The 51,310-nt window shown below is 45.5% G+C and carries 45 protein-coding genes (1 of these 45 cut by a window edge); 25 read left to right on the forward strand and 20 right to left on the reverse strand.

Annotated features, from left to right (window positions below; translation table 11 throughout):
* The 7 genes from K339_RS0112350 to rpsG all read left to right on the forward strand — a co-directional run.
* A protein-coding gene (locus K339_RS0112350; RefSeq protein ID WP_028523851.1) for an ATP-binding protein crosses the window boundary here: on the forward strand, positions 1-1,058 show its 3' portion. It extends 379 nt beyond the left edge of the window; 1,058 of the gene's 1,437 nt are visible here — the last part of the coding sequence; its start codon lies off the left edge, out of view; it ends in the stop codon at positions 1,056-1,058.
* A gap of 4 nt (positions 1,059-1,062) precedes the next feature.
* A complete protein-coding gene (locus tag K339_RS0112355; protein WP_028523852.1) occupies positions 1,063-1,716 on the forward strand; it encodes a response regulator in 654 nt (217 codons plus the stop codon).
* 54 nt (positions 1,717-1,770) lie between these two features.
* Positions 1,771-2,580, forward strand: a complete 810-nt coding sequence (locus K339_RS0112360; protein WP_028523853.1) for a sulfite exporter TauE/SafE family protein — start codon at positions 1,771-1,773, stop codon at positions 2,578-2,580.
* 13 nt (positions 2,581-2,593) lie between these two features.
* Positions 2,594-2,971 (forward strand): rhodanese-like domain-containing protein, encoded by a 378-nt coding sequence (locus K339_RS33545; protein ID WP_028523854.1) that lies wholly within the window; start codon positions 2,594-2,596, stop codon positions 2,969-2,971.
* Positions 2,972-3,032: 61 nt separating this feature from the next.
* A complete protein-coding gene (locus tag K339_RS0112370) occupies positions 3,033-4,229 on the forward strand; it encodes an ATP-binding protein (protein WP_028523855.1) in 1,197 nt (398 codons plus the stop codon).
* Between the two features lie 145 nt (positions 4,230-4,374).
* A complete protein-coding gene (gene rpsL, locus K339_RS0112375; protein ID WP_028523856.1) occupies positions 4,375-4,803 on the forward strand; it encodes a 30S ribosomal protein S12 in 429 nt (142 codons plus the stop codon).
* Positions 4,804-4,932: 129 nt separating this feature from the next.
* Positions 4,933-5,400, forward strand: a complete 468-nt coding sequence (gene rpsG, locus K339_RS0112380; RefSeq protein WP_028523857.1) for a 30S ribosomal protein S7 — start codon at positions 4,933-4,935, stop codon at positions 5,398-5,400.
* An 83-nt stretch (positions 5,401-5,483) separates the two neighbouring features.
* On the opposite strand, the gene ftsY is transcribed toward rpsG, so the two are convergent.
* The 3 genes from ftsY to rpmG form a co-directional block, all read right to left on the reverse strand.
* On the reverse strand, positions 5,484-6,440 hold the full coding sequence (gene ftsY / locus K339_RS0112385) for a signal recognition particle-docking protein FtsY (RefSeq protein ID WP_028523858.1): 957 nt from the start codon (positions 6,438-6,440) through the stop codon (positions 5,484-5,486).
* Positions 6,441-6,536: 96 nt separating this feature from the next.
* Positions 6,537-6,689: a DUF4295 domain-containing protein gene (locus K339_RS36650; RefSeq protein ID WP_084332196.1), complete on the reverse strand. Its 153-nt coding sequence runs from the start codon at positions 6,687-6,689 to the stop codon at positions 6,537-6,539.
* An 86-nt stretch (positions 6,690-6,775) separates the two neighbouring features.
* On the reverse strand, positions 6,776-6,958 hold the full coding sequence (gene rpmG, locus K339_RS0112395; protein ID WP_028523859.1) for a 50S ribosomal protein L33: 183 nt from the start codon (positions 6,956-6,958) through the stop codon (positions 6,776-6,778).
* A gap of 123 nt (positions 6,959-7,081) precedes the next feature.
* Between rpmG and K339_RS0112400 the strand changes: the two genes are divergently transcribed.
* The 10 genes from K339_RS0112400 to K339_RS0112445 all read left to right on the forward strand — a co-directional run bounded on the left by K339_RS0112400 (position 7,082) and on the right by K339_RS0112445 (position 17,547).
* Positions 7,082-8,116 (forward strand): sensor histidine kinase, encoded by a 1,035-nt coding sequence (locus K339_RS0112400; protein WP_028523860.1) that lies wholly within the window; start codon positions 7,082-7,084, stop codon positions 8,114-8,116.
* 113 nt (positions 8,117-8,229) lie between these two features.
* Positions 8,230-9,303 carry an NAD-dependent epimerase/dehydratase family protein gene (locus K339_RS0112405; RefSeq protein WP_028523861.1) on the forward strand — a complete coding sequence of 358 codons (1,074 nt, stop codon included), beginning with the start codon at positions 8,230-8,232 and terminating at the stop codon, positions 9,301-9,303.
* A gap of 32 nt (positions 9,304-9,335) precedes the next feature.
* Entirely contained in the window at positions 9,336-10,280 is a 945-nt protein-coding gene (locus tag K339_RS0112410) for a glycosyltransferase (protein ID WP_028523862.1), read from the forward strand.
* A 36-nt stretch (positions 10,281-10,316) separates the two neighbouring features.
* Positions 10,317-11,900, forward strand: coding sequence for a glycosyltransferase family 39 protein (locus K339_RS0112415; protein ID WP_028523863.1), 1,584 nt, complete (start codon positions 10,317-10,319; stop codon positions 11,898-11,900).
* 95 nt (positions 11,901-11,995) lie between these two features.
* Positions 11,996-12,871: a class I SAM-dependent methyltransferase gene (locus tag K339_RS0112420; RefSeq protein ID WP_028523864.1), complete on the forward strand. Its 876-nt coding sequence runs from the start codon at positions 11,996-11,998 to the stop codon at positions 12,869-12,871.
* 184 nt (positions 12,872-13,055) lie between these two features.
* Positions 13,056-13,994 carry a glycoside hydrolase family protein gene (locus tag K339_RS0112425; protein ID WP_028523865.1) on the forward strand — a complete coding sequence of 313 codons (939 nt, stop codon included), beginning with the start codon at positions 13,056-13,058 and terminating at the stop codon, positions 13,992-13,994.
* Between the two features lie 109 nt (positions 13,995-14,103).
* The gene (locus K339_RS0112430) at positions 14,104-14,940 is read left to right on the forward strand and encodes a phytanoyl-CoA dioxygenase family protein (protein ID WP_028523866.1); all 837 of its coding nucleotides are present in this window, start codon (positions 14,104-14,106) and stop codon (positions 14,938-14,940) included.
* Positions 14,937-15,911 (forward strand): glycosyltransferase family 2 protein, encoded by a 975-nt coding sequence (locus tag K339_RS0112435; RefSeq protein ID WP_028523867.1) that lies wholly within the window; start codon positions 14,937-14,939, stop codon positions 15,909-15,911. Before K339_RS0112430 ends, K339_RS0112435 begins: the two co-directional genes overlap by 4 nt.
* Positions 15,908-16,723, forward strand: coding sequence for a glycosyltransferase family 2 protein (locus K339_RS0112440; protein WP_028523868.1), 816 nt, complete (start codon positions 15,908-15,910; stop codon positions 16,721-16,723). The genes K339_RS0112435 and K339_RS0112440 overlap by 4 nt, the downstream gene beginning before the upstream one ends.
* An 86-nt stretch (positions 16,724-16,809) precedes the next feature.
* On the forward strand, positions 16,810-17,547 hold the full coding sequence (locus K339_RS0112445; protein WP_028523869.1) for a glycosyltransferase family 2 protein: 738 nt from the start codon (positions 16,810-16,812) through the stop codon (positions 17,545-17,547).
* A gap of 179 nt (positions 17,548-17,726) precedes the next feature.
* On the opposite strand, the gene K339_RS33550 is transcribed toward K339_RS0112445, so the two are convergent.
* A complete protein-coding gene (locus tag K339_RS33550; protein ID WP_051397983.1) occupies positions 17,727-19,529 on the reverse strand; it encodes a hypothetical protein in 1,803 nt (600 codons plus the stop codon).
* Between the two features lie 157 nt (positions 19,530-19,686).
* On the opposite strand from K339_RS33550, the gene K339_RS0112455 reads away from it, so the two are divergent.
* Positions 19,687-20,136: a hypothetical protein gene (locus tag K339_RS0112455; RefSeq protein WP_157607573.1), complete on the forward strand. Its 450-nt coding sequence runs from the start codon at positions 19,687-19,689 to the stop codon at positions 20,134-20,136.
* Between the two features lie 175 nt (positions 20,137-20,311).
* The gene (locus tag K339_RS0112460; RefSeq protein WP_310586632.1) at positions 20,312-20,641 is read left to right on the forward strand and encodes a HigA family addiction module antitoxin; all 330 of its coding nucleotides are present in this window, start codon (positions 20,312-20,314) and stop codon (positions 20,639-20,641) included.
* A gap of 183 nt (positions 20,642-20,824) precedes the next feature.
* Here K339_RS0112460 and K339_RS0112465 read toward each other — a convergent pair whose 3' ends face one another.
* From K339_RS0112465 to K339_RS0112480, 4 genes are all read right to left on the reverse strand, one after another.
* The gene (locus K339_RS0112465; RefSeq protein WP_028523872.1) at positions 20,825-22,291 is read right to left on the reverse strand and encodes a hypothetical protein; all 1,467 of its coding nucleotides are present in this window, start codon (positions 22,289-22,291) and stop codon (positions 20,825-20,827) included.
* Between the two features lie 138 nt (positions 22,292-22,429).
* Positions 22,430-22,648, reverse strand: coding sequence for a hypothetical protein (locus tag K339_RS0112470; RefSeq protein ID WP_028523873.1), 219 nt, complete (start codon positions 22,646-22,648; stop codon positions 22,430-22,432).
* 50 nt (positions 22,649-22,698) lie between these two features.
* On the reverse strand, positions 22,699-23,157 hold the full coding sequence (locus K339_RS0112475) for a hypothetical protein (protein WP_157607574.1): 459 nt from the start codon (positions 23,155-23,157) through the stop codon (positions 22,699-22,701).
* Between the two features lie 29 nt (positions 23,158-23,186).
* On the reverse strand, positions 23,187-23,750 hold the full coding sequence (locus K339_RS0112480) for an RNA polymerase sigma factor (RefSeq protein WP_169731851.1): 564 nt from the start codon (positions 23,748-23,750) through the stop codon (positions 23,187-23,189).
* 122 nt (positions 23,751-23,872) lie between these two features.
* On the opposite strand from K339_RS0112480, the gene gatC reads away from it, so the two are divergent.
* The gene (gene gatC, locus K339_RS0112485) at positions 23,873-24,160 is read left to right on the forward strand and encodes an Asp-tRNA(Asn)/Glu-tRNA(Gln) amidotransferase subunit GatC (protein WP_028523876.1); all 288 of its coding nucleotides are present in this window, start codon (positions 23,873-23,875) and stop codon (positions 24,158-24,160) included.
* 62 nt (positions 24,161-24,222) lie between these two features.
* On the opposite strand, the gene K339_RS0112490 is transcribed toward gatC, so the two are convergent.
* Positions 24,223-26,031 (reverse strand): hypothetical protein, encoded by a 1,809-nt coding sequence (locus K339_RS0112490; RefSeq protein ID WP_028523877.1) that lies wholly within the window; start codon positions 26,029-26,031, stop codon positions 24,223-24,225.
* Between the two features lie 217 nt (positions 26,032-26,248).
* Between K339_RS0112490 and K339_RS0112495 the strand changes: the two genes are divergently transcribed.
* A complete protein-coding gene (locus K339_RS0112495; RefSeq protein ID WP_028523878.1) occupies positions 26,249-27,076 on the forward strand; it encodes a DUF2911 domain-containing protein in 828 nt (275 codons plus the stop codon).
* Between the two features lie 59 nt (positions 27,077-27,135).
* On the opposite strand, the gene K339_RS0112500 is transcribed toward K339_RS0112495, so the two are convergent.
* A complete protein-coding gene (locus K339_RS0112500; protein WP_028523879.1) occupies positions 27,136-30,573 on the reverse strand; it encodes a DUF1080 domain-containing protein in 3,438 nt (1,145 codons plus the stop codon).
* 68 nt (positions 30,574-30,641) lie between these two features.
* Complete coding sequence (locus K339_RS0112505; RefSeq protein WP_028523880.1) at positions 30,642-31,913, reverse strand: Gfo/Idh/MocA family oxidoreductase; 1,272 nt, start codon at positions 31,911-31,913, stop codon at positions 30,642-30,644.
* A 302-nt stretch (positions 31,914-32,215) separates the two neighbouring features.
* Here K339_RS0112505 and K339_RS0112510 point away from each other — a divergent pair, with 302 nt between their 5' ends.
* Entirely contained in the window at positions 32,216-32,656 is a 441-nt protein-coding gene (locus K339_RS0112510) for a hypothetical protein (RefSeq protein ID WP_028523881.1), read from the forward strand.
* A gap of 111 nt (positions 32,657-32,767) precedes the next feature.
* On the opposite strand, the gene K339_RS0112515 is transcribed toward K339_RS0112510, so the two are convergent.
* From K339_RS0112515 to atpA, 5 genes are all read right to left on the reverse strand, one after another.
* Complete coding sequence (locus tag K339_RS0112515; RefSeq protein ID WP_028523882.1) at positions 32,768-33,595, reverse strand: FkbM family methyltransferase; 828 nt, start codon at positions 33,593-33,595, stop codon at positions 32,768-32,770.
* A 75-nt stretch (positions 33,596-33,670) separates the two neighbouring features.
* Positions 33,671-34,144, reverse strand: coding sequence for a nucleotidyl transferase AbiEii/AbiGii toxin family protein (locus K339_RS0112520; protein WP_028523883.1), 474 nt, complete (start codon positions 34,142-34,144; stop codon positions 33,671-33,673).
* Between the two features lie 310 nt (positions 34,145-34,454).
* Entirely contained in the window at positions 34,455-35,345 is an 891-nt protein-coding gene (gene atpG, locus K339_RS0112530; protein ID WP_028523885.1) for an ATP synthase F1 subunit gamma, read from the reverse strand.
* A 70-nt stretch (positions 35,346-35,415) separates the two neighbouring features.
* Positions 35,416-36,336 (reverse strand): class I SAM-dependent methyltransferase, encoded by a 921-nt coding sequence (locus K339_RS0112535; RefSeq protein WP_028523886.1) that lies wholly within the window; start codon positions 36,334-36,336, stop codon positions 35,416-35,418.
* A gap of 27 nt (positions 36,337-36,363) precedes the next feature.
* Positions 36,364-37,941: a F0F1 ATP synthase subunit alpha gene (gene atpA / locus K339_RS0112540; protein WP_028523887.1), complete on the reverse strand. Its 1,578-nt coding sequence runs from the start codon at positions 37,939-37,941 to the stop codon at positions 36,364-36,366.
* 305 nt (positions 37,942-38,246) lie between these two features.
* Between atpA and K339_RS0112545 the strand changes: the two genes are divergently transcribed.
* Both K339_RS0112545 and K339_RS0112550 read left to right on the forward strand, forming a co-directional pair.
* Entirely contained in the window at positions 38,247-39,059 is an 813-nt protein-coding gene (locus tag K339_RS0112545; RefSeq protein ID WP_028523888.1) for a DUF5672 family protein, read from the forward strand.
* A 21-nt stretch (positions 39,060-39,080) separates the two neighbouring features.
* Positions 39,081-40,271: a glycosyltransferase family 9 protein gene (locus tag K339_RS0112550; protein ID WP_028523889.1), complete on the forward strand. Its 1,191-nt coding sequence runs from the start codon at positions 39,081-39,083 to the stop codon at positions 40,269-40,271.
* Between the two features lie 130 nt (positions 40,272-40,401).
* Here the strand turns inward: K339_RS0112550 and K339_RS0112555 are convergent, their stop codons facing one another.
* The 4 genes from K339_RS0112555 to K339_RS0112570 all read right to left on the reverse strand — a co-directional run bounded on the left by K339_RS0112555 (position 40,402) and on the right by K339_RS0112570 (position 48,077).
* Positions 40,402-43,113: a family 78 glycoside hydrolase catalytic domain gene (locus K339_RS0112555; protein ID WP_028523890.1), complete on the reverse strand. Its 2,712-nt coding sequence runs from the start codon at positions 43,111-43,113 to the stop codon at positions 40,402-40,404.
* A 238-nt stretch (positions 43,114-43,351) separates the two neighbouring features.
* Positions 43,352-44,878 (reverse strand): bifunctional phosphoribosylaminoimidazolecarboxamide formyltransferase/IMP cyclohydrolase, encoded by a 1,527-nt coding sequence (purH, locus tag K339_RS0112560; protein WP_028523891.1) that lies wholly within the window; start codon positions 44,876-44,878, stop codon positions 43,352-43,354.
* Between the two features lie 219 nt (positions 44,879-45,097).
* A complete protein-coding gene (locus K339_RS0112565; protein ID WP_028523892.1) occupies positions 45,098-47,134 on the reverse strand; it encodes a M13 family metallopeptidase in 2,037 nt (678 codons plus the stop codon).
* Positions 47,135-47,243: 109 nt separating this feature from the next.
* On the reverse strand, positions 47,244-48,077 hold the full coding sequence (locus K339_RS0112570) for an alpha/beta hydrolase (RefSeq protein ID WP_028523893.1): 834 nt from the start codon (positions 48,075-48,077) through the stop codon (positions 47,244-47,246).
* Positions 48,078-48,453: 376 nt separating this feature from the next.
* Here K339_RS0112570 and K339_RS0112575 point away from each other — a divergent pair, with 376 nt between their 5' ends.
* Positions 48,454-51,213: a DUF1553 domain-containing protein gene (locus K339_RS0112575; protein WP_028523894.1), complete on the forward strand. Its 2,760-nt coding sequence runs from the start codon at positions 48,454-48,456 to the stop codon at positions 51,211-51,213.
* Positions 51,214-51,310: the final 97 nt, after the last annotated feature.

The raw sequence follows: 51,310 nt of genomic DNA on the forward strand, positions 1-51,310 counted from the left end.
TTGCGCGCAGTACCCATGCGGTCATCGGCTGGCTCAAACAGCCCGCCCGCGAAGGAAATGTGGATGTTCACCTAAAAAATATCTTTGCGCATGAACTTGTGTTTTTGCGTAAAATGGATCGGATTGTATTTCAATACGACCAAGAAGCCAAAGCCAAAGTTACAACGCTTCGACGCATTGAACTTTGGCTGATGGCTTTTACGCTTTGTATTTTGTTAGTTGAGGGATTATTTATTTTTCGCCCCGCCGTCGTAAAACTTTCCGAAACGCTTCATCAGCTCATAGAAGCGCGCGAAAAAACGCATCAGGCCAATCAAGAACTTCAAAAAGCCTATCAGGAATTGCGGGCTACGCAGGCCAAGTTGCTAGAAGTAACGCAGCATCGGCACCGCCAAGAGCTAAAAGAGCAGAAAATCCATACATCAGCGCTGCTGCAAGGGCAAGAAGAAGAGCGCCGTCGCCTTTCCAAAGAACTTCACGATGGGGTAGGGCAGATGCTAACTGGGCTGAAATTGATGGCCGAAAGCTTTTCAAATGGAACGGGATGGTCGGAAAAAGACCGTCAACAAGCCATAAACCTTCGACAATTGGTGGGGCAAACAATCCAAGAAGTGCGAGGGATTTCCAACAACCTGATGCCTACCGTTCTGAATGATTTTGGGGTGAAGTTAGCCCTAAAACAGCTCGTGGATTCTACCGTCAGAAATACAGGCGCGCCGTTGGTTTTTGAGTCAAATCTTAACGACGAACGTTTTGATCCACGGATTGAAATAGGGCTTTACCGAATTGCCCAAGAGGCCATTCATAATGCCGTCAAACACGCGCAAGCCACCAATATTGCCGTTCGTATTTTTCGTCAAGAAAAAGACATTGTACTCAAAATTACCGACAACGGCAAAGGGGTCCGAATCAATAAAAAAACGCAAGCAACGCTCGTTCCTACGCATGGCTTGACTAACCTCCAAGAACGTACGCGTTTGCTGGATGGAAAAATCAAAATTCACTCGACGGTAGGCCAAGGCACCGAAATAATTGTAAATATTCCTCAACATAACTAACAACATGAAGAAAATCCAAGTAGTACTCGTCGATGACCACACAATAGTCCGAAATGGGCTGCGGTCGATTTTAGAAAGTACCGACGAAATCGAAGTCATTGGTGAAGCCGCCAATGGCGAAGAAGCGCTCGAAAAAATCGCCTATTTAAAACCCCAAGTGATGCTTATTGATATTTCGATGCCAGGCATGTCGGGTATTGAGCTGGTAGGTAAAGTAGTGAAGCAAAGCACTGCCATCCGACCTGTTATTTTATCAATGCACAATGATGACGCGTACATCCTCAAATCTGTGGAAGCGGGTGCGTATGGTTATTTGCTCAAAGATGCCACGCGTGATGAAATTTTGGCGGCGCTACATTCGGTCAAAAATGGCGAAAAATACTTCAACCCTTCGGTAGCAGCGGTGATTGTGAATGGGTATTTGTCGCAGGTTCAAAAAGTGGAGAAAGCGTCGGAATCACGAAAAACATTACTTTCCAAAAAAGAAAAAGAAGTGCTAAAATTGCTGGTTGAAGGCATGAGTAGCCGTCAAATCGCTGACACTCTTGATCTTAGTGTGCGTACTGTTGACAACCACCGTGCCAACATGATGCGCCGCCTTCAAGTACATAATGCGGCTGAATTGGTAAAATTAGCCTTAGAAGAAAAGTTGCTGTAAATTTGTAAAGCACAGCTAGTCGCCAAACCATCCTCCTAGCTGTGCTTTACTTTTATGGAAATCATTGGGTACGCAGGAGCGCTTGTGATGGGGCTTTGCTTGGGACTTATTGGTAGCGGAGGAGCTATTCTTACCGTACCCATTTTAGTATATTTGTTTGGCGTTGAGCCACTTATAGCCACCACTTATTCTCTTTTTATTGTGGGGCTCACGAGCTTGGTCGGAGCCACGGTCCGAGCGGGTGCGGGGCATATTCATTGGCCGCTGACGTTAACTTTTGGAATTCCTTCGGTAGTGAGTGTGTTTTTGACGCGTACCTATTTGTTACCCCTTATTCCCAACCCAATACTTCAAGCGGGTACTTTTATTCTTTCTCGTTCGAGCTTTTTACTGGCATTGTTTGCGGTTTTGATGGTTTTTTCATCATTTTCGATGATAAAAAATCCGCCAAACCAATTCCCAAGGAATAGCAATCCATCAGCAGGTGGGTACTGGCACGTCATAAATATGTTGCTCAAGGGTTTTTTAGTGGGCGGAATCACGGGATTGTTGGGAGCGGGAGGAGGTTTTTTGATTATTCCAGCGCTGGTGCTGATTGCTCGCCTTCCGATGCAACAGGCCGTAGGGACATCGTTAGTCATCATTGCAACGAACTCCCTAACGGGTTTTTGGCGCGATTACGAATTCCATTCGCTCATCAATTGGCCATTTCTTGTGCATTTTTCTACCCTTGCAGTCATCGGTATTTTACTAGGGAGTTCGCTGGCCCGCAAAATCAGTGGTGATAAATTAAAGCCAATTTTTGGTTATTTTGTGCTCGTGATGGGCTTTTACGTTTTATTCAAAGAACTGTTTTTATCTTAACTTTTTTCATAACATGAAAACGCTGCTTGCAACCTTTACTTTTGTTATTGTGCTATTGGCTGGCACCTCCTTGCGTGCCCAAGAAAACTTAGCCCCTAAAGACTTTATTCAAAAACTCAAGACCACACCCAATGCTCAATTGTTGGACGTGCGTACCCCCAACGAATGGAATGCGGGAAAAATAGCATCATCGCAATGTATTAATTACAACGACCCAGCATTCAAAGAGCAAGTCCAAAAGCTGGATAAAACCAAACCCGTTTTTGTGTATTGTGCGGTGGGAGGGCGTAGTACGAAGGCATCTCAAATTTTAAAAGAGTCAGGCTTTAAATTAATCTACAATTTGCAGGGCGGTGGCTACGCCGACTTAGCCAAGGAAGGGATAAAATAGCGATTTGTAACATAAAAGCTTGACAGAATGTGTATATTTGTTTTGAAATCAAAACGTTTTTATGGATAAACTGTTCTCGTTTCAAAACAATATACTGCAAACTACTCCAGTGACATTTAAGCGGTATTTGTATCCACAAATTCCTTTTCACAGCCGTTTAGTAGGTGTAAAAGGGATTAGAGGAGTAGGGAAAACAACTTTGTTGCTGCAATATTTTAAAACGCAGTCGTTGTCAACGTCCTTGTATGTCACAGCTGACCATCCGTGGTTTTACCAACATTCATTGCTCGAAACCGCTGAAGAATGGCACAAACAGGGTGGGCGTTTGCTAGTTATTGATGAAGTGCATAAATACGCTCATTGGTCGGCGGAGTTAAAGAATATTTATGATGGCTTTCCTGAAATGCGGGTACTTTTTACGGCTTCATCTGCCCTTGATATTTACCGAGGAGAAGCCGATTTGAGTCGAAGGGCATTGAGTGTAACGTTGCACGGGATGTCATTTCGAGAGTATTTATCGCTCTATGAATTGGCCGACTTGCCTTCCTTTTCATTAAACGATTTACTTGAAAACCACCAAATGGTAGCAATGGAGCTGATGAAAACGCTGAAGTCTCCGTTGTTACATTTCAAAAACTATCTTCAAACGGGATACTTGCCATTCGGAGTTCAAACCTCCTCAGGGCAAGAATATGCTACCAGAACTTTCCAACTCATTGATGCCGTATTAGGGTTTGATTTGGCGTTCTTACACGATTACTCAGCAAGCCACCAGTCTAAAATTCGAAGATTGTTGGGCATATTGGCTGATACAGTCCCCTACATCCCCAATATCCAAGAATTAGCTACGGTACTACAAGTTAGCCGAAATACGGTACTTATGTGGCTCCAACATTTAGAACAAGCGGCCATTATTCGTAATATTCACAAAGAAGGCCATGGAACTTCGGTACTTCAAAAGCCTGACAAAATTGTTTTGGAGAATACGAATTTCAATTATGCGTTAGGTAAAACGCCTAATGAAGGCACATTGCGAGAAACATTTGTGGCAAACCAACTTTGTAACAAAGGACACCATTTGGTATTAGCTGAACAAGGTGATTTTGTGGTGGATAGTGCTTATACGTTAGAGGTAGGAGGAAAAAACAAAAAAAAGAAGCAAATAGCCGCATTATCCAACGCTTGGATTGTGAAAGATGACATTGAAATAGGTTATACTAATGTCATCCCCTTGTGGTTATTCGGTTTTTTATATTGAACCACTATTTTGGGAGTAATTTTCTCTAAATAGAATACTTACTAAAAAAACTTAGCGTATATTCTTGGTGATCAGAAGATAATCTTCTATTTTTGCACTCCCATTTTTGGGATGGTATAACCATTTTTGAAAAAAACAGTATAAAATGCCAACTATTTCACAGTTAGTACGCAAAGGACGCGAACAAATGACGTGGAAATCTAAGTCACCAGCCTTAGATTCTTGCCCACAACGTCGCGGTGTATGTACGCGTGTATACACTACGACCCCGAAGAAGCCAAACTCGGCTTTGCGCAAAGTTGCGCGTGTACGTTTGTCAAACATGAAGGAAGTCAACGCTTATATCCCAGGCGAAGGACACAACCTCCAAGAGCACTCAATCGTATTGGTGCGTGGTGGTCGTGTGAAAGACCTTCCAGGGGTACGTTACCACATCGTTCGTGGTGCGCTTGATACCGCAGGTGTAAACGGTCGTAAACAAAGCCGCTCACTTTATGGCGCTAAACGTCCGAAACCAGGACAAGTAGCTCCAGTAGGAAAGGGTGGAAAACCAGCACCAGGTAAGAAGAAGTAATTAAAACGCGTGAGCGTTCGTCCTTTTGTTTGCATAGTACATTATAGCATAAAAGGGTAGTAATCCCGAAGCTAGTTCGGGATGAATCAGTTGAAAAACGAAACCTACATTGATTAACAACTCAGTACAATGAGAAAAGCAAAACCTAAAAAAAGATACCTATTGCCTGACCCTAAGTACAGGGACGTAATGGTAACCAAGTTTGTGAACAACTTGATGTTGGAAGGTAAAAAAAGTACAGCGTACGAAATTTTCTACGGTGCATTGGAAATTGCTGAAAAACGTCTTAACGAAAGTGGCCTTGAAATCTGGCGTCGTGCGTTGAACAACGTAATGCCTGCTGTAGAGGTAAAAAGCCGCCGTGTAGGTGGTGCCAACTTCCAAGTTCCAACTGAAGTTCGTCCAGATCGTAAAGTTGCTTTGGGTATGAAGTGGATGATTAAGTACGCTCGTTTGCGCGGTGAAAAAACCATGCGTGACCGTTTGGCGGCTGAAATCGTTGCGGCATCAAAAGGTGAAGGTGCTTCTGTGAAGAAGAAAGACGATACGCACCGTATGGCTGAAGCCAACAAAGCGTTCTCGCACTTCCGTTTCTAGTAAACTGAAGCGCCTGATTAGGCAAAATATAAAAGCCGACTCTCTTGAGGGTCGGCTTTCTTTTTGTTCGTGCTTTTGGGCGGTTATTTCTTAAATAAAGAATCGACAAATTGGGCACGGTCAAATACCTGTAAGTCATCCATGCGTTCGCCTACGCCAATGTATTTGACAGGGATTTTAAACTCGTCCGAAATACCAATCACAACGCCACCTTTGGCCGTACCATCGAGTTTCGTAATCGCCAGTGAAGTAACTTCGGTGGCTTTGGTAAATTCACGTGCCTGAATCACTGCGTTTTGGCCTGTGCTTCCATCTAACACTAGCAATACTTCATGGGGAGCTTCGGGTAAGACTTTTTGCATCACACGCTTGATTTTCGTTAGCTCGTTCATCAAGTTTACTTTGGTGTGTAAACGCCCTGCGGTATCTACAATCACCACATCAGCCCCCATTTCTACCCCTTTCTTGACGGCATCGTGCGCCACGGCAGCGGGATCGGTATTCATGCCGTGGTCGATAACGGGCACGCCAGCGCGCTGTCCCCAGGTTTTGAGCTGATCTACAGCAGCAGCGCGGAAAGTATCACCTGCGCCCAAGACTACCTTCTTACCACGTTTGTTGAATTGGTGGGCCAGTTTTCCAATGGTCGTTGTTTTGCCCGCGCCGTTTACCCCCACAACCATAATGACATAAGGTTTCGGTAGGTTGTCGGTTTCAAAGCTGTCTTTAATATCAAGTGATTGATTCTCGGTAAGCAAGGCGGCAATCTCGTCACGAAGGATACGGTCGAGCTCGCCAGTGCTTGTATATTTGTCTTTTGAGACGCGTGCTTCGATGCGTTCAATGACTTTGACGGTAGTGCCAACGCCTACGTCTGAGCTAATTAGAATCTCCTCTAACTCATCTAAAACTTCCTCATCAACGGTTGATTTACCGACGAGTGCGCGGCTCAATTTCCCAAAGAAGCTTTCTTTTGATTTTTCGAGCCCTTTATCGAGCGTCTCTTTTTTTTCTTTCGAGAAAAAATCAAATAAACCCATGTTATCGTTTGTATAAATTCTGCCACAAATGTACAACAAAAAAAGTCCCTCATGGGGACTTTCTTAGAATATCGTTACGGTAACAGAGATTGCGAATTAGTTTTTCAACGCAGCCTGTACCTCATCGGTAGGAACGATAACCTCTTTAAAAGTGTAAGCACCAGTCTTTGGAGATTTCACAGCTTGAATCACCTTAGCATAAGTCTTACCACCTTCTTTTTTCAGGGTTGCAACTACTTTCTTTGCCATTGTAAGTATCAGTTAAGATTGTTAAAAGTTAGTGTTCAATCGTTTAACAGTACCAATTAACTAGTTAACGATCAACAAATAACAAATTATTTAATTTCTTTGTGAACCGTTACTTTCTTCAAGTATGGATTGTATTTCTTCATTTCCATACGGGCAGGTGTGTTTTTACGGTTCTTTGTCGTGATGTAACGCGACATGCCAGGAACGCCTGATTCCTTTTGAACCGTACATTCCAAAATTACTTGTATTCTGTTACCTTTCTTTGCCATTGCTTTTCAAAAATTTCAAAACGGAGCGCAAAGTTACAGATAGTCAAGCATAAGACAAAACATTTTCTTAAAATTTCAGGAAAAATATTTGCGTAACTTTGCGGCAGAGACATCTTTACCCTCATGCGATTTACGCCACGTATCATTGCTTTCTTACTTGCTTTGGCCATTTCAGCCATTACTGTGACCTTTCTTTCGTTTGTGAGCGGTACCAACGGAAGTATGTTTTTTGTGGCAGGTCTTGCCAGTTTTTCGGCCGCTTTTTTTCTGATAATGTACGCTATTGAGATTTTGGTGTACCGTGAAGTGACCAAAATGCACCAGACCATTCAACGCCTGAAACTCAAGGACTTTAGCTTTCCAAGAAAGTCGATTGTGAGCGATGCCAATCCGTTGAAAAAACTCAACCAAGAGATTTTTGTCTATGTGGCTCGGAAGCAGCAAGAAATCGACGAACTAAAAAAACTAGAAATATTCCGTCGGGAGTTTTTGGCGGATGTTTCGCACGAATTAAAGACCCCCATTTTTGCCGCGCAAGGGTTTATTCATACCCTCTTGGACGGTGCCATGGACGATGTGAAAGTGCGGGATAAATTTCTGCAAAAAGCCGCCAAAAGCTTGGATGGACTCGACGCACTCGTCAAAGATTTGGTGGCACTGTCGCAGATGGAAACGGGGGAAATCCGAATGCACAAGGAAATGGTGGACTTGCGTTTGCTGACCTTGGAAGTCTGTGAGCAGCTTGAACACAAAGCAAACCTGCGCAAAACTCTCCTAAAAATTAAACCCGACCAACTGGCACACGTCTGGGTAAAAGCCGATGCCTATCGAATCACGCAAGTGATGACAAACCTCATCGAAAATGCCATTAAATACGGAAATGACAACGGAAAAGTCGTTGTCCATTTTGAGGAAGAGAAAAAACATTTTGTAATATCCGTACGTGACAATGGCCCTGGGATTCCGTCGGAACACTTGCCGCGTTTGTTTGAGCGGTTTTATCGGGTGGACAAAAGCCGCTCGCGTGAAAAAGGAGGAACTGGACTGGGGCTGGCCATTGTGAAGCATATTTTGAGTGCCCACGGGTCAAAGATTTCGGTAGCGAGCAAAGTGGAAAAAGGGACAACCTTTAGTTTTAAACTGGAGAAAGCCGACTAACTGACTTATTTTACGGATTAGGCGAATTGAACTTTTTTGACTTATTTTACGCCTTTAAAAGAGAAAAATAGAAATTTTCCAATATACATAACACTTCAAAAGACGATTCTTGTATGAACATTGCACTTGTCACTGGTTCGGCTGGATTGATTGGAAGCGAGTCGGTCGCTTTTTTTGCTGATAAATTTGACCTCGTGATTGGGGTAGATAATAATTTACGTCAATATTTCTTTGGGCAAGACGGAAACACGGAATGGAACCGCAACCGTTTGCAAGATGCATACACTAACTATAAGCACTACAGCGCTGATATTCGTGAAGTAAGTCAGTTGGAGCCTATTTTTAAAGAATATGGCGCCGATATTAAATTAATCGTTCATGCAGCGGCTCAACCAAGCCACGACTGGGCAGCACGTGAGCCTTTTACTGACTTTGGGGTAAACGCGGTCGGAACGCTCAATATGCTCGAAATGACCCGCCAAAACTGCCCAGAAGCAGTATTTATCTTTACTTCTACCAACAAAGTGTATGGAGATAATCCTAACTACTTGCCATTGGTGGAGCTAGAAAGTCGTTGGGAAATTTCGGAAGACCACGCATACTTCAAAAATGGTATCGACGAGCACCACAGCCTTGACCATACCAAACACTCTATCTTCGGAGCGTCGAAAGTAGCGGCAGATATTATGTGCCAAGAGTACGGCCGTTATTTTGGCATGAAAGTAGGAGTATTCCGTGGTGGATGTTTGACTGGCCCTAACCACTCAGGTGCGCAGTTGCACGGCTTTTTGGCTTATTTGATGAAGTGTACGATTACCAACAATCCTTACACCATTTTTGGCTACAAAGGAAAGCAAGTACGTGACAACATTCACAGCTACGACTTGGTAAATATGTTTTGGCATTTCTACCAAAATCCACGCCCAGGAGAAGCTTACAACGCGGGTGGTGGCCGTTATGCCAACTGTTCAATGTTGGAAGCAATCGCCATTTGTGAGAAAATTGCGGGTAAAAAACTGACTTACCACTACTCAGAAACCAACCGTATCGGCGACCACATTTGGTACGTAAGTGACTTGACGAAATTCAAGAGCCACTACCCAGACTGGAACTGGACTTATAACCTCGAACAAACACTTGTTCAAATCCACGACGGTATCGCAGCTCGTTTGGCGATGACTGTGTAGAACTGTTATCTGTTAAACTGATAACACACTCAATGACTTCAAAATACGTCATACTCATACCGCAATACAACGATTGGGAGGCGTTAAACCTGCTTATCGAACGCATTAATCAAGACGTAGTGGCCGAATTGTTGGCCACTACGTCTTTGGTTATTGTAGATGATTGTTCTAGTCAGGATTTAGAACATTTGGTAGCGTTTCGGGGGCAACAGGTGCAAATTGTGCGTCTATATCGCAATTTGGGTCATCAACGGGCCATTGCGATTGGGTTGTCTTACATTGCCAAAGAGGTATCTTGCGAAAAAGTGATTGTGATGGATGCCGATGGCGAAGACGCTCCCAAAGACATCAATGCCTTGGTGGCTGCTTCAGAGCAATCTCCCGACCGTATCGTGTTTGCCCAGCGTACCAAACGGCAAGAGAGCTTTACTTTTCGTTTTTTCTACGGTATTTATAAATTTATCTTTCGTCAGTTGACGGGTAAAGTGATTACGTTTGGAAACTTCTCTTTGATTCCTCAACGACGTTTGCAAAATCTTGTGCGCGTTTCCGAAATATGGAACAACTTTCCTGGGGGCATTATTAGATCGCGGATTCCGTACGTAGCGATACCCACTGAACGTGGAAAACGTTTGGCGGGAGAAAGTAAAATGAACTTTGTGTCGCTGGTGTTACACGGGCTGAGTACCATCTCGGTGCTGATTGACGTAACGGCGGTTCGCATTTTAATCTTTTCGATTGGGATGTCATTGGCTGCGTTGTTGGTGATTTGTATCGTATTGTTTTTGAAATGGATGAACGACGCCTCACCAGGTTGGGCCTCTACGCTTAGTTCGGCCTTGTTGATTGTGGTACTTCAGTCGTTTTTGATTTCGCTTTTTCTTGTTTTTATGGTGCTTCAATACCGTACCCAACAACAGTTTATTCCCGTGCTTCAGTACCGCGACTTTATTGAGAAAGTAGAAGACATAAATTAAAATCAGTGTTCATCAGCGAATAACCAATAAGCAATTGTGTTGAGTTTCGACGATTTTCCAATAGTGTATTTTGCCCTTGGCTATCTTCTTGCAGGAGCGATAGTGGTGCTGACATTATTGAAAAATAAGAACTTTCAAGAAATCCTTTTTCTGGGTTTGTCGGCGGCGTTGTTGTTATTTATGCGCTTGCCCGTGGTGATTTTCAACCAAGAAATTAACCCCGACGAAAGCCAAATGTTGGCGCACGCCATTACGCTCAAGCAGTATCCTATTTATTGGCAGTCGGTGGACGGAACTACGATTGGCCCCCTTGATAATTATGCGCTCTTGCTGCCGTCGTTTTTCGGGCGGGCGATAGATTATACCTCGGGGCGCTTGGTGGGCTTGCTTTGTGTGCTGGGAAGTTTGTGGTTTTTCTACCGCAGTGTGAAAAATTGGTGGGGAGAAAACGCTGCGCGTGTTGCGCTACTGCCGCCGTTGTTTTTGCTCGCTTTTACACAAGAAGCTGATTATGTGCATTATTCAAGCGAACAACTCCCCGTTTTGATATTAAATATAGGGCTTTGGCTATTGTCTAAAAATTGGAATCCTTCGCCCAAAATAGCCCCTTGGTTTTTGCTTGGGCTGGTCTTAGGCATGAGTCCTTTTGCTAAAATTCAAGTAGTCCCTCAAGCTGCGGTGATTGGGCTATTTGCGATAATACAGGGGTGGAATACGGAGAAACGGATGACCAAACTCAGTGCCTTGGTGCTTGGGGCTGTGACGTTCCCGATATTGACCTTGGTGTGGGCGTGGACGTATGATGTGCTCGACGATTTTTGGAATTTTTACGTTCTTGGAAACCTCATTTATGCAGGTGGCAGTTCTGTGATAGATTCGATTCTTCGTTTACCGCACTTTTTTGCCAAAAGCCCCAGTTTTATGGCGTTTTTGCTGACCACCTTGCCGTTGGTATTGCTGGCTTTTAAAGGAGGAAAAAATAAAACAATATTGTTCTATTTTGCCGTGCTTTGGCTGTTGACAGCGTTGTATGCCGCCACGAAGTCGGGAAATGATTTTGTACATTACCTCAACCTGTGTATCTATCCATTTGGATTGATGGCTGCGTTGGGTATCAATACCTTGGTCACACAATCCAAAACGATGGTGGCGCTGGCAATACTCACCGCGGGTGTGTGGGTAGGCTGGTTTGGGTACAAAGTGTTGAAACGCGAACCGCTTAATGCTTATCTTTCGACGGCCGACCACCGCGTGCCTGTAAGTCAAGTGTCAAAATTGATTCAACAGTACGCTTCCTCTAACGACCGCTTGGTGATTTGGGGTTGGATGTGTCGGTACCACGTAGAAACACAAATGCCCCAAGGAACGGCCGAGAACCATTCGGAGCGATGTATTTATCCGCACCCGATGCGGGAGATTTATTACAAACGCTATCTGGCTGATTTAAAGCAAAATAGCCCAAAAGTGTTTGTCGATGCGGTGGGACCCAATAGCTTGTGGCTCTACGACCGCTCGACACAAGCCCACGAAGCCTTCCCCGAACTAAAAGCCTTGGTTGATGCGCACTATCGGCTGGTGGGAGAAGTAGAAAATACCCGCGTTTTTGTACGAACCGAATAATAAATCTATGCTTTGGTATAGAAACCAACTTTGCCAAAGTATAAAAGTTGCGTTAATTTTGACCCTCTTGATGATTAGCTTAGAATCCTAATAAAATGACACATACTCAATTCCTTGCTTCATTGGTTTGCCCTAAAACGGGACAGCCGCTACAAGTTGCCGAAGATGGCCAATCGCTTATTGCTCCCGATGGCACAGTTTATCCTGTGTTGGATTCAAACATCATCGACATGGTGCATCCGCGTGAGTTGTTTGAAGACGATGCCCGCGAGCAGCACCTCTACGACCAAGCGTATCAACGCTACGACCGCGGTGTTTCGTGGATGTTTGAAACATTGAACCACTCCGACGAAGTGGCAACTCGCCAATTTATGATTGGATTGATGAACTTGCAACCTGGCCAAACTGTGCTTGAAGTAGGAGCAGGAACGGGCAAAGATTCGGCCTTGATTATTGAGCAAATTAGCCCAGGTGGGACGGCGGTATTGTCGGATCTTTCGCCCAATATGTTGCGTCTAGCAACGCAAAAATTGAAAGCGGAGGAAGTAAATGTGCATTTCTTTTTGGGAAATGGCTCGTACTTGCCTTTTGCGGACGGGACATTTGATTCTGTATTTCACTTTGGAGGAATTAATACGTTTTCGGAGCGTAAAAAAGCATTTGCGGAACTTACGCGCGTGGTAAAAGTAGGTGGAAAAGTCGTGATTGGTGACGAAAGTATGGCGCCGTGGCTTCGCAATGAGCCTACGTACCAAACGCTTTGGAAAGCAAATCCGTTGTTCCGTGCCGAGGTGCCGATTGCTGACCTGCCCGCCAACGTTGAAAACTTCAAGTTGCACTATATTTTCGGCAATTGCTTTTACGTAATGGAATACACCGTAGCAGCAAAAGCCCCAGAAATTGACATTGATTTGCCAATTCCTGGCAAAGATTTTGTGGATAACTGGCGTTTGAGAGCAGAAAAAGCCTAGTAGTATGCGTCTGACTATCGTCTGACGCAAAATCTAGTGTAACGAACAAAGGGGCTACTTTAATCGTGCTAAGGGTTGCTCACAACCCGAATTTAGCAGGTTGTGAGCAACCTGCTACACTAACAGTATCAAAATACAAAGCAGAAAACGGGTAAAACCTGTCAACAGTAAACTGCAAACTGAAATGGCTTGGCAAAAAAAAGGAGTTATTTATAAACCAGATGGGTCATTGGCGCACAGTCGTTCGCACGCACAAGTGCCGTATGCGTACAAGCACCCTGACTTTCTACGCATTTATTTTTCGTCGCGGGACGATAAAGGACAGTCGCGTCCTACGTTTATCGACGTGGACTACGACGACCCTAAAAAGATTTTATACATCCACGACAAGCCCGTATTGGAGCTTGGCGGCCCAGGCGAATACGATGAAACAGGTGCCATGCCAGCGTGGTTTGTCGATATGCCCAATGGCGATATTTGGTTGTACTACACGGGCTGGAACCGTACGCACAACTCATACCGTCTTTCGATGGGACTTTCGGTAAGTCAAGACGGAGGGCTGACTTTTAATAAGATGTTTACGGGGCCCATCATGGATCGTAGCATTCAAAATCCCATTTGGGCGGCGCAGCCTTCGGTGATGCGCGAAGAAGATGGAACTTGGCGAATGTGGTACATTTCGGGCCATAAATGTGAGTATATTCACGGCTACCCTGAGCCTTACTATCGTTGTCAGTCGGCTACTTCTACCGATGGCATTCACTGGAGTATCAGTGACGTACCAACGCTTGATTTTGATGATTTCTTGCACGCGGTTGGTCGTCCAAGTGTATTTAAGGAAGACGGTATTTACAAAATGTACTATTCATTCCGCCACACGCGCGACTACCGTACCGACCGCAACCAAAGTTACCGCCTCGGCTATGCCGAATCGGTGGATGGAGAACATTGGGAGCGAAAAGACCATTTGGTAGGGATTCATAAATCAGAGACGCCAGGAGACTTTGACTACAACATGATTGACTACGCTTATTGCTACGAACACAAGGGTAAAAAATACTTATTGTACAATGGCAACGGTTTTGGAGCGGCTGGTTTTGGCTATGCCGTTTGGGAAGACTAAAAGTTGGAAGGTTTGTTGTAACTTTACTTTGGATTTTTGACCAAGGTCATTCTTTCAAAAGGCCGTGATTCGTAACATTGGGGGTTGTTAAACCAAACAAATCAGTACCATGTCAACATTAGCAGAGCAATTTCGTCAAGATGGGTTTTTACTCATTCGTAACTTCTTAGATAAAAGCGTGGTGGAAAACATCTACCGCGAAGCGCGTGAAATATTTGCCGTTCAGATAAAGCACGTTACAGGCCGTACGGTTGATATCGACGACCGCGACGCCTTCGAAAATGCCATGTTTGAGTTTTTTCAAAAAGACTTTACTGCGTTTCGAAACACAGGTGTCACGGTGCAACACAGCTTGTCGCTTCACCAGTTTGCCGTGAGTGAGAAAATTGTCAATCTTTTGAAAGAAGTAGGTATTGAGCAACCCGTTATTGGGGCGCGCCCTGCGATGCAGTTCAACAGCCGTTTTCTGTCAAAAGATGGTAGTAAACACTGGAAACTCGATGCCCACCAAGACTGGCGTACGGGCCAAGGCTCGCTCGATAGCACGGTGATTTGGTTTCCGATGGTGGATGCAGGGGCCGACTTGGGTGCGTTGCAAGTGATTCCGCGTAGCCATACGTGGGGTTTGCTGGAGTCGAGTACTTCGGGCTATCAAGGAGGAATTACGGCCCAACTGAACGACGAAGATTTTGTCCAAACCGAATTCCAAGTAGGAGATTTGTTGATTTTTTCAGCCTTTTTGGTACACCAATCGGGCAATAATATTACCAATAACATTCGTTGGTCGGTACAGCTTCGTTATAACAACTTGGCCGAAGCCACTTTTATCGAAAGAGGCTACCCAATGGCTTATATATACAAACCAGAGGCTGAATTGGTGACACCAAATTTTCCAACTGTAGAACAACTTGAAGCTGTTTTTGCTTCACCAACACCTGCCGTATGATTAAAGTAAGCGTCACGATTCTTACGTACAACCAGAAAGAATTTATTGGCAAAGCCATTGAAAGTGCGTTGTCTCAGAAAACAAATTTCGATGTTGAAATATTGGTAGGAGACGATTGCTCGACGGACGGTGCGCAAGAAACTATTTTAGCTTACCAAGAAAAATATCCTGATAAAGTAAAGGCCGTTTTGCATTCCAAAAACTTGGGGCAAAATGGCCTTTTCAATACCATCGAAACCCTCAAACTAGCCAAAGGAACGTACATTGCCCCGATGGACGGGGACGATTATTGGACTGACGACCAAAAACTTCAGCGCCAAGTCGATTTCATGGAGGCGCATCCTGATTTTTCGGCTTGTTTTCATAATGCCCTCATTACCTACGAAGACGGTACGCCCTCGCACGAACTAAATGCGCCCGACCAGAAAGAAGTCATTACGGCGGCCGATTTGGTAGGGGAAGACGAAATTTGGTTCATGGCAACGTCGGCAGTGATGTTTAAAAACGGTATTATGCACTACCCCGACTGGTTTTTGAAATCATCGAGTGGAGATATTCCGCGTTACGTGATTTTGGCCAAACACGGCCCCATTGGGTACGTGCCAGGGGTAATGTCGGTGTATCGAAAAAATAGGGGAGGGGCAAGTTTTAAAGACCACTACCGCGATGCGCGCTTTTTGTATAATCGAATTGCGATGTACGAAGGCATTGATAAAGAATTGGATTATCGCCACCATGATTTGCTAAGACTTAACATCGCGCGTTATTACCGAATGCTTCTGGATGCCAAGCAGTATCAAAAAAGCTATTTCCGCCGCGCAAGGTTAGCCTTGAAATACCTTCAATTGGGACAACCACCCCGCGAAGTTTCCAAAGAAATTATCCGAGATTACGTGCTTCCAAAGTGGATGATGAATGTTTATAGTTTCTTTGCGCTGTTGCCTCACCGTTTGAAAGAATCTTCCCGATGAAAGTTAGCGTTTGTGTTCCCACTTTCAACCACGAAAAATACATTGCACAAATGCTCGAAGGTGCGTTGATGCAACAAACGACCTTTCCGTTCGAGATTGTGGTGGGTGACGATGCTTCCACTGACGCAGCCCCGCGCATCATTCGAGAATATGCCGAGCGGTTTCCTGACAAAATTAGGGCGTATCTGCATCCCGAAAACTTAGGGCCGAAAGAGCCTCGGGAGTTTGGCGGGCGAAACAATGTGCTTTTTTTGCTCAAAGCCTGTCAAGGCGATTACGTGGCGCTTTGCGAAGGCGATGATTATTGGACTGACCCCCTAAAGTTGCAAAAACAGGTCGATTTTATGGAAAATCACCCTGATTTTGCCATTTGCCACCATAATCTGGAGGTGATTTACGAAGATAATTCACCGAGCCACGCCTTCAACGAACCTGACCAAAAGGCAGTTTCTACGGTAAAAGATGTGTTGGAAGACCGTTGGTTCATTGGAACGGCGAGTTTGTTATACCGAAATTTTTTCCGTACCGACGATTTTGCCGAATGGCATCACCGCGCGGCGGCGGGCGATTGGGCGTTGGTGATTCAACTGGCAGCGCGCGGGAAAATTGGGTATTTGCCCGAAACAATGGGAAAATATCGAAAACACCGTGGCGGACTCAGCAATGTTCACGCAACGACCAACCCGTACTTTCTCCAAAACAGACGCCAAATGTTTGCCGATGTAAACGAATGGCTTGATTTTATTTACGACGATACTGTTCAGAAAACCTTGCAGTATTACGACCGTTTACTGGAAAAAATTGGAAATTAGGTCAAAATGACCCAATTTTGCTGTATAATCCTCTAAAGATTAACTATAAACGATCTCCCCCATTGGGGGTGGGGGGCTAACATTCAATGAAATTAAGCGTTGTCATACCCGCCTATAACGAACAAGATTCTTTGCCACAAACATTAGGCACGTTATACCAAACGTTGTCGAAGTACGACATCCCGCACGAGATTTGGGTGACCAACGACAACTCAAAAGATAAAACTTTACAGGTTTTACAAGAGCTGTCAAAAGAAATTCCGACCTTAGTTTATGAAACCAACCCAGGGCCAAATGGTTTTGGGTACGCCGTTCGCTATGGTCTTGAGCGTTTTTCGGGCGACTGCGTGGCGGTTTTTATGGCCGATTTATCGGACGATCCAGAAGATTTGGTGAAGTTTTACAAAAAAATGGTCGAAGGAAACTACGACGCTGTGTTTGGATCGCGTTGGGGCAAAGGTGGGAACGTCTTTGATTATCCGACGATAAAAAAAGTAATCAACCGTTTGGCCAATTTTATCATTCGGATGGTGATGGGCATTAAATACAACGATACCACCAATGCCTTCAAACTCTACAAACGCGAAACCATGGAAGGGCTTAAGCCTTTTCTTTCTCCTCACTTCAACTTAACAGTAGAATTGCCGCTCAAAGCAATTGTGCGAGGATATAGCTACGCCGTTGTTCCAAACAGCTGGACGAATCGTAAGTACGGCGAATCGAAACTCAAGATTAAAGAAATGGGAAGCCGTTATTTCTTTATTTTGATGTACTGCTTTATCGAAAAAACGTTCTCTCGCGGCGATTACCGCAAGAAAAATTAACGTGCATCTGGTTGCTCACAACCAGATGCACGTTAATGTCGAGTGCAGAATGTCGAATGGGGCTGTGGGGCGGGTTGCTTACAATCCGATTGCCAGAGCAACTAGTAGGCTTCTCTTCTCTCACGAACGTCTGGTTGTGAGCAACCAGAAGCACATCCACAACCAGACGCCCAGACTACTTAATTTGTATCGACAGTCACGGTGGCAGAAGGGCCGTTAATTACGCCTGTTCCGCAGGTGTTGTTGAGCGATACTACTTTATATTCAGTGGTAGCGCGAGGGTTGACCGTAATTTGGTAGGGATTGATGAATGTGCCGTTTACTGTAGTTCCATCAGACAATACAAACGACCAAGGCGGCAAACCGTTTTTGAACGCTACTCGAATCCGAGCCGCTCCCCCAGGACGAATCACTCCTCCGCCCGTAACAATCGCTGAAGCCGCGTTTTGCATCATTACGTTGATATTGGTAGGAACCCCCTCGGTAAATGGAAACGTACCAATGACGCGTAATTGATGTGTAGTCAAGGTATCTTTGAGAAACGGCGGCGAAATTTTGGCGCGAAGTGCACTTAATCCTCCAACCGTAGGAAGATTTACCCATTTACCGCTCGTATCGGCAATTTGTACAATGAATTTATTGGCATTTTCAAAGCGGCCTGTCGTCGTGAAAGGCACGGTGATTTCGGTACCCGAACAAATGATTTTATCCGAAAGGTTACCTGTGGTGATGGTTGCAGGCGGAATTTTTACCTTCACCACGGCCGTTCCCGAAAACGTTCCTACTCCGCAGTAGCCTCCCGCCGACGTAATTTTATAATTCGTTGGGTCGTTAGGACTTACCTTTAACGTGTAAGGCGTCACCCGAATGTCGTTTTGGTACGTACCGTCTGATAGCAAGACAAACCAAGGGCCACCACCCCCAAAATTCACGGTAAGGTTGGTAGAGCCACCTTCGGGGATTTCGAGCGAGTCGCGGCGAAGGGTGGCTGTGGCTGGAGCCGAAACGTTGACATCGACGGTATCACTGGAAATCGTTGGAAAAGTAGAAACCACCCGAAGTTTATAATTGCCTGGCTTCAACGAAAAAGGCGTTTTGGCCATGATGGGGCTTTCGGTGGCGAGTTCTGAAATGTTGGTAAAATTTTGTCCTGTGGTATCGCTAAGTTGGACGACGAAGCCGTTGCCAATGTTGTATTTTCCCGTCGCGTTAAAATTGATTTGAAAGGGCGTTCCTGTACAAATACGAAATCCTGCTTTGGGTACGGCTTTGAGGGCAATAACGGGTAACGTGTCTTGGCTTACTTGTACCACCAACTCGCCCGAAGAAGTACCGCTTCCGCAAGCATTGAGGATGGACGTAACTTTGTACGAAGTGGTTTCTTTGGGGCTTACTTGGGTCACGTAGGGGTTGACCAAAGTATTGGTGACAACAGTGCCGTCCGAAACGGTAAACGACCAAGGAGCGGCTCCCGTGAGCGACACCCGATAGGTAGCCGCTTGGCCTGGGCCAATTTTAGCGATGCTGCCACCGTCGTTGGTTTCTATTTTAGCTTGGGGCAACGGCAGAACCATCATCCTAGTAGGCGCACTCACTACTTGTGGGTGAGTAGAAATGACGCGGACAGCTATTAATCCCGAACGGTTTTGGGGAAGTACAATACGGGCGGGGCCGTGCCTGAGCGAATCAGAAAGGGTGATAAAACGTCCCGATACGTCCGAAATTTGAACCAAAAAGCGGTTTTTTTCTTCAAACTTGCCATCAAAATCGAACGGAACAAAAATGGTGCTACCAGGGCATACCGAAACGTGCGATAAGTCGTAAATACGGACGGCGGCGGTGATAACTACAGCGGCGGTGTCGGCGCGGTAGGTAGTGTCTCGTTGAAGACCAGTTGAGTTGGGCGTCGTTTGCTGTGCGTACGAACACAATCCTATTCCTGTGCAAATGACTAGAAGACAACTAACAATGATTTTGTACATAGTGAACAATTTATGCACAAAATTAGGTGTTAAGGCGTTCTTTATGCTAAAAAATAAAAAAAAGATTGGCTTGAGATAGAAAACTATCTTGTTGGGACTTTACAAACAAGAGTGGTTGTGTCTTACGTGAGGATCCTAGTAAATGTAAAAATAAACCATGAAACTTTCTTTAAACTTAAACGCAGCTTCTTACCAACTAATGTTGCAAGATGTAACATTAGATATTTCTGATGATGAAATTGGAGCAAATTGGTGGACAGAAGAAGACCAAGAACGGATGCTATCTGTTAAGTTTGATGAACGATTAGTTGTTATTGGAACTTTTAGAGATGCGGTAGTACCTGTTTATGTTGAGGTTTTTGGTTATGAGCCTGTAATTGATTCGGATACTTGGGATCAAATTTCGGAATGCTCTCTTGCAACCCATACAGGAACGATATTTATAATGGGGAATTTTGATTATTTACCAGAACGAGAAAAATACTTTTTAGGTTTTAATTTAGTAGGGGTTAGAGTTTATTATGGTGGAGCAAGTACCATTGATGAAATGGAAATAAGTGGACAAGATTATTACATGATTCATTTGTGGCCTATAGAAAAAAAATAGATTTAAGAACCATCAAACAAAGGCCAATACATGATTTGTAATAGTAGCTACTTAACCTGAGGGTTCCTCATTAACTCATAACCTTATGCTTTTGTAATAATTTTACATATTTGCATAATAACTGGAAAGCACTTTAGCCTAATTGTCACTAAAAGAGAATATTATGAGTAAAATGATGAGACCACCGCACCCAGGTTCAATGATACGTGACATAATTGAAGGTATCAAAGAGGAAACAGGGCAAGATCTAACCATTCGTCAAGTGGCGGAAGGGCTAGGTGTTACGCCTAAAACACTTTCAGGTATTTTGAACGAACACCAAGGTATTAGCTCAGAAATGGCTATTCGTCTTTCAGAAGCCTTCGGTGATAAACCTGATTTTTGGTTGAAGTTACAACGTGACTATGAACTCTGGCACGCAGAGCAAAGAGTAAACCGCTCGGTTATTAAACATTTTTGGCCTTTATCAAAGTCAAATACTCAAATGGGTTTACAAACAGCGTAGTCAAAGCAATCTATTAAAAGTAGAATGCCAATGTATTGTTTATTATGGAAGCCGAAAAAAATCGGAAATGACACACCCATCAAATGATTTTTGAGCGCGTTATTGAGATAAGACGTCCCTCCTTATTTCTCGTCTAGGGAGCTAAGAGAGGATAGTAAATATATTAACGCTTATGCTCCTCTCCTACAAATTCCCTACTGCTTGGTGAATGTGCGCGGCCATTTTGGGCTCATACACTACGCACGGAAACCCAAACAGGCACTTATTTTTAATCATGTCAGCTACTTCGGTTGGTACGCTTTCTTCCCAGCCAGGCTCGCCTCGCTTGATGAGTTCGAGAACGCGGTCGGTCGAAATTCGTAGGTTTTCTTCGTTATAGTCGCGGATGTCCTCAATTTTATCGTTGCATACCAAATAGTGGAAAAGCGGCTGCAAATTAGTGGACAACTCGAAGTTTTGGCAGGTGTACAGTTTTCCGTTTTTAAACGTAGGATAAACAAACAGCTTCACATTGCGGCTAAACAAGGTCGAAAACGACTCCAAAATGCCACCTGGGAGATTTTGGTAATAACTTTCTTCAAAAATGTACTCCAAGTTAGGAACTCCTAAAACCAAGCCAATTTTGAGGCGGGTGGTTTTGGCCAAAAACGCCACCAAACGGTGGTACTCGTGGTAATTGGAAATCATTACCGTTTGACCAATCGAACTCAGCACGTCCACGCGGTCGAGGAAATCCTTCTCGTTGATGTCCTTTTCGAGGCCACGGAGGTTTTGGAGCGTAAGCTCGGCTACCATCATCACTTTTTTCTCATCCACGTCGGGTTCGGCCTTAAACTGCTTGAGGCCATTGCGAAGCATGTCGATGTGGACGTTGGTGATGGGACGAAGCCGCCCGCGCAACAACAAAATGTGTTTTTTGTAGAGGGCTTCCGACGGCTGTAATACCTGCCCGTCGGGGCCAAACATGGCTACTTCGGTAAAGCCGTGTTTGACCAAATATAAACTCAACAGTCGGTTATCAACATGGCTAAAATCAGGGCCTTGAATCCGAATCATGTCGATGTGGACACGGTCGGGACCGAGGTCGTCCATCAACGACATCAACAACGTTTCGGGCGATTTGTAATAATTAAAACAAGCATAAATCAAGTTGACCCCAATCACTCCCAAGGCTTGTTGCTGCAAAATACTGTCGTTGTCGAGCATTTTGATGTGAATCACCACGTCGTTGTACGGAGCACGGGGCGTGAGTTGAAAACGCAGTCCGAGCCAGCCGTGGCCTTCGTTGCTTTTTTGGTAATTGAGGGCAACGACGGTATTGGCAAACGCAAAAAACAAACTATCGGCACCGCGTTTTTCGGCCAGACGTTGTTCGACGAGGTCATACTCGTGCTGAATCATTTTCATCAAGCGTGATTCCACCACGTAGCGACCGCTGGGTTCGGGACCGTAAATTTCGTCGCTAAACTTCATATCGTAGGCCGACATAGTTTTGGCGATGGTTCCTGAAGCGCCTCCTGCCTTGAAAAAATGAGCGGCAGTGTCTTGACCCGCCCCGATTTCGGCAAAAGAGCCATAAATGCGGCGGTCTAAGTTGATGCGAAGGGCTTTTTGTTTGGTGCCGATGTGTTTATCGTACTTGATGCTCATGGGAAAGACGTTTGTTGGTGCCCAGTTTTGTAATCTTTTCAAGGTTTTTTAAGACAATATCTTGAAAAGAAAAGCGAATACTTGGCCTTGACAAAAATACAATAAACTCCCATATCAGCACGCTTGCTTGTGGACAAACTACTCTTTTTCTGACATAAAATATGCTACGATGGTATAGGCGACGCCTACTAAAATCACCCTGAAAAACCAGTTTATGATTGTCTCCATGGTCGAATGTGAATGTTCATTGACCTCAATCAACGCGTGGACAGCGTACATGGCTACAAGGATAAACAATGCCCAACCAACGGGGGAGGTGGGCTTAAAAAAAATACCTTTTCGAACAAACCAGTGCATAAAAGTGGCGATTGTATAGTATATGGATGAAAAAAATGAGCCTGAAAAAATCAATGGAAATGCTGGAGAAGCGCGTGGAATCCGATAAAGAGGGCAGCGCCAAATCCCACAAAAATCAAGAATAGATTCCAGAAACGTACTTTGAGTGTGATGATAAGCTCACGGCGTTCGGCATCGTAAAGCACGTTGAGGAGCGAGAGCAGGTTCATCCCCGCTGCTACCATCGGAAAAAGTACAAAGACTAAAGGCGAAAACCAGCCGCCATGCGATCGGTCAAAGGCTTCGAGGGTGTTGAATAGCATGTCCAGCACGCGAATGCTGCCGCCCGAGACGAGTTGCATGACAACGCAGGCCAGCAATAAACATGGAAGTGCCACCAGCCACCAGCCCATGGCCGCCGATTTGCGGGTGTTGAGGATGGGCAATTTTAAATACGCTTGATGTTCGGTCATCACCTGAGGTTTTTTTAAGTTTTGTAATTTTTTTTCGAATTCGTCCATTGGTTCCATGGCCAACTTGAGTTAAAGTGGTTGGGTAATTAGCCGCATTTTTGCCGTAAATAGTCGATGCCCCGCGACAACAGCGACTTGATGGTGCCTTCGGGTTTGTCTAAAATAAGACTGATTTCAGCAATGCTTTTTTCTTCAAAATACTTGAGCGCAATCACCTCTTGGTATTTGATGTCGAGGGTTTTGAGGTGACGTTGTACGTCGGCAAATGCTTCATAATCGGCCATTTGCCGCTCGGTTTCGTTCTTTTCGCGTTCAAAAACGGTGAGCAGTTCGCGGTCAGAAAGCATATCGTCCGATAACTGCCCAAACAAATCGGGGCGGTATTTTTGGTTACGAAAAAAAAGCTTGATTTCATTGGTGGCAATTTTGTACAACCAAGCCGAAATGTGGTGTCCTTCAAAACGGTATTTTTTTAGGTTTAAAAACGCCTTCAAAAACGTTTCGGCAGCCACGTCGCGGGCAATGTCATAATCTCCCACCCGACGAAAAGCGTATCCAAAAATTTTGGAATAATACGCATCGTAGAGAAGCCCAAATGCCTGTGCATCGAGGGGTTGGGAGAGGTTTATGTGGTCAGCGACGGTTTTCAAACTCAATAACAATTTGAATCCATAATGCAAGAGAAGAAAAAAGGTTGCAGTTTTCCACCAAAATAATTTTTGATTCCTTCAAATTGTGGATAAAGTGATAATTTTGTGGAAAAATTGAGAGAATGCAAATAGATAAAGATACGCTTCACAAAATTGCGCATTTGGCGCGTTTGGAAGTGAAACCAGAAGAAGAAGCTCCGTTGTTGAAAAGCCTAGAAAGCGTGTTGTCGTGGATGGAGCAGTTGGATGAATTAGATACGACAGATGTAGCACCTCTGACGCATATATCGGCCGAAATCAATGTGATGCGTGAAGATGTGCTTGGAAATCACTTGCCCAGAGAACAAGCGTTGGTCAATGCGCCTTCGCAAGACGGAACGTACTTCCGCGTGCCTAAGGTAATTGAATAAAATACAGACCCTCCCGAAAGTTCAAACCTCCCGAAAGTTCAAAACTTTCGGGAGGTTGGCAATTATACCATTGCTGGCACAGGCAAGACAATTTGCTGCACGGCTTCTTCAAACTGCGCCAACTCCGCCCGCATTTCATTTAAGTAGCTTTCGGCCTCGTTTTTGAGTTGCGGAATCAGTCGCTGATAGTACGAAATCCCCTCCAAAAGATTGGCCTTGAACAACTGTAGCGACCGAAGTTTTTTGGTCGTAAGTTGTTCGGTATTTTTCTTCAAATCTTTCTCAAAATAGTCGATATACATCCGAAGCTCGTTTACAAACAAATTTGAACGCTTCACCGAATTGAGCAGATTGGTGCGTCCGTAAATGTGATCCACCATTTGTTTGAACGAAAATATGCCCGAGAAATACGCCAAGTTAGGGCCAGGGCATACCGAAACTGCCTTTAAGTTGTGGGCGGGAGTCAAGCCGTCTTTCAACAAAGCCGAAGCACCTAGCCCTTCACATAAGCAATCTTTTTCGACCACCGTAGCAAGTTGTGTTTCTAAGTCGGTGGTAGTTAGCCCTTGTTCTTGCAATTGCTTGATTTTTAGGTGCTGATACTGGCGAGATGCGGCACAAATGGGGATGTCGGTAAACTCGGTATTAGATACCAAAAACTTCTTGTAGCAGGGGCTTCCAGGGCGGTTTTTGGCAATGCGTTTTTCAATTTGCTGGTGCGCGGAGCTTTTGCGAAAATTATTAAACGGAATCCCAAGCGGCGAGGCGTGGCTCAAGTAATAATCATCGGGCTTGGCAGTGGCGAGTTGATGAAGCGTTACCTCATCGACGCTGGTTGCTTCGGGAACCAACAAAAATGGACTTCCCCAGCCAGTGGCGTCAGCTTGGTAGTAGTCGAGCAAAAACTGGTTTTCGTTGGCGGTTCCAATTCCTCCTTGTACCGTAATCCGAAGGTGAGGGACGGTCGCAAAGGTGGGGACTCCCTTGGCGGTTAGGGCTTGGTTGCAAAGCGTCCAAAGTTCTTCGGCGAGCGCTTCGCGGTTGTTTTTGAACTCTTCCATGATGGGACCCAACAACAAGCCGTCGGTAGCAAAAGCGTGCCCACCGCAGTTGAGTCCCGATTCAATCCGAAATTCGGAAACCCATAAACCTTTTTTTGCCAATATTTTCCCTTGCGTGAGCGCCGAACGGTAGTCGCTTACTTTTAGGATAATTTTTTTCTTCAACCGACCCGTAGCGTCTGGCAGGAAGTCGGGAAAGGTGTCGATGTAGGCGTACAAGCGTGGGTTATAACCTGCGGAAAATACTACCGAGGATTCTAAGTCGCTGGTAGCAAATCCGCGTAAACTCGACAACGCATCCGAAAACTCCTTAGGAAGCATTTCGCCGTCTTTGGTATAGGTATTACGATCGACTTTGGACATAATATTGACGTCGATAGCTCCCGCTTTTACTTCGCTCCGAAGCTGCTCTTGAAGTTCTATTTTGGCAGGGCCGTCTTCGAGCGTTGTCATTTTTTGATAAATAAGCTTGACGGGCGAGTCGTCAGGAAGGAGTTCAAAGTACTTCACGAGGTCGTTTCCAAGGGAAAAAGGAAGGTTTCGTAACGTTTCGATTTGTTGTTTGACGATACGGTTGACCAAGTTGAGGTACGACGCAATCCGACGCGCGCGGTAATCTTCTTCGTGGGGAGTAATGGGGGCAAAGGAATCATTCACCCACGGACTGTATAATTCTCGGAGGCGTTCCATGAGTTCGTCTTCGATGATTGAAATCACCGACGAAATCCCGTAACGAGCGACTTTAATGGGCGTTTCCATTGTAAACCCCAGCCCCATGACAGGAATATGAAAGGTGTGTTGTTTGGCCATGTGAAAGCAGTTGTTAGTAAAATCAAAACATAGATAGGCAAGCATACCTCTTCAAAAGTCGCGATATTCTGCGGTGGAAAAGATGACGTAGGTCAGGAAAAGTAGGATTAAAAACGTAGGCAGGTGAATTTTTTAGCCTCCGAATGAGTTTGTAGAATAGCTAATAGTCTATCGAATGTATTAGTTTATTTCCCAAAACAAAATCTCAAAAACTAAAATGAAAAAAGTCGCTGTACTTCTTTTGTCCCTCATTTCGCTGGGGTCAATGGCGCAAGGAATCAAGACGCCTGCTCCCAGTCCAACCCAAACCCTCAAGCAAGATTTTGCACTTTCGTCTATCGAAATCAACTACTCACGCCCTGCTGCGAAAGGCCGTAAAGTATTTGGTGACTTAGTGCCTTTCGGAAAAATTTGGAGAACAGGTGCCAATGGCGCTACTAAAATCACGTTTGGTGAAGATGTAAAAGTAGGCGGAATGCCCGTAAAAGCAGGTTCGTACGCTATCTATTCGGTGCCTAATGCCAACGAATGGGAAATCATCATCAACAAAGGCGCAAACAACTCAGGTTTGACAGGTTACAAAACCGAAGATGACGTAGCTCGTTTCAAAGTGAAACCTATGACATTGCCAATGAACATTGAGTCGTTTACAATTATGTTGGGCGACTTAACGGCTTCATCAGCAAGCGTGCAAATTTTGTGGGAAAAAACAGCAGTGGAATTCCCCGTTGTAGCTGACATCGACAGCAAAATCATGGCGCAAATCAACTCGGCCATGACCGTAGATAGCCGTCCATATTTCCAAGCGGCGAGTTATTATTTCGATAACGGAAAAGACAATAGCAAAGCGTTGGAGTGGGCAAACAAAGCGGTAGAAGCGCAGCCTACGGCGTTTTGGGTAATGCACTTGAAAGCTAAAATCCAAGCAAAAGCAGGTGACAAAGCAGGTGCAAAAGCAACAGCCATGAAGTCGATTGAATTGGCCAAAGAAGCTAAAAATGACGATTATGTAGTACTTAATCAAAAATTGATTGCTACACTTTAGTCTTTAAATGAGTTAGTTGGAGATGATTACACCTCCAACTAACTCTCAATATTCTCCTTCTATTTTTTCTTCTGTTTTTTCTTATCAGTCGGAGCAGGTTCTGGGGCGGGTTGTTCAACGGGCGGAACCACCGTCAAATCTTTTACGCGAATGTTGCGAAAACGAACCACATCGCCGTGACCCAAAAAGCCGATGTATCCCGAAGTACGGTTCAACCCTGGGTGGTCGCGGTGGTCGGCAGTTCCATTTTTAGAAGCTTCGGCTAGGTCGCCATCCAAAATGACTGTTCCGTTGAGGGTTACTTTTATTTTTGACCCTTTTACTACTACTTCTTGGTAGTTCCATTGCCCAAGCGGTTTGTGGAATCCTCGTTTGGCAGGAATAATTCCGTAAGCCGAGCCGTGGTATTGGTAAGGCTGTAACGACTTATAAATCTCGGCTTCGTTGTCCAAAATCTGTAATTCGGTTGCGCCTACATAAGCCGCATCACCCTGAAGCGGAGTGCGTATTCCAAGGCCGTTGTTGGCACCAGGTGTTAGTTGGAACTCAAAACGGAACTCAAAATCGCTGTATTCGTCTTTGGTATAAAGATTGCCTTTGCCATCACGATTAGGATAAATCACCATGTCGCCGTTTTCAATGATGTAGTCGGTGGTGTTGCCTTGCCATTCGAACATGTTGGTGCCATCAAACAATACCTTGAAACCGTCTTTTTTCTCTGGTTCACTCAATACAAATGGCTCAGGGCTAGGCAATTCCTTGACATAAATGTCGCGGTAGGCCACCAACGTACCGTGGGCTTGAAGTTCAAGCTGTTCGCTGGCAAAAATGGGAAGTTTTCTGTCCCAATAATTTTCCAAAATCACGTTGTCCACCACCAACTCACCGTTCAAATACACCGTTACGCGGTCACCTTTCATAATAATACGGAAGGTGTTCCAATCGCCAATGGCGTTGTCGGCTACTTTGAGTGGCTTGCTGGGGTTCTTTTGGTTGTTGTACAATCCACCCGAACCAACTTGCGCACCCACCTCTACGCGTGAGGTATCCCAAACCTGCACTTGAGGAGAGCCGCGCAAATAAATACCCGCGTCGCCTTTAGGCTCTATTTTCCAGTCCACAAACATCTCAAAATCGCGGTATTTTTTCACCGTGCAGAGGTTATCGCCGTGGCCTGTGAAAACCAAATCGCCATCTTTGACTACCCAGCCTTTGCGCATGTTCTCGTCGGCTTTGAGTTGCTTGGCGGCGAGTGTATCGGGGTGCATTTTGGCGCGGGCAATTGGGTTGGCGACCAATCCTTTCCAGCCTGTTAGGTCTTTCCCATTAAACAATGAGACAAAGCCATCTCCTGCAGGAAGTTCGGCCAAGTGTTTGCGTACGGCTTCCTTCTGTGCATCGCTAGAGGCAAAGTTGAGGGCTTTGTTAAGGTAAGAACGAACGGTCGTACCGTTGAAGTCTTTGTTGGATAGCGCAGCATTGATGACCACTTGGGCGGCCGTCTGCTGAAGTGAAGCATCGTCTAAGTAAGGCCCTGCCAGCAAGAGCGCATTGAATGTACGGTTGCGTACCAATTCTTTCAACACACTTTCTTTTTGGGCTGATGTTTTGGCAATGGACAAAGCTTCGCGCAGCGAAAGTACCCGCTGGGTAGGGTTTTGTTTCGATGCCGTTACCGCGCGGATAATTCCCGCCACGGCTTGCTCGGTGAAAGAGGGATCGGTCGTGCTTTTCCCAATGTTGTGCAACTCAGGAATGGCACTTACATCCGACCAGTTGGCAAGGGCTGCCAGTGCTGCTTGTTGGGCTGAACTTGAGCCATTGGTAAAAGAAGAACTCACAAATTGCAAGGCTTTACGGGTACCGATGTTGGCCAAAACGCGCAAATATGCGGGCTTTTTCTCCGCATTTACGTTGTTGATTTGCCCCAATAAAAGTTGGGTTTGTTGATTGGCATTTCCTGTACCTTTGAGGGCAGCGGTGATGGCTTCTTGGGTAGCCAATAATTCCGTAGGTGTCGAAACCGAGCCTAAGAGTTCGTACAAGGTTGGTAAATCCTTCGGCATCGAAACGCGCTTGAGGGCAGCAAAGGCAGCATTTTTAACGCTGGGGTCGTTATTTTTTAATTGTCCCAACACTACATCAATTTTTGAATCAGCCGCGCGAGCCGCCAAAAACTCAAGCAAAGCCACTTGGGCATTGGCTGGTTGTGTCGGTAGTGCCGTTGCTACTTGATTGACCACATTGTCTCCTTTGAGCGACAAAAGTGCCGTTTTTACGGCCTTCACTTCGTCATCTGAGCTTTTTTTCAAGACGTCCAATAAGTTCTTCAAGACGCTTTCTTGACCAATCTTTGCGGAAGCGCCAATCGCCGCAATTTTAACTACACTTACTTTGCTAGAAAGTTGCTTGAGGAGCGCATGAAGGGCGGTTTTGGCGTCGGCTTGCCCCAACATCGTAATCACCTCGGCTTGGGCTTCGGGTTTGAAACGTGGCAAAGCGGCTATCCATTGTTGCGTATTGGCGGGAGTAAGGAACTTTTGAGCCAGTTTCAAAGCGGCAATTCGCTCCTCTATGGCAGGACTAGCTACTGCTTTTTGGAGACTTGGGACGCTCAATGCTCCCTGTGCATCGGCCAAAATCTTCAAGGCAGCTGTGCGAGTAGGAGTTTGTTTGTCGGAGGGGGCGTTCTTTAAGAGCGCAGTGGCACTTTTAACGGCCAACGCTTTTTGACCATTTTCAACCAAACGCTCTAAATAGACAAGGTACGACGAAGTAGCGTTCGCAACGTCGTACGAATAATTGGCTTTAGCAGCGGCATTCGATAACGTATATACAGAGGTGTTACCCCCAATTTGGGCCAAAGCGTAAAGTGTTACCTTTTGTAAATTGCCCGTGGCACCCGCAGCGATTCGCTCAATGGCAGGGGCGGCATCGCTAACTTTGGCGTCGCCAAGGGCTTCGATGAGGGAGATTTGTGCCTCACCCGTCGCGGTAGAAAGCGCTTGGTTCAAGGCTTTTGTCGCTTGAGCAGTTCCAATTTTACCAAGGGCTCGAGCAGCAGGGCCACTCAATTGTGCGTCTGCCAAGTAGTTGGCCAACGTACCTACTACCTCGTCTTTACCCACTTGTTGAAGTTGAAAAATCAGAAAGGCTTGGTTGTTTTTATCGCTCACGCGAGGTAGAGCTTCGGCGTAGGCTTCGGCAGCTATTTTCCGCCATTCATCCTTGCCAGCTTGGGTAACGTAATACGTAAAACCACCCACCGCGTATTGTACTTTGGCGTGTTCCGCCTTATCGGGCGATGAGAGTTGCGAAGCCAAAGCCGTGATTCCTGTTTTGCCAAGTGCCGCCATGTCGTCCATGTTTTTTTGCTGCTGTTTGGCGTTTTGGGAGGGAAATTGCCGTAAAAGATTGGTAATTCGGGCATCCACTTGCGCCTTGACGGCGGTGGTACTTAGCCAGAGTCCTAAAAGTAAATGTATGGTATATTTCATAGAAAGTCCTGTTTGGTTGCGAAAAATTAAAAATTCGACATTCTAAACTCGTTATTCGACATTTAAAATTACATAGTCCAAGGGCCGCGCATGGGTTGGTCGATGAGGCGATTGGCTCCTTCGTCGTCCACAAAAAGCTGCTTGACAGGGTCAAATTTGAGCGAGCGACCCAAACGCAACGCCGTTAATCCCATGTTCACAATCGTACAAGAACGGTGGCCATTCTCTTCGTTGAGCGCAAATTTTTGACGTTTTCTTACCGCTTCGGCAAAGTCAGTTACTTGAGGCTCTGGGTCGGGGAAAGCGGCTAATTTTTTCTCCAAATCAGGAATATCTGACCTGAAATTGGGGTAAAGTTTGCCTTTTGGTCCTTCGATATACGGAACGTTTTCGTCTTTTCCTTCGCCGTCGAGAATGATTTTACAGCCGTCGGCGTAGGTATATTCGATACGGCGCCAAGTGCCTACGGCGTCGGTATGTTGCTGTGGTGCATCAATTTCCACGCTGATGGGGCTGGTATCGTCTTTCCCGAGGAAATACTGAATAGGGTCTAAATAATGTTGCCCCATATCACCCAAGCCACCGCCGTCGTAGTCCCAGTAACCACGGAAGGTATTGTGGACGCGGTGGGCGTTGTAAGGTTTGTATTGCGCAGGGCCAAGCCACATGTCGTAGTCAAGGTCGGCGGGAACGGGTTCGGGCGTTAGGTCAGTTTTGCCAACCCAGTAAAACTTCCAATCGAAGCCCGTGTGGCGACTTACGGTGACTTTGAGCGGCCAGCCCAACAGCCCACTTTCTACCAGTTTTTTGATGGGACGAACGGTAGAGTTCATGCCATAAAAGTTGGACTCGAACCGAAACCAAGTGTTGAGGCGGAAAATCCGACCGTGTTGCTGCACAGCTTCCACCAAGCGTTTTCCTTCGCCGATGGTTCGGGTCATGGGTTTTTCGCACCATACGTCTTTGCCTGCGCGGGCGGCGTCGGCGGCAATGATACCGTGCCAGTGGGGGGGAGTAGCTACGTGAACAATGTCCACTTCGGGCAATTGAATTAGTTCTCGGTAATCCCCAAAGGTTTTTACGCCAGAGGCATTGGTGCCCAGTTCATCGAGGGCTAGTTTGATGTGTCGTTTGTCCACATCGCACACGGCCACCACGCGCGTACCCGCGTACGGAATGTGGCCACGACCCATGCCGCCTACGCCGACGATTCCTTTGGTAAGTTGGTCGCTAGGAGCGAGATAGCCTTTGCCCAGCACGTGCCGAGGCACAATAGAAAACGTGGCTAAGGTAGCCAGCGAACCTTTGAGAAATTTTCTCCGAGAAGTCTGTGAGGTCATAGCAGATAGTCAATTAGGTGCTTATGTCAGTAAGGCAACAGTGACTATACATTACTCATTTTTTTTAAAATAAGGCCAAGGGTTATTGAAGAAAAATAGAAAAGGAGGAGAAATACCCAAGCTTTGACCGTTTAATCAATTTAAAACTAAATTCATTTGAAAATTAACGACCTAGTACTATCTTTGGTCGTTGGTATGCAAAAACATACCTAACTGTTGCGCATAGTTCAAAAGAGAGACTGTTCGACGTTGTGAAAGCTTCGCGTCAGTTTTCTTTTTTCGTTTACCAAAAAGAATGGTACATGAAACTGTTTTTTAAATTCATTTTTGCTTATGTGAGCGTTATATTGGGAATTGTATTTCTGGTGGTATCACTTGTCATTTTAGACATAATAGGTTGTTCTAAAGAAGAAGCCGTTGAGTTTGCAGAGTTTAAAGTAACGGATGTTTCCCAACCTGTTGAGTTTATAGATTCTATATCCAGTAGAAAATGTGATAATTTTTTAATGGATGGATACGTAAAAATGAGTGCAACAATCACAGGTGAACTTGATGGGCGGGCTAAAGTTCTTTATGGTGTTGGCCCTGATACAACCATTTATCTTAACCATTTTTTTATAGAGAAAGGGGAAAAAATAAATTTCCAAACCGAAGGTGATCATTACAATGATAAATTGTGGTTAAGATTTGAGCCTTTGGATTGTAAAAAGGGACACTTAACCATCAGGACAAAAATACATTAATCACAAAAAAGTAGAGGACTAAAAGCCATACCTCAAAACAAAAACATCTGTCTTAAAGCAGACAGACGTTTGGCAGTGAAAATCGTTGGAGAGCAGTAACTGCCCATTTGCTTACTTAGGCGTAGCGTAAATATTAATGGTTTTTTTCCAGTTGACAATTTCTTCCTTGGTGTTGATTGGAATAACCTCAGCGGTTGTTTCAAATTCTTCGACGTAATAAATTTGGTATCCGTGCTGGGCAATCGTCGTAAAAAGCTCCATTTTTTCAGCATCGGTATTTTTTCCAAAGCTTTCGGCTACGATTACAGGTTTGTATTGAGCTATTAAATCAGAAATTGATTTGAGGATTTCTTTGTCATAGCCTTCGGTGTCTATTTTAATAAAGGACAATTTAGGCAACCATTCTGCATAATTTTTTTCTAAAAATTGCTTCATTGGTACCCCTTTAATTTTTTCGGGGTGGACAAATTTGCCATGACGGCTATCTTTGGTGGGCGAAATCCCTCCGTTGACAAAGGAGGCTTCGGAAGAAATAAAATAGAACTCTTCTTCTTGAACCGAAATAGCAAACGGCAAAGGGTGAATTGTTGCTTTATCTTGATTGAGCAAAGCGTTTTCCTGTAGAATTTTAAATACGTAAGGGTTAGGGTCAAATCCTAAAACAAGCCCATTTTTTCCCGCTGCTAACGCCATCGGGACGGTTGTATCTCCAATATTTGCCCCAATATCAATGGCCAAATCCCCTTCTTTGATAAACTGACGGAAAAAATCGACGGTTTCTTGTTTTAGCCCAAGTGGCGTAATGAATGGATTTGTCCATTCTGCAAAATCAACTTTGCCTTCTTTTTCCAAATAATATTGCTGAAGGCGGGATGGATACTCTTTGGTAAAACGTCGAGCTACTTTTCGTCGAAATGAGTTTTTGAAGTAATTAAACATAGAAATGATGATTTTAGAGAAGATTCAATGGAATATATGGCGAATCGACCATCGAAATTTGAATGCTTTTTAGATTTAAAGTAAATGCTCAATATCAGATAGGTCTTTTGGTCTGCCCGTAATTTTTTTGTCTGCTATCAAGTCTTCGAGGTTTATAAATGGAATCTCAAGGTCATTTCCATCAAAAACTTGTTTTCTTATATATGATTCGCTGAATTTTAATGGAACATTTATTCGTGGTAAGCAATCAAGGGTATAGTAGTCAAATTCAAACTTGAAAAATGAATTTTTTGGATCTGGATTTGGCTCTTCTATGTACGAAGTAACATCTTTACCAAGCTCTTTTACAGCTCTAAGAAGGGCATAGTAATTCTCATAAGTAGGATTGTACCAAATATCAATATCAGGTTTTTCAGTAATTTCACCAGCCATATTGGTAGAAAGCCTAGAGTGGCCATAGAAAGCGACTGCCATACCTCCAACAACTAAGAATTGTACACGGTGTTTATTTAAAGAGGTGAAGATGTGCGAAATAGGGCTGTAACTCATGCTATCCCTTTGGTGTGGGCTTGTGATTTTTGGAGGTTACGTTTTTTTTTTGTTCATCCCTAATATGCCCCATGAAGGTATCGAACATAGCGTGGCGCTTCATTACCTCAGTGGCATTAACTGAATTTATTGAAGTTGTGCTATCTTTCATTTCATGAAAGCTACTATATTTTTCTTTCTTATTCATATGAAAGTATTTCTTCGATTATACAAATATACAAAATAAGTGAGAAATCAGTTAATAATGCGAATCACAAAAAAAGCCTGTCTCGTCGAAGACAGGCTTTTAAATATAAAAATCGTTGGGGGATTAGCCTTGGGATAAGGCTTCGGCACCACCCACGATTTCGAGGATTTCTTTGGTAATGGCCGCTTGGCGTGAGCGGTTGTATTCCAAACGCAACGCTTTCAAAAGCTCTTGAGCGTTGTCGGTGGCTTTGTCCATCGCCGTCATACGCGCACCGTGTTCCGAAGCATTAGATTCGAGTACAGCACGGTACAATTGAATTTTGAGCGTCTTAGGAATCAAATCTTGCACGATTTGCTCTTCTGATGGCTCAAATACGTAGTTAGCGCCTGAAGCAGATACGTTTTGTGATGCTGTTTCGTCAGCGACGATAGGCAAAAACTGTTCGGTACGGATGATTTGGGTCGCAACGTTTTTAAATTCGTTGAAAACCACTTCTACCGCGTCGTATTTTCCAGCTTCAAAGTCGGCCATGATGCTTTCAGCGGCTTCTTTTACGACGCCAAAGCTCAAACGAGTATATACATCCATGTAGGTTGTATTTACGTTGAAGCCCCTGCGCTGAAATGCTTCACCTCCTTTTTTTCCCAACGCCAAAATCTCTACATTGCCTTTGGCAGCTTGCGTAGCGTATTTTTCGTTGATGAGAAGGTTGGCGGCTTTAGCGATATTGGAATTGAACGCCCCACAAAGGCCACGGTCAGAAGTAACAGTGACAATCAACACTTTTTCTACCGAACGGACCTGCTTAAATGGGCTTTCTGCGGCGGTTTCAGCTCCTGCTGATACCGTTGCAAGCATTTCACTCAACTTCTTGGCGTAAGGGCGCATCTGAATGATGGCGTCTTGCGCACGGCGAAGTTTAGCGGCGGCCACCATTTTCATGGCCTTCGTAATTTGTTGCGTCGAATTAACCGACGTGATTCTACTGCGAACTTCCTTCAGTGAAGCCATTGTGTGTTACCGTTAACTGTTATTTGTTAATAGTTTCCGTATAGGATAAAACTATTTAAACTTACTGCTTTTACTTGGTTTTTCTCAGCCAAATACTCGACCCTCGTCCGCGTGTGGCGTAGGTTGGCATGTGCTTAGATAGCCATTCTGAATGAAACGTTTGAAGAAAATCGTTGTAAAACAACACTTCAAACTGATTTTGGTACATCAAAAATGCCCGCATCATGTAGGCTTCGTTCCAGCCAAAACGCCCGTTTCCGTCGATTACCCACGCTTTGGGATACTCAAAAGGATAAAATACGTCGTGAACGTGAACGATAACCCCAGGTTTGAGGCGCGGGAATATCTCGAACAAGAAATAGTTGACGTCGCTTCCTGTTTTTGATACGTGGGTCGAATCAATAAACAAGATGTCGTTTTCGCCTAATTGCTCAAAATACTCCACAGGAATATCCTGCAATGTTTTTTCAAAAATGGTTGTCTGTTGGCGATCGGCGGGTGTCAACAACGAATACAAACGGTCGGGATAAGGCTCAATAAATGTGAACTTTACGCTTTGGTTCAAAAAACGTTCGTTGGTATCCAACATCACAGCCGACGAAAACCCAGATCCTGCTTCAATGATGTGCTTGGGCTTAAAATGCCGCATCATGCAATGCAGCGTGGTGGCGTCGGCGTGAATAAAATATTTGTTGACAAAATAATACCGAAAGCCTTCTTGGGGGTTGTCCGTAAACGGAACACTCCCAAAGTAAGACGAGGCAAACGTCTGCATCAAGGCGACTTGCGCTTCTTCGCGAAGATCAATACCTGGCAACGTCCGTGGAGGAGGTGTGGGGTAAATCTGTTCTTCACGTTTACGTATTTCGTCCACCGATACAATCGGGCTATAAAAATGCCCTGCGGGTACCCGTGTGCGATATTTTCCGATAAATCGGGCTACGTCCCCAATGAGGGGCGTAGCCTTTACGATTTCTTTGATGCGAGACATTCGATATGAACCTGCTAATGCAGTAAATTAAGCGTATTTAGGAGCGAGTTCGCGACCTAGTTTTTTGATAGTATCTGTTACTGAATCGTCCAATTTACCAGCGCCCAATGCTTTCAACACTTCTGGATGCGAGGCTTTCAATTGGTGGATAAATTCGGTTTCAAATTCTTTTACTTTTGAAACGTTTACTTTATCCAATACCCCGTTGATAGAAGCATAGATAATCGCTACTTGGTCGCCTACACTTACTGGTGAGAACTGACCTTGTTTCAAGATTTCTTGGTTGCGGCGACCACGGTCGATGGTCAATTTAGTAGAAGCATCAAGGTCTGAACCAAACTTGGCAAACGCTTCCAATTCACGGAACTGCGCTTGGTCAAGTTTAAGCGTACCTGCTACTTTCTTCATTGACTTGATCTGTGCGTTACCACCCACGCGAGATACCGAGATACCTACGTTGATGGCTGGACGGATACCTGCGTTGAAGAGGTTTGATTCCAAGAAAATCTGACCATCAGTGATCGAGATTACGTTGGTTGGAATATAAGCCGATACGTCACCCGCTTGTGTTTCAATGATTGGAAGGGCGGTCAATGAACCACCACCTTTTACTTTGTCTTTCAACGAAGGTGGCAAGTCGTTCATGTTTCTCGCAATTTCATCCGAGGTGTTGATTTTCGCGGCACGTTCTAGCAAACGGCTGTGAAGGTAGAATACGTCTCCTGGATAAGCTTCGCGGCCTGGTGGGCGGCGGAGCAAAAGAGATACCTCGCGGTAAGCAACGGCTTGTTTTGACAAGTCATCATAAACTACCAAGGCAGGACGGCCAGTGTCGCGGAAATATTCCCCGATGGCAGCACCTGTAAATGGCGCAAAGAATTGCATTGGTGATGGGTCTGCCGCCGACGCCGAAACGATAACAGTGTAGTCCATTGCTCCATAACGACGGAGGGTAGCTTCTACTTGCTTCACGGTAGATGCTTTCTGACCGCAAGCTACGTAGATACAATATACTGGCTCACCTTTGTCGTAGAATTCTTTTTGGTTGATGATGGTATCGATACAAACGGCTGTTTTACCAGTTTGACGGTCACCAATCACCAATTCGCGTTGGCCACGTCCGATAGGAATCATGGCGTCAATTGATTTGATACCTGTTTGAAGAGGCTCAGTTACAGGCTGACGGTAGATAACCCCTGGTGCTTTACGCTCAAGAGGCATTTCGTACGTTTCGCCTTGGATAGGTCCCATACCGTCGATAGGTTCCGCAAGCGTGTTTACTACACGTCCGATGATTCCTTCACCTACTTTTACAGAGGCGATTTCGCCAGTACGTTTTACGGTATCACCTTCTTTAATTTCGGACGATTCGCCGAGCAATACCGCTCCGACGTTGTCTTCTTCGAGGTTGAGGGCAAGGGCTTTGAGGCCATTTGCAAACACGAGAAGCTCTCCTGCTTGTACTTTGGTAAGGCCATAGATACGGGCTACACCGTCACCTATTTGGAGCACCGTACCTACTTCTTCGAGTTGGGCGTCGGTTTTGGCTCCTGCCAATTGTTCCCGAAGTATCGCCGAAACCTCATCCGGTCTTACAGCTACCATATTATGATATAAAGTTTATAGTGATTCATAAATTTGCCGCAAAATTAACGATAAATTTTCTTTGATAATAGGTGAGCGTATAAAAAATGTACAATTTTTTGCTAAATAGTAGGTAGATGCTCTTGTGAGACCAAACAGCCTATTTTTGAGGCCAAAATTACGAAGCATAACTACCGAGAGAATAAACCCCCATCGGAGGCTGATTTGAAAGGGTATCGGTAAAATTTTATTTTGGATGCACTTTTTCTTGTACCTTTGAGGGTCTTTTGTTACCCCAAAAAAATCAGCACCAACCCAGAGGTGGTATGAATCCAGTCGTCGTCGTTATTCCCATTTACAAATCTGAATTTACTGCCTACGAACGGATTGCTTTTGTTCGGTGCATAAAAGTATTAGGAAAACATCCCATTATTATCGTTAAACCACAGTCGCTGAATCTAGAGTTTTTACGAGATGTATGGTCGAAATTAGGGTTTGAGTCTTTTGATGACGATTATTTCAAAAGTGTTCAGACTTACAACCGATTGATGCTTTCGACGGAGTTTTATGAGCGTTTCGCTAGGTATGAGTACATGTTGATTTACCAATTGGATGCATTTGTGTTTCGGGATGAATTGCTAGAATGGTGCCAGAAAGGCTACGATTACATTGGAGCACCTTGGCGTCTTGAACGCGATTTTTCTTCGGTAACGGACAAGCTGATTTTTCGTCTCAAGAAACAATTGGCGATTTGGTTTGATTTGCGCGACAAACACCGAAACAATCAACCGTTGGATGTGATTCTCAAAATGACCGTTGGTAACGGTGGTTTTTCGCTTCGTAAGGTTCAGAAAATGCTTGATATTGTGCGTTCACAACGCCCTACCATTGAGCGTTATTTGGCAGGGAAAGGCTCTTTTTACAATGAAGACGTCTTTTTTTGCATCGAAATGAACCGATACTTCCAGCGGGTACGGGTACCGCATTGGCGCGAAGCATTGCGGTTTGCGGTCGAGGATAAACCTTCCAAATCGTTTGAACTCAATGGCCAAAAGCTTCCTTTTGGATGCCACGCTTGGGATATTCATGAGTTAGAGTTTTGGAAAGAGAAATTTAGCCAACTGGGTTACACTTTGTAAATAAAGAACTATAATTGATTGATGAAGCGATATTACAGCGGCACCCCTCGCGAGACCATTCCAATGCGTTTGACTGATTTTTTTATAGATGCCTACGCCAGGTGGTTCTATAAAAGGAGAGAACGCGGGTCTATTTCGAGTAATCCTAAGGTGTTAGTAGCTTCATTGGGGCACATGGGTGATGCGCTGACGGTTTCGTACCTATTTCCGCTGATTCGTCAAAAATATCCCAATGCCATCATTGATGTGATTACCCCGACATGGTGCAAGGCCGTTAATGAAGATAATCCTTACATTCGTCAGGCCATTTATCTCGACCACATCTTGAGTAATCGTGCCAGAAGCAGTAACTGGCAGAAAATCAAGCAGTTTTATGCTACTTTCAAAACGGCGATTGCTATTTTAAAACAGGAAGAGTATGATTATTATATTGACGTACGCACCTCCAACGCGGTATCTCATTTTATCCTGCCTTTTACGAAAGTGAAAAAAGCGATTGGATTTAATCGACGAGGGCAGGGAGGGTTGCTTGATGTGGAATTGACGTTGCCCGAAAATACGTGTTTTCACCATTTCGATACTTATGCTGCGCTCTTGAAAGAGATGAATATTACGGCCAAACTCGAAGATGTAAAACCGTATTTTCATATTCTTCCGTCAGTTTCTTGGGAATCTGTTGGGGCCAAACTCCCATATCCACTGGTCAATTCCTACGTTATGCTTTTTCCCGAAACGGGAGAGCCGCATCGACAAATGAGCCTTGCTTTTTGGGCAGACATTGTTCGGAAAGTTTTGCAAGAATCGTCTTATTCGGTAGTGTTTTGTGGTCAGACTGATTTATCTGCTCGTATTATCAACGAAATAAATCCCTCGGTTGGCGATTCAAATCGCCTTTTGAATGCGTCTCGGCTATTGTCGATTCAGGAGCTGGCATTGGTGGCTACCCAAGCTGAATATGCCTTAACGCTTGATTCTTTTCCTGAACATTTGGCCTGTATTTTTTGTAAAACCATAACTATTTATCGGGTTTCGGGCTTGCCGTTTTTCCCAATTGCTAATTTTTCCGCATTGCTCTTCCACGGGCATCAACCCAGCGTGGGAATTGAATACGTCCGCAAAAACGTTGAAATCCACTACTATCCCGAAACTGATATTCCTGAGGTGAAAAATAAGATTGCGGAACGAATACTGCTAGAGAAAGTTATTAGCTAGTCGCCAGTCGGGTTGTGAGCAACCCTTGGCACGGGCTTTCGGGTTGTGAGCAACCCTTGACACGGTTTTCGGGTTGTGAGCAACCCGACTCACGGTGCGGAGGGGTGCTCACAACCCGACTAATTCATTCCTACCATTCAAACAAATACTCTCCACTCCCCACTTCCAATGCCCCTTCTACAAGCTTTAGTCGTTGGGTTTGAGCAATTTGATTTAGTTTGTCTGCACCAATAGCAGGAAGCTTGACAAGGGCTTTTGAATTGGCGGGTACGTTTACTTTTAAGGTAGTTTTTCCGTTTTGCTGTTCCCACGATGACGCAATCGTCCCGTACGGGGATTCATAGGAAGCTTTGGTGGAAGTAAACCCGCCGCCAGGTTTGGGTGCAATTACAAATTTTTTGAAACCTGGCTCTATCAAGTCAATCCCTGCCATGTTTTGATACATCCAATCGCCAATGGCGCCGTAGGCATAATGGTTGTAGGAGTTCATACTAACATCCTGAAAACTTCCATCGGGTTTAATGCCGTCCCAACGTTCCCAAATTGTGGTTGCCCCTTTCTTGACGGGGTAGAGCCACGACGGATAAGTTTCTTGGTTGAGTAGGTCGTAGGCAACGTCGTTTTTACCAAAACGAGTCAGGACGTGACACAAATAAGGCGTACCCAAAAAGCCAGTTGTAAGGTGGTTGCCGTGCCGTTTGATGTCTTGTACAAGCCGCTCAACGGCCTGCGGACGGAGGTTTTCTGGTAATAAATCGAAATGAAGGGCTAAAACATAGGCCGTTTGTGTGTTACAGACGAGTCGGCCGCTTGGCGATACGTATTCCTGTAAAAAGGCTTTTTTGATGTTTTGATATAATTCTCCGTAAAGGACTGCATCCGTTGCTTTTCCCAAGGTAAGAGCCGCCTTTGACGTGAGATGGGCGGAATGCGCAAAAAAGGCGGTGGCGATAAAATCATTATCAGTGACGGGTTCGCCAAACTGAGCCGCTCCACGGTACGAAAGCCAGTCACCGAAGTGTTCGCCATTAGTCCAAAGAATCTTTGAACCCGCATTTTTACGCACATACTCCACCCATTTTTTCATGGATTCGTACTGCGTTTCCAACAAACGGCGGTCAGAATAAACTTGGTAAAGTGTCCAAGGAGCAATCGTGGCGACGTCGGCCCAGCCTGCTGATGACTTAATGTCGTCGGGATTTTTGTTTTGAATCACATCGGGTACAACGTGTGGAACGCCCCCGTTGGGTTTTTGATCAATCGCCACGTCGCGAAGCCATTTAGTGAAAAATCCTGCCACTTCTTTATTAAACGTAGCGGTGCGAACAAAAGCTTGGGCGTCGCCTGTCCATCCTAGTCGTTCATCTCGTTGCGGACAATCGGTAGGGACATCCACAAAATTGCCAATTTGCCCCCAAACAATGTTTTTTTGGAGTTGATTGACAAGAGGTTTTGAGGTTTCAAACGTTCCTGAATTGGGGAAATCGGAGTGAATGACTACGCCCGTGAGGTTGTCGAGCGAAGGAGCGGTTGGCAAGCCTTCGATACGAGCATAACGAAAACCCATAAAAGTAAAGCGGGGTTCGTAGGTTTCGATGCTGTCTCCTTTGAGGATATAAGTAAGTTCGCATTTAGCAGAACGCAGGTTGGCGGTGTAAAAATTGCCTTTTTGGTCGAGGACTTCGGCGTGGGTAATGCGGATTTTGGTGCCAGCAGGGCCTTGGACGCGTAAGCGTACCCAGCCCACCATATTTTGTCCAAAATCATAAACAGTTTCTCCCGCTGGGGTTGTAATTACTTTGAGGGGTTTCAACTCTTGGGTACGTCGTACGGGCGGGCCTGCGGGGGCAATGAGGTTGTCTTTGGGGTAGTTTCCTACGCGAACATTCCACCAAGAACTTTCGTCAAAGCCGATGGCTGCCCAACCCTTTTTCTCCAAACGCGCGTCGTAGGTTTCGCCATTATAGAGGTCGTTTTCGCGGACGGGGCCGTTGTTGGTGGCTTTCCAGGTTTCGTCGGTACCGATGATTTGTTCGGTTCCGTCTTCGTATTTTATCACTAATTGGCTTAGAAGCGCGACGCGTTCGCCCCAGACGTTACGGTTGTTTTCCCAAACCAAATAGCCACGGTACCAGCCATCACCGAGTATGGTGCCAATCGCATTGTTTCCTGCTTGAATAAATGCCGTGACATTGTAGGTGAAATATTGAATACGAGATTGGTAGGCTGTCCAACCTGGACTCAAAACGTCCTTGCCGATGCGCTGGCCATTGATGTACATTTCGTTGAGGCCACGGCTGGTGACGTACAAACGCGCAGAGGCTATTTTGCCTTTGGGTTTGGTCGTAAACTCTTTGCGGAGAAGAGAAGCGGGTTGTTGTTTCTTGAAATCAATTCCTTCTTTTTCGGGTTCAATCCACTTGGCTTGCCAGTCGGAAGAGGCCAAAAGCCCCATTTCAAAGAAATTAATGGCCGATTCTGCCACGTTTCCGTAATTATCGACGACTTTGACTTTCCAGAAATACCGTTGGCGGCTTTGGAGGTTAGGGCCTTGGTAATCAATGAGGTGAGAGGCGTCGGAAACAACGTCGCCCGATTGCCAAATGAGTCCTTTTTTGGAAAATTTATCGTCTTTTGAGACTTGGATTTGATACGATTTTTGGAGGGTATTGCGCTCCTTGGAAAAGAGTTTCCAGCTAAAGCGAGGAAGGAAAGCATCGATTCCGACAGGATTGGTTTTATACTCCACTCGAAGTTGCTCGACGCGCAAAGGCGAAGGTGTGGGCGCTTGTCCAAGAGCCGAAAGCGACAAACACAGAAAAAATAATAAAAAGCGATTCATTTGGCAAAAACAATTGATTTACTAGATAAAGGCTGAAAGGAGGAGAATCTACACGAAAGAAAAAAAGCGGTGGCTAGTTTCTAAACCAGCCACCGCTTTTTGAAGAATATATAATTGGTGAAGTAGTGCGAATCGCGTGTGGAGGCTTGTTTACCGTGCGGAGGGTTGCTCACAACCCTCTACTACGAATACGGTCGGGTTGTGAGCAACCCTCCGCACACAGTGCCCTCTACACTATCTAGTGCTTAAAGTGGCGTACGCCTGTGGTCACCATCGCCATGTCGTTGGCGTCGCAGTATTCAATCGAATCTTTGTCGCGGATAGAGCCCCCTGGCTGTACTACGGCTGTGATACCTGCATTGTGCGCGATTTCGACGCAGTCGGCAAACGGGAAGAACGCATCCGAAGCCATTACCGAACCTTTCAAATCAAAACCAAACGAATTTGCTTTTTCAATGGCCTGACGAAGGGCGTCCACGCGCGAAGTTTGTCCCGTACCACTCGCAATAAGTTGGTTTTCGTTGGCCAACACAATCGTATTCGATTTGGTGTGTTTACACACTTTCAACGCAAACTCTAATGCTTTTACTTCAGCGTCAGTTGGGGCTACTTTCGTCACCGTTGTAAACTGAGAAGCGGTTTCTACCACCAAATCTTTATCTTGTTCGAGTACCCCGTTGAGGATGGTTTTGAACATTTTGGTAGGCAACTCAATGTTTTTACGCTGGAGAAGAATGCGGTTTTTCTTCGATTGCAACAACGCCAACGCATCTGCTTCGTAGGCAGGAGCAATCAAAATCTCCATGAAAAGTTTATTCAATTCTTCGGCCGTTGCTAAGTCCACCGTCGTGTTGGTGATAATCACGCCACCAAAAGCGGAAACTGGGTCGCAGGCCAAGGCATTTACGTAGGCTTGATGAGCCGTGGCAGCCGTTGCTACACCACAGGCGTTAGTATGTTTGATGATGGCAAAGGTTGGTTCATCGCCAAACTCATCGATGAGTGAAACGCAAGCATCGACGTCCACTAAGTTGTTGTATGACAACTCTTTTCCGTGAAGTTTATCGAACATCGCATCCAAGTCACCGTAAAAAGTCGCCGCTTGGTGCGGGTTTTCGCCGTAGCGAAGGGTAACCCCAGCCCCCCAGCCCCCAATGAGGGAGTCTTCTTTTCCCTCCGTTGCGCCCAAAAACCACTGATTGATGGCGGTATCGTAATGGCTTGTAGTGGCAAATGCCTCTTGGGCATAACGACGACGGTCGGCGAGGTCAGTGGCGCCGTCTTTTTCAGTAAGAATGTTGAGCACGTCAGCGTATTGATTCCGCGACGAAACGATGAGAGAATCTTGGAAGTTTTTAGCACCTGCCCGAATCAATGAAATACCGCCAATGTCGATTTTTTCGATGATGTCTTCGGCACTAGCACCCGAAGCAACGGTTTCCTCAAAAGGATATAAATCGACAACCACCAAGTCAATCGAAGGGATGTTGAACTGAGTGGCTTGGGCCAAATCGCCAGCATCGTCACGACGGTACAAAATACCTCCAAAAACAGCAGGGTGAAGCGTTTTTACGCGGCCTCCAAAGATAGAAGGGTAGCCTGTAAGGTCTTCCACAGCAGTCACAGGAATTCCCATGTTTTCGATGAACGTTTGTGTTCCACCCGTTGAGTACAACTTTACGCCGTGTTGGTGGAGGAGTCTTACGATTGGTTCAAGACCGTCTTTGTAATAAACCGAAAGTAAGGCCGATTGGATTTTTTTCATTGGATTGGGAGTTTGCGCACTTCAAATTGTTGCTTCTAAATCGTGTTTTTTGGTTTAAAATACTTTGATTATTAGGCAATTAGTGCGGTATGTGGTGGTAAAATAACTAGGGATGACTTAGTTGTAAAAAATGAAGCCGCAAAATTACGGCTTTTATAACAAAAAATCGCCTTGTCGATGAAGACAAAGGCGATTTTTAGGGTAAAAAATGAGAATCAATTACCAAATTTTCACTCGGTTGGCTTCGGGGCGGTACATTTTGTCGCCAGGTTGCACGCCGAATGCTTTGTAAAATGGCTCAAAATTGGACAACGGGCCATTGGCGCGGAACTGTCCAGGAGAGTGTGGATCGGTGTTGACTCTCAAGCGAAGGGCTTCGTCGCGGAGTTTGGCGCGCCAAATTTGCCCAAAGGCCAAAAAGAAACGTTGGTCAGGCGTAAAACCGTCGATTTTTTCGTTGCCTTTGCCTTGCTTGGTAAATGTCTTAAACGCTTCGTAAGCGACCGAAAGCCCACCAATATCTGCAATGTTTTCGCCTAAAGTCAGCTGACCTTTTACGTGCAAATTATCCAAAACGGTAAAGCCGTCGTATTGGTCAATCACCACTTGGGCGCGTTGTTTAAACTGGTCGTTGTCGTCTTTTTTCCACCAATTCTTCAACATTCCCATGTAGTTATACTGACGTCCTTGGTCGTCGAATCCGTGCGTCATTTCGTGGCCAATCACGGCACCGATGGCCCCGTAGTTGAAGGCGTCGTCGGCTTCGGGGTCAAAGAATGGCCACTGCAAAATCCCCGCTGGGAACGCGATTTCGTTGCGCAATGGACTATAGTAGGCGTTCACCGTTGGCGGCGTCATGCCCCATTCGGTTTTATCAACGGGTTTGCCCAAGCGTCCCAACATTTCTTCGTAACGCCATTTGCCAAAGGCCCGCACGTTGCCGTAAAAATCATTGCGTTTTACGTTAACGCCTTCGTACGTTTTCCATTTTGACGGGTAGCCGATTTTGGGCGTAAAAGCATTGAGTTTTCGTAGTGCTTCTACTTTGGTTTCAGCAGTCATCCAGTCGAGTTCATTGATGCGTTTTTCAAACACCTTCTGAAGGTTCGCTACCAACTCGTCCATGCGTTTTTTTGCTTCTGGTTTGAAGTGTTTTTCCACGTAAAGCTGCCCCAATAAATCGCCCGCGAGGTTGTCGGTAAGGCTCGAAATTCGCTTCCAGCGTTCTTGTTGCACTTTTTGGCCGTTGAGGGTTTTGCCACTGTACTCAAAACTAGCTTCAACAAAAGGTTTGCTGAGGTAGTTGGCCGCGCCACTGATGACCGAAAACTTCATTTTGGCTTTCAGCGTTTCGATGTTGGCTTTGGGCAACCACTCGTTGAGGGCTTCGTAGTACTTTGGCTGACCTACGATAATGCTATCGGTTTTCATGCGCATGGTCGTCAGCGCGCTCACCAAATTGAGGTTGGGTACTTTGGCGGCAAAGTCTTTGGTCGCAAATTTATTGTACATCGCCACAGGGTTTCTCATTTCGATGCGCCCCATGTGGGTAGCGGCGATTTGGGTTTCTAGCGCCAAAATATCGTCGGCCAACTGTTGCGCTTTGGTAGCGTCGGTGCCCGTGAGGGTAAACAGCGTCGCGATGTATTTTTTGTAGGCATTCCGAACCTTGATAGTAGGCTCGTCGGTTTTGGTGTAATAGTCTTTTTCGGGAAGTCCCGTGCCCGTTTGGCGCATACTTACGATATACGTATCGGGGTTTTTGGCATCTTGCCCAATGCCTGCACCAATAAATGTGCTTCCTCCGTCTTGGGGGTGAGTGGCAGAGTAACGGAGTAAATCTTCGTAGTTTTTGATTTTGTCGATTTCGGTCAAAACGGCTTTAATGGGTTCGTAACCAAGCTTTTCGATGGCAATGGTGTCCATGCCCGACGCAAAAAAATCGCCAACGCGCTGTTTGACACTGCCCTTGGGAGATTTGCTCGCGGCGGCCTCTTCCAAAATGGCTTTGAGGTGTTTAGAATTGCTGTCACGAAGAATATTGAACGAACCCCAGGCTGTTTCAGAAGCAGGAATGTCGGTTTTCTTCAACCAGCTACCGTTAGAATACAAGAAGAAGTCCTCGCGTGGGCTAACGCTCAAATCCATGCCAGATAGGTCGAGTCCTTTGTTGGGTTTGGGGTCGTCTGATTTGACGAATGCGACAGAAAGTGCCCCTGCGAGCATCCAACTTGCCGTAAATCGTAGTCTTTCCATTTTTGGGTTGTTAGTTTGAATGATTGTTGGGCAAAATTCCGCATTAACCAAGGAAAACCGATGGCATATAGCCCACTTTATGTACTAACCCGACGATTTTGTCGATAAATCAGTCTTTTATATCATGCTCCAACCACCCCAAGGTAAAGTTAAAGACTTCCAATTTTTGAGGTTCGTTGTGAATTTCGTGGTACATCCCATGCCACTTTTTGTAAGTGACTGCACCACCGACGCGCCGAGCAAATTCTTCGCTTGCAGGTTGGGAAGTGAGTAAGTCTTCGTCGCCGTGCATGATGAGGGTCGGGACGGGCATGGCACCAGTGTATGAATTGAGAAAAGCAGCGGCTTCAAGTAGCCCAATGCTCGCGGAGGCAGTGATTGTTCCGTGAACCAACGGGTCTTTTTTATACGCCTCCACCACGGCGGGGTCTTTGGAAATGTGGTCTTGTACCAAGCCACTTCCTTGCGAAAATCCTGGGAGTACCTTGCGAAAAAGTTTACCGATGGTCACCAAAATAGGTTTCGGTTCAAACGCCAGTCGAATCCACGGCCCTGTCGCAATAAGTCCTTGGATAGCAGGTTTGCGTCGGATGGTGTAGTTGAGGACTAAATTGCCACCCATCGAATGTCCGTAGAGATAGATAGGTAGCTGAGGGGCTTGTTGTTGGGCATAGTTGAGGAGGGTTTCAATGTCACTGAGGTAGGCATCGTACGAAGGGGCGTGGCCTCGCTTTCCCCCTGATTCGCCGTGACCTCGGTTATCCATCGAAACGACGGAATAGCCATTTTGGTTAAAAAATTGGGCTAAATGCGCATAGCGACCACAGTGTTCGCCAAATCCGTGAATGAGTACGATGACTGCTTTGGAAGAAGGTGCGAGCCAAGCGCGCGTAAAAAGCGAGGTGCCGTCGCTGGCCGTAAGGGTAGTAGTAATTTCAGACATGGTTAAGGAGTTTTTGGGGGAAGATACAGAATTTGCGTCTATATCCATTCTAAAACACATAGAGCACCTTAGAATTTTCATGTAGAAAACATAGCTATCTTCTCTGTGTTCTATGTGCAAATTCTATCTGAACTATGTGTTCACAAAGTAGCTGAAAGCAATTGATTGAGAAAAAGAGAATCCAATCTAAAACACATAGAGCACCTTAGAATTTTCACATAGAAAACATAGCTCTGTTCTCTGTGCTCTATGTGCAAATTCTATCTGAACTATGTGTTTACAAAGTAGCTGAAAGCAATTGGTTGAGTGAGAAAAAGAGAATCCACGCCTTTTATAAATGGAAAGGCTAGATTTGATTTTTGAAGAAAACAAGAAAATGAAATCAAAATGGATATTGACGGGAGCGGCGGCGGTTGTGCTGCTAAGTTCCTTTTCGTTTTTAGGAATTTTTAGTCACCAAATCAATTTTAATGAGGAGGTAAAACCCATTTTGAACAAGCACTGCATGGCGTGCCATGGTGGGGTTAAAAAAGCAGGAGGCGTGAGCTTTTTGTTTGAAAAAGACATGTACGACCCTGCCAAATCGGGAAAACCTCCTGTGGTGGCAGGAGACGCCGAAGAGAGCGAAATGATGCGTCGGATTTTGCTGCCCGAAGGCCACGAAGATAAAATGCCCAAAGATGGCCCTCCGCTTTCACCAGAAGAAGTTGAGATTCTCACCAAATGGATTGACCAAGGGGCGAAGTGGGGCAACCATTGGGCGTACAATCAAGTTGAGCGGCCGAGTGTGCCTTCTATTGGTAGCTTTTGGGCGCGATTGGGCCTCACCGACGATGATGAAACGCGTTGGGCTAAAAATGAAATTGACCATTTTGTGCTGGAAAAACTGCGCGAACAGCAGCTAAAACCCGCTGCCGAAGCCGACCGCGCTACGCTGATTCGTCGAGTTAGCTTGGACTTGACGGGATTACCGCCGACGGATGCCCAGGTCCAGCGATTTTTGAAAGATACTTCTCCCAAAGCCTACGAAAATGTAGTGGATTCGCTCTTGGCTTCGTCGGGCTACGGGGAGCGGTGGGCAGGAATGTGGCTCGACTTGGCCCGTTATGCCGATACCAAAGGGTACGAACGCGACCCTGGGCGAAGCATTTGGCGCTACCGCGATTGGCTCATTAAGGCATTCAATGAAGATAAACCGTACGATAAGTTTGTGGTTGAACAATTGGCGGGAGATTTGATCCCTAACCCGACCGACGCGCAGTTGATTGCGACGGGTTTTCACCGCAATACGATGAACAACGACGAGGGAGGAACGCAAGACGAAGAGTTTCGGGTAGCGGCGGTTATCGACCGAGTGAATACCACTTGGGACGTTTTTCAGGGGACGACATTTGGGTGTGTGCAATGCCACAGCCACCCTTACGACCCGTTTACCCACGAAGAATACTACAAATATTTGGCCTTTTTCAACAATACCCGTGACGAAGACGTGACGAGCGATACGCCGACGCTGCGTTTTTATGGAAAAGAAGATTCTGTACGGGTGAGTAAAATAGAGCAGTGGATAAAAGTCCATCAAGGACAAAAAGGAATGAAATTGTCCGATTTTCAGCGCTTTTCGCGAATTATGGAACCCAAGGTCAATTCGCACGATTTTGACCAACACGTCAATGCGTCGTTGTTGGATGCAAAATACTTTGGGATACAAGACCAAGGAACGGCGCGCTGGCCCAATGTGACGCTGACGGGTAAAAATAGGTTGTTGCTGAACATCGGTACCAACGCCGAAAATGCGCTCTTACAACTTCATCAAGATAGCATTAAAGGCAAAGTCATTCTTTCGCTCGAATTATCAAAAGTAGGAGATACCGTGATGGTGTTGCCTGTAGCTCCTGATGCGGGAAAACGTTCGCTATTTTGGACGCTCCATAGCCCCAAAACGCCCAAAGAATGGGTAAGAATCAAGTGGGCGGCATTTCAAGAAGCACTGCCGCCAGGGAAAGACGAAGCAGGGTTTGCGGAGGTGGAAAAACTGTACGCCGAAATTCTGACGGGTGGGGTGGAAAGTACGCCCATTATGTACGATGGACATGGCGATTTGGTGCGTACGACACACGTTTTTGAACGGGGGAATTGGACTGTCAAAGGCAAGAAAGTAAACCCTGACGTGCCCAACCTCTTTAGAGAATCGGGGGCAAAAACCGCTTCCATGAAAAACCGCTTGGATTTGGCCAAATGGATGACTTCACGGGAGCATCCACTCACGGCGCGGGTAGCGGTGAATCGGATTTGGGAGCAGCTATTTGGAACGGGAATCGTCGAAACGGTCGAGGATTTTGGCTCGCAAGGAATTACCCCCACCCACCAAGAATTACTGGACTGGCTGTCGGTGGAATTGATGGAAACGCATCAATGGAGCCTCAAAAAACTGCTCAAACAAATCACGCTTTCGGCTACTTACCGACAAAGTGCCGCCGTTACTTCCGAAAAATTAGCCCAAGATCCGTTCAATAAATGGCTCTCGCGGGGGCCGAGGGTGCGCCTTTCGGCCGAGCAAATTCGCGACCAATTGCTTGCCACGAGTGGTTTGTTGTCGCGCAAAATGTACGGGCGTAGCGTGATGCCCTTGCAACCCGATAATATTTGGCTGTCGCCCTACGATGGGGCAAAATGGCAACTAAGCGCGGGAGAAGACCGCTACCGTCGGGCGTTATATATTTATTGGAAACGGACGGCTCCTTATCCGTCGATGGTGATGTTTGATGCCCCAAGCCGTGAATTTTGTCAAGTAAGGCGCATCCGAACCAATACGCCGTTGCAGGCATTGGTGACGCTCAACGACCCCGTTTATTTGGAAGCAGCACATTGTTTTTCGGAGGGAATTGCGGCAAAGTATGCGAGCCCACAGGAGCAAATTCGCGAAGCCTATCGTCGCTTGACGTACCAATCCATCTCTCCCAAACGTTTACAAGTTTTACTTAATTTGTATAACAAATCATTGGCAAACTATCGAAAAGATACTAGCGCTACCAAAAAACTTTTGGCCAACGATGGCAACGCCACGCCCGAACTGGCTGCATTGACCGTAACGGCCAATGCCATGCTTAATTTGGATGAAGTAGTAACAAAACCCTAAGGGCAATGACAGAATGTCGAGGGTAGAGTGCAGAATGTCGAATAAGTGTGCTGAGGGTTGCTCACAACCCGAATTTTTGAGTGTCGAATGCAGATGG

Source organism: Runella limosa DSM 17973 (assembly GCF_000482465.1).
Taxonomy (GTDB): Bacteria; Bacteroidota; Bacteroidia; order Cytophagales; family Spirosomataceae; genus Runella; species Runella limosa.

Coding starts and splice junctions, on each gene's coding strand:
- K339_RS0112355 (WP_028523852.1), top strand. CDS start 1,063: ATGAAGAAAATCCAAGTAGTACTCGTCGATGACCACACAATAGTCCGA.
- K339_RS0112360 (WP_028523853.1), top strand. CDS start 1,771: ATGGAAATCATTGGGTACGCAGGAGCGCTTGTGATGGGGCTTTGCTTG.
- K339_RS33545 (WP_028523854.1), top strand. CDS start 2,594: ATGAAAACGCTGCTTGCAACCTTTACTTTTGTTATTGTGCTATTGGCT.
- K339_RS0112370 (WP_028523855.1), top strand. CDS start 3,033: ATGGATAAACTGTTCTCGTTTCAAAACAATATACTGCAAACTACTCCA.
- rpsL (WP_028523856.1), top strand. CDS start 4,375: ATGCCAACTATTTCACAGTTAGTACGCAAAGGACGCGAACAAATGACG.
- rpsG (WP_028523857.1), top strand. CDS start 4,933: ATGAGAAAAGCAAAACCTAAAAAAAGATACCTATTGCCTGACCCTAAG.
- ftsY (WP_028523858.1), bottom strand. CDS start 6,440: ATGGGTTTATTTGATTTTTTCTCGAAAGAAAAAAAAGAGACGCTCGAT.
- K339_RS36650 (WP_084332196.1), bottom strand. CDS start 6,689: ATGGCAAAGAAAGTAGTTGCAACCCTGAAAAAAGAAGGTGGTAAGACT.
- rpmG (WP_028523859.1), bottom strand. CDS start 6,958: ATGGCAAAGAAAGGTAACAGAATACAAGTAATTTTGGAATGTACGGTT.
- K339_RS0112400 (WP_028523860.1), top strand. CDS start 7,082: ATGCGATTTACGCCACGTATCATTGCTTTCTTACTTGCTTTGGCCATT.
- K339_RS0112405 (WP_028523861.1), top strand. CDS start 8,230: ATGAACATTGCACTTGTCACTGGTTCGGCTGGATTGATTGGAAGCGAG.
- K339_RS0112410 (WP_028523862.1), top strand. CDS start 9,336: ATGACTTCAAAATACGTCATACTCATACCGCAATACAACGATTGGGAG.
- K339_RS0112420 (WP_028523864.1), top strand. CDS start 11,996: ATGACACATACTCAATTCCTTGCTTCATTGGTTTGCCCTAAAACGGGA.
- K339_RS0112425 (WP_028523865.1), top strand. CDS start 13,056: ATGGCTTGGCAAAAAAAAGGAGTTATTTATAAACCAGATGGGTCATTG.
- K339_RS0112430 (WP_028523866.1), top strand. CDS start 14,104: ATGTCAACATTAGCAGAGCAATTTCGTCAAGATGGGTTTTTACTCATT.
- K339_RS0112435 (WP_028523867.1), top strand. CDS start 14,937: ATGATTAAAGTAAGCGTCACGATTCTTACGTACAACCAGAAAGAATTT.
- K339_RS0112440 (WP_028523868.1), top strand. CDS start 15,908: ATGAAAGTTAGCGTTTGTGTTCCCACTTTCAACCACGAAAAATACATT.
- K339_RS0112445 (WP_028523869.1), top strand. CDS start 16,810: ATGAAATTAAGCGTTGTCATACCCGCCTATAACGAACAAGATTCTTTG.
- K339_RS33550 (WP_051397983.1), bottom strand. CDS start 19,529: ATGTACAAAATCATTGTTAGTTGTCTTCTAGTCATTTGCACAGGAATA.
- K339_RS0112455 (WP_157607573.1), top strand. CDS start 19,687: ATGAAACTTTCTTTAAACTTAAACGCAGCTTCTTACCAACTAATGTTG.
- K339_RS0112460 (WP_310586632.1), top strand. CDS start 20,312: ATGAGACCACCGCACCCAGGTTCAATGATACGTGACATAATTGAAGGT.
- K339_RS0112465 (WP_028523872.1), bottom strand. CDS start 22,291: ATGAGCATCAAGTACGATAAACACATCGGCACCAAACAAAAAGCCCTT.
- K339_RS0112470 (WP_028523873.1), bottom strand. CDS start 22,648: ATGCACTGGTTTGTTCGAAAAGGTATTTTTTTTAAGCCCACCTCCCCC.
- K339_RS0112475 (WP_157607574.1), bottom strand. CDS start 23,157: ATGGAACCAATGGACGAATTCGAAAAAAAATTACAAAACTTAAAAAAA.
- gatC (WP_028523876.1), top strand. CDS start 23,873: ATGCAAATAGATAAAGATACGCTTCACAAAATTGCGCATTTGGCGCGT.
- K339_RS0112490 (WP_028523877.1), bottom strand. CDS start 26,031: ATGGCCAAACAACACACCTTTCATATTCCTGTCATGGGGCTGGGGTTT.
- K339_RS0112495 (WP_028523878.1), top strand. CDS start 26,249: ATGAAAAAAGTCGCTGTACTTCTTTTGTCCCTCATTTCGCTGGGGTCA.
- K339_RS0112500 (WP_028523879.1), bottom strand. CDS start 30,573: ATGAAATATACCATACATTTACTTTTAGGACTCTGGCTAAGTACCACC.
- K339_RS0112505 (WP_028523880.1), bottom strand. CDS start 31,913: ATGACCTCACAGACTTCTCGGAGAAAATTTCTCAAAGGTTCGCTGGCT.
- K339_RS0112510 (WP_028523881.1), top strand. CDS start 32,216: ATGAAACTGTTTTTTAAATTCATTTTTGCTTATGTGAGCGTTATATTG.
- K339_RS0112515 (WP_028523882.1), bottom strand. CDS start 33,595: ATGTTTAATTACTTCAAAAACTCATTTCGACGAAAAGTAGCTCGACGT.
- K339_RS0112520 (WP_028523883.1), bottom strand. CDS start 34,144: ATGAGTTACAGCCCTATTTCGCACATCTTCACCTCTTTAAATAAACAC.
- atpG (WP_028523885.1), bottom strand. CDS start 35,345: ATGGCTTCACTGAAGGAAGTTCGCAGTAGAATCACGTCGGTTAATTCG.
- K339_RS0112535 (WP_028523886.1), bottom strand. CDS start 36,336: ATGTCTCGCATCAAAGAAATCGTAAAGGCTACGCCCCTCATTGGGGAC.
- atpA (WP_028523887.1), bottom strand. CDS start 37,941: ATGGTAGCTGTAAGACCGGATGAGGTTTCGGCGATACTTCGGGAACAA.
- K339_RS0112545 (WP_028523888.1), top strand. CDS start 38,247: ATGAATCCAGTCGTCGTCGTTATTCCCATTTACAAATCTGAATTTACT.
- K339_RS0112550 (WP_028523889.1), top strand. CDS start 39,081: ATGAAGCGATATTACAGCGGCACCCCTCGCGAGACCATTCCAATGCGT.
- K339_RS0112555 (WP_028523890.1), bottom strand. CDS start 43,113: ATGAATCGCTTTTTATTATTTTTTCTGTGTTTGTCGCTTTCGGCTCTT.
- purH (WP_028523891.1), bottom strand. CDS start 44,878: ATGAAAAAAATCCAATCGGCCTTACTTTCGGTTTATTACAAAGACGGT.
- K339_RS0112565 (WP_028523892.1), bottom strand. CDS start 47,134: ATGGAAAGACTACGATTTACGGCAAGTTGGATGCTCGCAGGGGCACTT.
- K339_RS0112570 (WP_028523893.1), bottom strand. CDS start 48,077: ATGTCTGAAATTACTACTACCCTTACGGCCAGCGACGGCACCTCGCTT.
- K339_RS0112575 (WP_028523894.1), top strand. CDS start 48,454: ATGAAATCAAAATGGATATTGACGGGAGCGGCGGCGGTTGTGCTGCTA.